Origin of the sequence: Dyadobacter sp. CY326 (assembly GCF_021390515.1) — a bacterium.
In the GTDB taxonomy this organism is placed as follows: domain Bacteria; phylum Bacteroidota; class Bacteroidia; order Cytophagales; family Spirosomataceae; genus Dyadobacter.
Genome location: NZ_JAJUXI010000009.1, coordinates 115,344 through 173,014, shown reverse-complemented (window position 1 = coordinate 173,014; position 57,671 = coordinate 115,344). Strand labels below are relative to the sequence as shown.

The window sequence follows — 57,671 nt, the reverse complement described above, 5'->3', positions numbered from 1 at the left end:
TGCAATGCACACCAGCCAGCGTTCCCTTCCTGCTGTAATCATTGTTGTTGCTGAATGTAGACAAAAAAGGATTACTCAATTGCGTGATATTGACGGGATTAAGCCCGTCAAATTTATTCCCAAGCACTGAGATCGTCAGCGGCGTCCCACCCTGCAACACAGAGTTTGACATGGCATACTGCCCTATAATGCCCTCGCTGTAAATGGGCCGACCTTGCAAAGCCGTCCCCACGATCGTGCCGTAAGGTGCTGTTCCGCCAGCGCCGATCGTCAGGCTATCCCCGAAGAACGCCAATGTTTTGTCCCGCGGAGGCAATTCAATTTCAGGCTCGTTTTTACTGGGAATGAGGTCCTCAACAAGTCCGCTGCAGGACGATAAAAGTGTGGTGGTTAAAAGGGCCGCCCCAGATTGGCGAAGAAAACGCCTGCGGCTCGAAAAATTGTCTGGGATTGGTGTGTTTGACTTACGCTGACTGTCGTCGATCATTGTATTAAAGGAAGTATGAGTTATTCTCCCATTGTCGCAACAATAATCATTCCAACCACAAAATCAGTATTTTACCGTTGAATCATTAATGCTTGATGTGCCCTGTGCTTTGCTGTTTTTTTGCACAAAAAGAACAAGCCATGGAACAGATATTCTTTCAGTTAGCAGGTTTTATTGAGTTAGCATTGGTTTTATTCATGCTTTTCATCGGATACAAAATCATCCAGACACTCGAAGTAACGCCATCAAAAAAAGGCAACATTTCTTAGCAACTGCCTTTTCTGAATTGTCGCATTTCGCGGAATTTTTCATCAATCAATGGCCATCAAATAATAGTCGCCGTCTGCTGATGCTTCCGCGTGATCTATTTCCCAGCCCTGCGCCAGATAAAAGGCCAGGGCATTTTTATTGGCTTGCAAACATTTAAGTGTCGCTGGCCTTCCCATTGTTGCGAGACAAGCGTCCAGCAACAACTTTCCCGCTCCTTTTCCAATATGAGGAGGATCTACAAATAAGGAATGTATGAAATTTGCGGGCGGCCACCAGGCAATAAATCCAACAGGCTTTTCATCTTCAATTGCCACTAATATTGTTTCACCTTCCGTCGCAGCATCAAAATCCAATAACTTGAAGTTTTTAGTATTCGCCCATGTAAATGCATGTCGCCTTGCGTCCCTGAATATACGTCTGAGTTCGGGAGTGTGTTCGGAAGAGTGATTTACGATGTTCATGCGAATTAAAGTTAGCAGCGTTTATTTCGTTTGAAATTAAATCACATTAAAAAAGCCTGAAACATTTGTTACTGTTTCAGGCTCTTACATTAATAACAAAATCTCAATGCTTAATCAGCTTGATCAACAACTTTCGGTTTGCGGCCGCGAGGCTTCCCTGTGTAAGCCGGCTTCGGTTCTGAACTAGTCAATGCTAATTCATAACCCACCACTCCCTCTTCGTAATTGAATTGTGTAACCTCGAATGTATATTTCGTTGTATCAAATGCAACTCCACCTTGTTTGAGGATGATTGCCAAAGGAATTACATAACCTCTGCCGCTTTTCACAAGTGAAAAAGTGCCTGTTTCGTCATCAGATGGAATGAGATAAACTGTATTGATTTTTCTTTTTCCCTGATCCGTTCCAATTTTAAACTTCGTAGTGTCTGCTTCTATTCCCAACTCCGTTAGCGCGTTACTTGGCAAAACAATTTTACCTGTTGCTGAAATGTATCCGCTTGGCTTTGGTGTAGATTTGGTCACCTCACTTTTTGGAAGATTTTCCTGAGGTGTAAAAAACTTTATTGATTTGGCTTTCATATTATGAATTATAATTAGCAGTTATGTGCAGCGAAATTAAGAATTATAATTTCTTATAAAAACATAATGCAAATAAACTAAGGCAACTGATTATGTAACCATTAGCCAAATTGATTGATAATAATGGAAGAAAATCAATAATTCAGAAGCAAAAATCGGCTTAAATCCCTTTAACAAAAAAGCAACTTTCACTTCCTCTTTTTGAACTTAGGAGGCTGAACGTAGAGTTCAATGTTAGCGGCAAATCCAGAGGTGCGAACAGGCACAGCACCCTCTATAAGTCTATTGGATATGTTTTGACGATATCCACCGAAGATTTCCACACCGGCATAAGCGCCTATTCTACGGTTGTACGAAACGCCCATATCAATGTCCACCCGGCGACAAACCCCGAGTGCGGGATTGTTCAATTGATTGATATAATAAGTGCGCGTTACTGCTTCCGACTTGAAGTAAATAATATCCGAGGGAGATATGTTTTTTCGCAAAGAAATTTTCTTTGGAAGCATCATTTCTAATCCTGTATTTTCGGAAAAATTGTAATTGAGGATAAAAACAGGAAGCACAGTCACCTTGAAGCTTTTGTTCATCATAACACCAAAGCCTATCTCCTTATTAGCACTTTTTCTGTGCAAAAACGAAGCAGACAATGTATAGTTCGCAGGAATTTGATCCCATTTTAGCTGACCAAAATCACCGCTTTTATTAACGTGAGATGTAAAAATAAACCAGGAAGAGCTGTCGAGCTTTACAAATGAATTAAGATCCAATGCAAAAGTGCGCAGGTTCCAGCCTTCCATATGACTTACCGGATTTTCGCCGGTGGATTTGAATTCAAGCTGCTCGGTCCGGTAATTTGGTCCTAAAATAACGGTTACTTTTTTGCTGTGCACAAGCGGCACCCACGCCCTCACGAAATATTCTTCCTGCGTAAAACGCTTGGTGTCGGTTCCATTGAAGCGAAAAGTTTTGCCCGGAGCGTGTGTATTGCGGAATGTCAACCACTTTGAAGGCGCCATGCCTTCGAGGCCGGGCTTCAATGATTGGCACATTGCGTGCCCGCTTAACATGGAAATGATGATGAGGAATGCCCCGGGGCTGCGAAACTGCATAAAATTACTCCTGAAAAGGTTTACTATTCTCGTACGCGCACACTTAGGAAAACGAAATTAAATATAAACAATTTCGTCCATTAAAGGCATCAAATCATTCGCTGTGAGTCGGTAACGAATTCCGATTTCAATTAAGTTCCCGTTAAATAAAGCCTTGCGGATTGCGTAAAACAGAAGAAGCGCCCTTGAAAATTTCAAGAGCGCTTCTTTCAATTTCGGATATATAACGATCTAACGTATATCCTCGTATTTTCCCTGGCTTAAATCGCCCGTTTCAAATCCTTTTTTAAACCAATACATTCTCTGCTGCGAGCTTCCGTGCGTAAATGCATCGGGAACTACGTAACCCTGAGACTCCTTTTGAAGCTTATCATCGCCAATCGCATTAGCCGCAGTCAATGCAGCTTCCAAGTCGCCAGGTTCGAGTATATTGCTCATTTGCTGCGCGTGATTGGCCCAGACACCAGCCAGAAAATCGGCTTGAAGTTCGAGTTTCACAGACAGTTTGTTATATTCTTCCTTGCTAATTCGACCGCGTTGTTCCTGCAATTGCTCCGAAATGCCCATCAGATTTTGAACGTGGTGACCCACTTCATGCGCAACCACATAGGCGACTGCAAAATCTCCGGGCGCCTTGAATCGGTCCCTCAACTCATCACAAAAGGCCAGATCAATGTAAACTTTATGGTCTGCCGGGCAATAAAATGGTCCCATTGCGGCTGATGCGCCGCCGCAACCACTTTGCGTTGCATCTTCAAAAATTTGAAGTTTCGGCTTTTCGTATTGTGCATCATTAGCCGTGTAAATCTCCCCCCAAACATCTTCCGTGCTGCCCAAAACAGCAGACACAAAATCAGCAGTTTTATCGTCAGGACGTGGGCCTGCGGGGCGGCTTTCAGCCTGCTGCGTCTCGGTTCCTTGCAAGTTTCCGAGAATTTCACTCGGATCCTGGCCGGTCAACAGGCCTATTGCGAGCACAATGATCATCCCAATCCCACCGATTGCGACTTTTCCCCCACCGGACATTCCCCGGCGGTCTTCTACATTTCCACTTCTTCGTAAATCCTGCCAACGCATACTTTATAGTTGTTTAGATATTCACAAAATAATAAAAACCATGCCAATATACGCAGACAGGAAATTGGGCAGGCTGAGGCTTGGATCATAACGCACTAACCTGCTGAATTTCAGTTGGCTTTCAAAATGTGATTTCTTGCGTCAAATGCGTTGCCTGCTCATCCCCATTGATTTGCACGGTTGCCGTCAATGGCTTTGCATTCCAATTGATTGTGATGAAACCGTAGTTCAATTTGGCCACCATTTCACCAACGCGATATTTGTTTGGCTCTTCGTGAGGCTTCGAAACATGCGTCAGACCGCTGCTTGTAATGTCAAACAAGTCATAACCGAGTCCTGGAACCGTTACTTTGGAAACCTCCGCAATGTGCCTGTCACCACTGATCAGCATTGCGCCTTTCGGTTTAGTTTTGGCGATTAAGTCAAGAAAACGCTGTCTGGAAACCGGGAAATTTGCCCATTTTTCATAAGGATGATCCACCGGCAAAAACTGAATGCCGCATCCAATGATATGCACATCTGCATCAGAACCAGTCAGTTGCTTTTCCAGCCATTGCCATTGCTCCTCGCCCAGCAAGTCTCCATCGGGATTCGGGACATTATCCTTCCCCTCTTTTTTAAGCGCATCTCTGAAATAGCGGCCATCCAGCAAAATCACCTTTACGCGCTGGCCTTTGGGACCATAAGTTGTGGATGAATAGGCGCCTTTTTGTTTTCTTAACGGGCTGTCAGGCGCCACATCCATGAAGTCGAGCATCAGCTGCTGACTTTCCACTCTTCGCGGATATTCCTTTCCTCCATCATTGACCCCGTAATCGTGATCGTCCCAAACGCCTATTACTGAGGTTTGTTTGATCAATTGCTGGTAAACCGGATTGGATTTCTGCTTGTCGTATTTTGCTTTCAGGGTGTCCATATTTTCAGAATCACCATAAATGTTGTCGCCCAGCCATACCCAAACTTGCGGTTTTTTGGCAACAATGTCATCCCAAAGCGGCTGAGGACGTTTCTGATCGCTGCATGAGCCGAATGCGATGGTTGTAATGGGTTGTTGTGTTTGCGAAATTGTCTTGCCCGGCTTTGAAGTTGAGCAACCTGCCAAAGCAATACAGCTGATGATGGCTGGTAAAAAAATTTTGTACATAGTTCGTTTATTTGAAAATTGGGTCAAAAGTAGAAATGCCAAAGAACTTCCGCCATCTGCCCCGGCATTCATAACATTTAGTTTACATTGAGCCAGGAGCATTGCGGCGAAGTTTCTGGTCATCTGATCCGGAAGGCGTTTGCCCTTGATTTTTGTAAATTCTGTTATTGTCTGATTTAATATCTATGTTTATCGCTTTCAAATCATATGCTTCAAAATGAACCAGGAAATCAATCAACCTCTGCCAAAAGCTTACATCGAAATTGACAACGCCACAAAAGCCTCGGGTTTTACGATGGCCTCAGATGTTTACACCTGTTCGCTACTGAAAACGCTCGCCGCTTCCAAACCGGCAGGCAAATTTCTCGAACTCGGAACAGGCACAGGCTTGTCTACGGCGTGGATACTGGATGGAATGGATGCAGATTCGACGTTGGTTTCTATTGATAATGATGCGCAGTTTTTAGCAATTGCCCAGGATCACCTGGGGCAGGACCCACGCCTTACATTGACATTAACAGATGGCGGCGAATGGGTGGAAAAGAACCAATCCGAAAAATACGATTACATTTTTGCGGACACTTGGCACGGCAAATATTTAATGCTTGAAGAAGTGCTTGAAATGTTGAATAAAGGTGGTTACTACATCATGGACGACATGCTTCCACAACCCAATTGGCCAGAAGGTCATGATGTAAAAGCAATTAACCTTATCAAAGAACTCGAAAACAGAAAAGACCTGGTTCTTACGAAACAAGTCTGGGCAACGGGAATTGTGATTGCTGTCAAAATATAATGCAAAGTCCCGATTCTGACAAATGCAAAATCGGGACTTTAACGTTCAATTGGTTTGCTTATTTTTTGATTATGTGAAACGATTTGTTTTTCAATTTCACTAAATATTTACCTGGAATTAATTTGCTCACATCAATTGCCTTAATTCCTTTTTCATCCTTCTGAGATATCAATTCGTTTCCAGAAACATCGTAAATAACAACCTCAGTATCCAAAACATTGGAATCAATGTTCAATGTGTTTAAAACGGGATTAGGAAAAACACGGGTTTCTTTTCCTTCAACATTAACCGATTTAATCGAGCTATATGCAAAAGTTTTATCCCGATCCACCATTTTCAGGCGGTAATAATTTAAACCAATTTCGGGTTTAAAATCAATGAAGCTGTAAGAATTTGCATGTTTGCTATCTCCCGAAGAATACACCAGCCCTAGTTGCTCCCAGTCTTTTCCGTCGAGGCTGCGTTGCAGCTCGAAATAATCGCTATTTACCTCAGTGGCAGTTTCCCAGGTCAGGTCCACTTGTCTTTCAATTGCTTTTGCATTAAAACTGATTAGTTCAACTGGCAGCACACTCGGGTCAGCAAGAACGGAACTATTTGCATAGCGCCACGGGCCGTAAACCTGGCCAGTAATTGCTAGCACGGGACTAAACTTTACGCGGGCTCTTACTTTATTCAAGAAAGCCGACTTGGTCACCAAACTTTTCAGCTCAGTTTCCGTAATAGGCAAATCGGTCGAATTCCCCTGACCTGAAAACTGCGTGCTATTTGTAATCGGGCTTGCATGTGAAAAGCTTTCTCCCTGCCCGATTATTTCCCAAACCACTTTTCCTTTATTTCTCCCTAAAAAGGATTTCGCGTATAATCCAATGCCAAACTCATCCTTTCCAAGATTGTCTTTGTTGATATTCGTCGTAAGATCGCTGTTGTATAAGCGGATATTTCCACGAACGGCTTTGTCGTTGTTCACACTTATGCCGTCACCGTTACCATGATAAACAAATGCGCGACCTGTGCCTGAGAATTTGTATGCTCCTGCGATTACATCCTCAAAACCGTCGCCATTGACATCACCGGCGGAAGAGACGGCAACGCCCATTTCGGAATTAATTTGATTACCACCAATCACCGCTGCCGCACTCGTGATAATTCCATTTTCAGATCCATGATAAACTAGCACAGCACCTTCTTTTACTTGGTCAGCTGTGTAAGCAGTTGCCCCAACCAGAACATCCGTATACCCATCGCCATTTACATCACCAGCTCCAACGGACGATCCCATCAACGCATCCGCTTGATTGCTTTCTAGAATTGTTGGGGTTAAACCCTTAATTCCCGATTGAGAACCGTAAAAAATCGCTACAGCTCCCTCATTGTTTTCACCGTTACTGTAATTTTTAGCTCCGACGACCACATCAGCAAAGCCATCTCCATTTACATCCCCGACTCCGGAAACCGCCCATCCAGCTAATGCCTTAGACTTATTCAAATCCAGGATATCACCGGAAGTTCCTAAACCATACAAACCGCCGTAGTATACGAAAGCCGCTCCCTCGTTTTGGGTATTAGGATTGTTATTAAATTGGTAAGCTCCAACAATGACATCATCATAACCATCGCCATTGATATCTCCCCCAGAAGCAACCGAATTCCCAAATCGGCTGCTCGACTGATTTCCCTTGATAGTTGTTCCTAGGCCATTCTTGATACCTGTTTTGGAACCATATGAAATTATAAAGGCTCCTCTTTTTGCTACTATTGCATCATCATATAATGGAACACCAACAATCACATCATCAAAACCATCTGCGTTTAAATCCCCAGCAGCGCTTACGGATGTTCCAACTTGCGCACCGGATTTTGGTAAAGTCACTTCTCCGGCATTGCCAAAGAAAATCCCAGTAGCTGAGCCATAGTAAATAAGTGCAACACCAGAATCAATTATACCATACGCATCGTATTTAGGCGCACCTACTATTACATCGTCATATCCGTCTCCATTTACATCGCCCGCACCGCTTACCGACACTCCCATCTGCGCTGTTAGTTGATCGCTATGCACAGTTTGAACAGTATTTAAATTGATACCATTATCATCTGAGAAATATATGAATGCAGCACCCCCTTGGTCATAATTAAAGGCCCCTACAATAACATCATCATATCCGTCTCCATTTACATCCCCAGCGTCAGAGACAGAGTAACCCATTTCAGCATCTGCCTGATCTGAAATGACTTGCGCGCTGAAATTGGTTTCCACACTTGCACTAGAGCCATAAAATATCAAAGCAGCTCCATTATCAGTTTCAGATACAGATTTATCATATAGTGGCGCGCCGATGATGATATCACTGAAACCGTCTCCATTAACATCACCGGCGCTGGCGACAGAGGAACCGAGATAAGCAGCACCTTGATCGCTCGTTATGAGAGATTTAGCACTTAAATTGCCAGTTACAGAGCCAAAATATATTTGAGCCCAGCCAACCCCAAATTTGCCAGCATCGTCTCTACTTGGTTCTCCTATAATTATGTCGCTAAACCCATCCCCATTGATATCGCCAGCACAAGCGACCGACCTCCCAAAATCACCTCCTATTTGCCCACCTTCGATTATGTGATTGGCTTGACTTTGTATCCCTTGACCTTGTGATGCTGCGAGGTAAACATACACAGCCCCTTCTTCACTTTGACCATTAGAAAAATCTGGTGAACCAACTAATATATCGCTGTAACCATCCGCATTCAGATCGCCAGCTGAACTTACTGACATTCCAAAAGCTGAGGACATTTGTTGGCCATTAAGTTGAACATGTGGCACCTTTTGCAAGCCATTTTGGGAACCTAAATAGACGAAAGCCGCTCCACCATTGGCCACTACCGCATCGTATGCTGGTGCGCCAACTATTACGTCGCTAAAACCATCACCGTTTACGTCACCCGCAGACCCAACAGACTTGCCATACAGAGAATTGGCCTGATTAGATTCTAATGTGTCAGCTGCTATTTGCGATATTCCGGTAGGGGATCCCATAAAAACGAATGCAGCCCCTTCAAATTCTTGTCCATTACTAAATAAAGAAGCACCAACAATAATATCACTATACCCATCCCCATTTAAGTCCCCAGCCGTTGAAATCGACGATTTACCAAACAAGGCACCTGGATATATTGATTCTATTCTTGTCGCATTTAGATTAAGTCCTTGCTCCATTCCATAATAGAGATAAATTGCGCCTAACCCGCCCACAACAGATCCGGACCCAACGATTACGTCACCGTAACCATCACCATTAACATCACCCGCACCAGAAACTAATCCACCAAAATCAATATTTCCCATATAATTATCACCTTGCACTAAAATACCTCCATTGGGATTAAGGCCAGCAGATGAACCAAAGTAGATAAAAAATGCTCCTTTTTCTGCCTTCGCTAAATCGTAGTTGGGAGCTCCAACAACAACATCACTGAATCCATCTCCATTCACATCCCCTGCACTCGCCACTGCCTTACCCGCTTCAGCGAACTCCTGCTTACCAAACAGCAACGCATTAGCATTACCCGGATTTCCACTTGTAACGATGGGATCGATGGTTACTGGAAATGCCGCCGACGATGTATTTACGGCTATTTCAACCAATCCATTCTTGTAAGAAAGCGTGGCCGGGAGATCTTTTCCATTTGCATCCCAGCACTTTAAGCCGTCGTATGTGAGTTTGGACGGGCCTTTATCATTGCTTGAAAATTGCAACTTGTTATTTTGCAGATCCTTCACGTTCAAACCTTCGGCAGCCAATTTAACTTGAAGTTCTTTTGTGCCCTCCGGTGCCTTACGGATGATGAAATTTTGTCTTACTCCTGCTTCGCTATTGACATATTCTTCTGTAAGAATGCCTTGCCGCAGCTGAATCTTGTTTCCGGAAATCGTTGTTGCTGTGTCTTTTGGTGAAATGAACAGCCTTTTGTTGTTAGCATACACACCTTCGGTCGTGAGCGACAATTTGAAATCGTGACCGGCTGAGTCGACGCGATTTTTGATTGTAAACTTGCCCGGCTTGTAGTATGCACGCAAATTTTGTTTCCTATTTGGGCTTTGTGGAATGCCTGAAATAGGGTCTTTTGTCACATTGTATTCCCTTGCGGCAATGCTGCTGTAAATTGTTGCCAGCGCACTATCCGGCAGGCTGCCTTTATCGGCTGGCTGTGAATGCTTTAAACCAACATTACTGAAGTGATTCTCCGGTAATGTCGGTTTTTTCAATGAAGCTTTTTGTGTAATGCTGCGAAACAGAACGCTGCAGGCAATTAAAATCACCAGAAGCGTGCAGCATAAGTAATGTTTTTTCATTCTCCCAATATTAAATGGTTTACAAATCCTTGTCCGACAGCTCTAAATGCTGCCGTTGGACAATTTTAGGATTTGTAATTCCCGTTTAACATTCCGTTGAACGAATGGCGCAAACTGTTTTTCTAACGGTAAGCCGGCCTACCGCACGACCATAACTTTCTGCTGCATTACTTTATTTCTGCCAGTTAATCTCACAATGTAAATGCCTGAATTAGTCATCGACATAGGAATGCTGATCGCGCCATTTTTACCTGAAATTTCTTGGTTAATGAAGACTTTTCCGTTGGTGCCGATGAGCTCCATGGTGTTGAAAGCGTCGTCCACAACAAGATTCATGGTGCCGGTGGTGATTAACGATGGCCTTACAAAATTGGCCGTAAAGACTTCATCAGCTTTGACGGCAATGATTTTTGAATATGCGAAGGTTTCGTCGTTGTCGATCATTTTCAGCCTGTAATACAAGTTTTCGGCGACGTCAATGGCGTGTGAAAACGCATATTCAGAGCCCACAACAGCATCCTGCCCGCTTACCGTTCCAACATTCTCAAATTGAACTGCATTGAAACTTTGCTCAATTTCAAAAGCCTTAAAGTTTTCCTCATGCGATGTTGACCAGGAAAGCTTAACACCTTCATTGGACCGTTTTCCTGAAAAGTCGACCAATGTCACAGGCAATGCCGAATCGGAAAAAATATTATAAACCGCGCTGCCGGTTACTGCGTAAATTTCACCAGCTTGATCTTCTCCAATGTCCGTTATGCCTGTTACATCCGAAACATCATAACTTTTAATGGATTCGTCTGATTTGATCTTGTGAATATCGCCTGAAAAATAATCTGTGCCGATATACCAGCCATACATCAATGGCGATCTTGTTCCGCGATAAACAACGCCACCCACAACGGATTTGCCGCGTGTTCCATTCACATATGCGAATGCCGGTGCAATGTAAGGGCCGCCTGCGTCGCATCCCGTCCGGTCCACGTTCGGCGTTGCAATATCGCCTTCGAAGCAGCGCCATCCGAAATTGGCGTTATTAAGCTGGGCAAATGTCCTGTGGTTGATCTCTTCCCGCGCTCCCTGCCCCACATCTCCGAGCCAAATGTCATTTGTAAGTCTGTCAAAACTCCATCGAAACGGATTTCTCAATCCCAATGCATACACCGGATTTCCATAAGGATTCCCCGCCGGAATATTGTATTTGATCGGGTTTGTATCAGGCACATTAACATCGATTCTGAGTATTTTCCCGGTTAAGCTTGCCGGATTTTTTGCACTTTGATCTGTATCATTTGCACCGCCGCCGTCACCGGTCGACAAATACAGAAAGCCGTCGCTGCCAAAATGCATTTCACCTCCGTTGTGATTGGTTGCGTCGGGATGTTCCACTGTTAAGACTTCGAAGCGGGTTGCCGGATTGACCGAGTTGCTCCTCGGAACAGCTGCGGTGTAACGCGCAACCACCAGATTTCCAGCCAGATTGGTATGATAAGTGTAGATATAACCGTTCTGTTCGTAATTCGGGTGGAAAGTAATGCTCAGCAGCCCGTCTTCCCCTCCTGTTAGCACTGTTGCTCCGTTTTGGTTCATATTTAGGAACGTAATGGGCGTGCCCAATGCTCCTTGCTCAAAAACCTTAATTACACCGGCTCGCTCTGCAATAAAAATGCGATTGGAACCATCATCTGCGTGCACCAGTTGCATTGCATCTGTGAGTGCAGTGATGACAGGTGTTTTGTTGATTTTAACAATAGGAGTTTGCGAGAAGGCATTGTCTCCACATAGAAGCAAAAATGAAGTGGCAAGACAAACTTTTAGAAAGAGAATGAAGTTGAAGTTTTTCATAAGCACGCGCGATTTAGTAGTTTTTCTACAACACTTTGTATTTATACTACAATATTCGTGCCGTTATGATTGGGTAAATTTTTTAAATAAAAAAGGCCTTTCAAACTCGCTTGAAAGGCCTTGCTGCTTATTAAAAACTCGTTTTATTCATAGTAAAATTCGCCAAACTCGCTGCTGATGGTAAGTTTTTTACTCGCTGACGCTTCAACCCTCCCCACAATCTGCGCATCAATTCCAAACGATTTTGACACCTCAATAACCCTGTCGGCATGTTCACTGGGAAGGTAAATTTCCAGCCTATGCCCCATATTAAACACTTTGTACATTTCCTGCCAATCCGTGCTGCTTTCTTCCTGGATCATTTTAAATAATGGTGGCACAGGAAGCAGATTGTCCTTTATAATGTGCAGATTATCAACAAAATGGAGAATTTTGGTCTGAGCGCCGCCGCTGCAATGCACCATTCCGTGAATTTCTGAGCGCATTTCGTCGAGCAATGCTTTTGCGACTGGCGCGTAAGTGCGTGTAGGTGAAAGCACAAGCTGTCCCACGTTCAATGGCGTGCCTTCGACCGGATCAGTCAATTTTTTTGTTCCACTGTAAATCAAATCTGCATTCACTTCCGGGTCAAAGCTTTCCGGATATTTTTCCGCCAAATATTTTCCTAAAACATCATGACGCGCCGAAGTAAGGCCATTGCTTCCCATTCCGCCATTATAAACATCTTCATAAGTTGCTTGTCCGCAGGAAGCGAGTCCGACGATCACATCGCCAGCCACAATGTTCGCATTATCAATCACTTCTGACCTCTTCATGCGTGCAATCACCGTGCTGTTTACCGTCACTGTCCTCACCAGATCACCCACATCTGCCGTTTCGCCACCCGTGCTGTAAATCTCGACACCATAGCTGCGCAGCATTTCCAAAACTTCCTCCGCACCATTGATCACCTCCGCAATCACTTCGCCGGGAATGCGATTTTTGTTTCTGTCAATCGTTGAAGAATATAGCATCGGGCCGGTTGCCCCTACGCACAAAAGATCATCTGTATTCATCACAATAGCATCCTGTGCAATGCCCTTCCAAACCGAAATATCGCCCGTTTCTTTCCAATAAAGGTAAGCCAAAGAGGTTTTTGTCCCCGCGCCATCGGCGTGCATAATGGTGCAATATTCCGGGTCACCCGCCAATGTGTCGGGAACGATTTTGCAGAAAGCCTTTGGAAAAAGCCCCTTATCTATCTTCTCAATTGCCTTATGCACATCTTCTTTGGAAGCCGATACACCGCGTTGCAAATAACGGTCGGTTGTTTTCATTTAATATTATTTAAAAAATTTAGCACAAACCTACGAAAAATTCCCCCTCAATTAATTCCCGATCATTTTCGGATTTCAATCATTTTCATTTCCGTTCATTTTCATTTCCGTTCACTTAAGTGAACGGCTATTTGGGATTGAACGGCTATTGGGGGATCGGGGATTGGCTGGCTCCCATCCGTATTTTTTCATGAATTTTTCGTTTTCTTGCTTGAATGATTTTCTGCGGTGATGCTCCTCTTGATTTTTGATATAATTTCTCACCCTTTCAACATGCCTTTCGCTTACACTGACAGCCCAATAATCATCCTGCCACACAAATTTTCGGGTTGTTAATTTATTTTTATTAATCCAGAAAGAAGATTCACCCTTAATCAGCTGCGCAACTTTACTAATCGTTTGCTCTCTCGACAGCGCAACAAGACAATGTGCATGATCGGTGAATCCATTCACTGAATCCAGGAAAATGTCTTTTTCCCTCGCATTATCATACATGTGCTGAAAGACCCGCATCCTAATGGTATCATTTAAAAACGGCTGCCTATACTTCGTCGCAAAAACCAAATGAACCCAAACTCTCGTCCAACTCATAATGAATATTGTTATGTAAATACCCATTAGACGGAACCCCAACATTTATGTCACACCAAATAAAACATCCCCGTCATTTGCAAATGACGGTTTATACCCAATCACTCGTAAATTTGCTTTATCAATCCATTCTTCTACATCAAATTACAACGTGCACTTTGAAACTCTGGCAAAAGGAAAATACGGTTACTTCTGAAAAAATCGAAAAATTTACGGTTGGGCGGGATCGGGAAATGGATCTTAACCTGGCAGAATATGACGTGTTGGGTAATCTGGCACATGCTAAAATGCTGGAAACCATTGGACTGCTGACTGCCGATGACCTTGCAGCATTGGAGCAGGAGCTCAAACTGATCCATTCGCAAATCCAGCAAGGCGAATTTGTGATTGAAGAAGGCGTGGAAGATGTGCATTCGCAAGTGGAATTGCAATTGACCCGCAAACTGGGCGACACTGGGAAGAAGATCCATAGCGGACGTTCGCGCAATGACCAGGTTCTGGTGGATATGAAATTGTATACGCGCGCGCGACTGTTTGAAGTTGTCCAGGCCACAGAAAAGCTGTTCGATGTGCTCGTAAGGCGCTCAGAAGAGCATAAAAATGATCTTTTGCCCGGTTATACACATTTGCAAATTGCCATGCCGTCGTCATATGGTCTTTGGTTTGGCGCTTATGCGGAAGGTTTGATCGATGATGTAATTCAATTAAATGCTGCCTATCGCCTGGCTAACCGCAACCCTTTGGGCTCGGGCGCAGGTTATGGCTCCTCTTTTCCTTTAAACAGAACATTAACGACGGAATTGCTGGGCTTCGAAGGCATGCACCACAATGTGGTTTACGCGCAAATGAGCCGCGGACGCACGGAACAGGCTGCATTAACCGCCATTTCCTCATTAGCAGCGACAGTTTCGCGCTTGGCAATGGACGTTTGTCTTTATAACAGTCAGAATTTCAGCTTCATCATTTTGCCCGACGACCTTACGACGGGCAGCAGCATTATGCCGCACAAGAAGAACCCGGATGTGGCGGAATTACTTCGTGCCAAAACCAACCGGATGAAGGCGTTGCCGATGGAAGTGACGATGGTTTTGAGCAATTTGCCGTCTGGTTATCACCGGGATATGCAGCTTTTAAAAGAGATCTTAATGCCTGCTTTTGATGAGATTATGGACTGCCTGGACATTGCCGCATTCATGCTCGAAAATTTGAAAGTGAAACAAAACTTGCTGGATGATGCCAAATATGACCTCCTTTTCAGCGTTGAGCGGGTGAATGAGCTGGTGATCAATGGTGTTCCATTCCGGGATGCTTATCGGCAAGTTGGTGCTGAGATTGGAGACGGAAGTTACATTGCACCCCGTGATTTGAAACACACGCATGAAGGAAGCATTGGCAATTTGCAAACAGCTGAAATTCAGGACCGGATGCAGCGGGAAATTGCTGCATTTGGATATGATAAGGTGACAAATGCATTGGAAAAATTGTTACAGGACTAACCAGATAACAAGAAATGTGGCGAAAGATCATTGTCCTAATCCTGCTTGCTAACCTGTTTTCTTTTACGCAAGCAGAAAGTGAGCCCGTTCCAAAACATTCATCTGCCGGGCCAGCAAAAGTGATCCTTTTCCTTGATCCGGAATGTCCGGTAACGAATGCTTATATGAAGGAAATCAAGAGCATTTACACCGATTACAGTGCCAAAGGTGTAAGTTTCGAGGCTTATTTCCCGATGGAAACGGTCGGCAATGAAGACATTAAAGACTTTTTGAAAAAATACAATGCAACATTCCCTGGCTTCGCCGATCCTGAACAACGTAAGGCAACGCACTATAAGGCGACCGTGATGCCAGAAGTTGTGCTTTTAGATGCAAGTGGCCTCGTCGTTTACCAAGGAGCGATTGACAATTGGTTTTATGCATTAGGAAAAAGCCGTCCGAAAGCAACCGAGCGTTATCTGAGAAATGCATTGGAAGCAACATTGAATGGCAATCCTCTAATGCAAAGCAAGACGCAGGCCATTGGTTGTTTGATCAATATGAAGCTCGATTAATAGCAGATTGAATGTTATTGCATCCCTCCGAGATTTAACGCCCAGTCATAATGATCATTTTGCTGCCAATGTTTCGTCGCGGTGCGACTTTTTATAAATGACACATGCAAAATTTCCATAAAAAAAGGAAGGCCAGGCGGCCTTCCTTTTTGTCATTTTAACTAAATCTAAAATAAAAGATCAAGGCTTATCCCACCACACACGGCCTGCTGCGCTGGTCAAGTCTCCGAAGCCTGGCAATGCTGCCATGGCGTCGTAAGCTGCCTTTTTGTTTGCGTAGTTAGGATCTGATTGCGTAGGCAATGTGATCGGAGCGCGACGTGGAATTGTCAACGGCACGTTCAGATATGTTAATCTTGGCAATGGAACAACAGAAGTTGGATTTGGGTAACCTGTACGTTTGTACAATGCCCAACCTTCTTGTGGCTGTTTCATAAAGTTAAGATAGCTTTGGCTTCCGATCTGATCCATTGCTTTTGTAGCATCAAATGCAATGTCTGGTTGCGCCATGTAAGCTGTGATTTCAGCCGGTGTCATTGGCGTGTAATTGGTCAACTGTGATTTTTGACCCACTTCGTTATAGAAATCAAGAGAGCTTTTCACACCCGCTTCATACCATGTTTTTGCAGTTGCAGCCCCAGTTGTTTTCGCAGCAATTTCTGCACGCATGAAGCAGTATTCAGCGTAAGTGATCACAGGAATGTAAGATTGGCCTGTTCCCGCATTTCCTGCTGCATCCGCTCTCCCTGTGTTAAATAAGCGAGGCTGAATGAATGACAATGTATCAACAGTCTGGCTGTTAGATTTAATCGTTTTTGCAGTATAATAACGTTGAACATTAGCAGTTTGTCTCGACTCGTCAGGGCTTGTAAAGCTCCCTACATAACGCCTTCCTTCTGTCGTTCCAGCTGGAAGTTGTTTCTCAGCAATCAGCAAGTTGATATTAGCCTGTGTATATTGGTTTGGCGTGAAGAAAGCATCGATGCGCGGATCTTTTTTGGTCCACATAAAATCTACCATTGGTTTTGGCGCTCTCAATTCGTCTGTGTTCCAGTTTCCACCGCCGGCATCGCCTGTAAATGTGGCATTACCGATAAAAATCCATGCATCTGCATTGCTGCTCATCAAATCTGTCGCTGGCTGTGCCAAAACATCAGTAATGATTGCATTTCCAGCTGCTGCATCTGCTTTCTGAACGCGTAAAGCCATTCTCAAACGCAATGCATTGGCCGCTTTGATCCATTTCAAAGGATCACCTTTGTAATATTGGTCATAAGCGCCAAGTGAATACTGAGGTGCTGATGGAGCTGTTTTCAATGCTGCCACAGCAGTTTTGATCTCACTGTCCAATTTGGCAAAAAGCTCTTGCTGCGTATCATACTTAGGTTGCAATGTGCCACCATAACGTCCCTGGAACGCCTCAGTGTAAGGAATAGCGCCGTAGATATCAGAAACGTAGAATGCATAATATGCTCTAAGGATTCTTGAAATCTGGATCATCTGATCATAACGTGGCTGTTCCGCTGCATCCAATTTGGAAACAAGTTGCTCTAAATCGTAAAGCCTGTCGCCTACACCATTGTACAGACGCCCGTAACGGTTTGCGAAGTTATCGGAGTTCAATGTAAATGAACCCTGATTTCCGTTAAGCAATGTATTGTATTGCATCCAGGGCATAATACGACGATAAAGGTCATAGAATGCTTCAAAGTCCTGGCTGTGGATCTGCTGTGTCGCTTGCAAAAACTGGTTTTGCGGCGGGATCTCCGTCAACGCGTCCGGGTTTTTGTTTATGTCTACAAACGCTTCCTTTTCGCAAGAATATAAGAACCCTACTGCGGCAAGTAAGAGTATTTTTGTTTTTATAAATTTCATATCAATTTTATTTTGAATGGGCTGTAACAATTCAGGATCACAATCCTACACTAACTGAAACTCCTAGGTTACGTGAGAAAGGCAGACCACCATATTCCATAAACTCACCCGCCTTGTTGCTGTACAAACCTTCTGGGTTGATACCATCTTTCGCAGTACGATACAGGTAACCGAGGTTACGGCCTACCAAGCTTACGCGTAGAGACTGTATTTTGGCTTTTCCAAGCAGTGATGCAGGCACATTGTAGCCGATCGAAACTTCACGAAGTGAAACCCATGAGTTTTCGAATGTTGAATATTCGCGGATACCGGATGACCATTGTGTCAGGTTCAAATAATAAGCATAAGCAGGAATTGGTTTTACATAACCAGCCGCAACTGCGTCTGCGTATGACATTCCACCCAGATCTTTCGGAGCACCGTCTACAACAACCTGGAATCCATCAGCCAAAACGCCTTCCGGAATGATACCGTCTGTTTTTGGATTTCCCTCAGCATCTGTGTAAGAAACACCGCCATGCTCAGGATCTCTTCCCGGAAGCGTGAATTTGAATGCGCCTGTTGACGAACCATACTGGTGCGTTGCAGAAGACATTAACCCACCGATCTTCGCATCAGCCTGAACAGTTGCAGTGAAATTTTTGTAGCGGAAGCTGTTCACATTGCTGGCCAGGAATTTCTCCATCACTGATCCCAATTCTTTGTCCGCTTTTGATCCGTAAGCACCATTACGCACATAACCAATTCCACCTTCACCAGAAATTGATCCAATCACTTTTTGTCCATTTGCCGGATTATTAGCGTCACTTGATTCATAGGTTGCAAAACCGTAACCTGTAATGATTGTTCCATAATCTCTTCCAACTCTCGCAACTGATTTAATGTCAGCTCCGAAACCAAGATTTAGCTCATAGGTGTTTGTTCCTTCAACCAGTTCCAGAACTTTGTTACGGTTACGAGAGAAGTTGATGCTTGTATTCCATTCGAAATCAGCCTTTTTGATAGGCGTAGCAGTTAATAAGATCTCAACCCCTTTATTCTGGATTCTACCAGCATTAACAACTCTGCTGCTCACACCTGACTCTGATGTAGTGCTCAGGTTAAGAATTTCGTTTTTGGTGATCTTATTATAAACTGTCGCATCGATTCCCAATCGATTGTTGAAGAAACGAATGTCAGCACCAAATTCAACTTCTCTTGCCAAACGGTTTTTCAAGCCGTAGTTAGGAAGAATGTTATCGCGGAAACCAGACCAGTTTACAACACTTCCGTCCGGCTGCGTGTAAGTGCCTTTTGGCTCATAAACACCTGTCTGGTTTGTAGACCATGCATCTGTATCACCACCCGTGTAACCAAGGCTGGCTCTCAGTTTACCAAAAGATAGCCATGACGGCAGGTCTTTAAGCGATTCAGTGGCGATCCATGACAAACCAACCGAAGGATATGAATAAATATAATCACCGCTTCCGTTTGCATAAGTCAATGTTGACGACCAGTCCGTACGATAGCTCGCGCTCAATGTTAACGCGTCTTTGTAAGTAAGGTCACCATATGCGTAAAGGGCATCAATTCTTTTCGAAGGTGTCAGCGAGTTACCTTCCGTGACCAAAATATTGATGCTGTTTGACAAAGAATAAACATCAGGGACACGAAGACCACCATTTGTTCTCATATCAAACTTGCGACCACCGATCAAACGGTTGGTTTCTCCACCCGCAGACAAGCTGAAATTAAAGTTTTCTCCGATTTGCTTTGTAGCAGTGACCAAACCCTGGAAACGAGTCTGCGTCTTGTTTTCCGAATATGTGCGGAACTCTCCACCAGAGTAGTTCACATTATCTCCTCTTTGTTCGTTACTGCCTGTATACAATTCGTTCTGTACGTTTCCACGAACCAGGAAGCTCAACCAATCTGTGATATTTCCGGTTAAGTCAAGGTTTCCTCTAAACACTTTTTCATTACGGAATTGTTTGTATTCAAACGTCTGGAACATGAACTCAGTAATGTTGTAAGGGTCCGCTGTTCCTCTGCGGCGACCACCAGCAACGGGATCAATGTAGTTTTTAGACCAATAATCGATATCCATGCTGCGTGGACGGTTGTACACAAAACGGAAAACCGGGTTGTAATTCCCACCTTGACGAATGGGGTTAACCATGTCGTTGTCCGTGTAATCCGCACTTACGTCCAAATTCAGGATTTTACCAATTTTCTGCGTTCCGCGGATGTTGAAGTTGTTTCTTTTCAACTCCGTTCCAGCAACCATGATCGACGTATTTTTCAAAGTAGAGAACGAGGCACGGAATGAGCTGCGTTCGTTACCGCCTTCAATAGCAATGTTGTGGTTAATGTATTTTCCTGTTTGGAAAAAGCTCAAAGGATCATTGGCTTTCCACTCAACCATACGACCGTCGAGGTCACGCACTTGCTGGCCTTCAAATTTGGGACCATAGGAGAAAGGAAAGTTTGCACGATCCACCTCCGGAACACCGTCAGCACCGGTTGCAAATGTGGAATTCAAACCTGCACCATATTCATTTTGCAGATCAAGGAATTTGTAAGCTGTTTCAAAAGTTGAAGTGTGGTTGTAAGTAACACCCAAACCTTTATCCTGACGTCCTTTTTTGGTTTGAACGACCACAACACCATTCAAAGCCTCAGAACCATAAAGCGAACTTGCAGCCGAACCTTTCAACACCGTCATAGACTCAATGTTGTCCGGGTTGATATTTTTCATAATGTTACCAAAATCCTGCGCAGCTCCCCATGAGTCAGCACCTGACGTTCCTGGGCGGATCAAAACACCATCCACAACAAAAAGTGGCTGTGTATTAGGGCTTAAAGATGCATTACCGCGGATACGGATACGTGAAGAGGACATTGGACCACCCGTTCCCTGATTGATCATAACCCCCGCCACTTTACCCTGAAGTGCGTTCACCATGTTGGCGTTCGCAGTCCGAGTAATGTCATTTCCCTGAACGGATTGTACAGAGTAAGCAAGTTTTCTAGCTTCGGTTGTCATACCAAAACCGGTAATGACAACTTCGTTTAACGTTTTGTTGTCTTCTTCAATGTTCACTGTTAGTTGGCTAGCATTGCCAACAACCACTTCTTTGCTGATGTAACCAATTGATGAAAAAACAAGCACGGAAGTGGCAGAAGGCACACTTACGCTGAATTGTCCATTTGCATCGGTTGCACCGCCCGTGTTAGATCCTTTTACCAAATAAGAAACTCCTGGTAGAGGATTTTGATCTTTGTCTAGAACCGTTCCGCTAACGGTTTTTCTGTCCTGGGCCATGCTCCATGTGCTCCCGACAAGTAGGAGAAGCAGGGTTACCAGACTGATTAAGTTTGTAAACTTTTGTCTCATGATAACTTTTAGTGGTTAATAAAGGTGGATTAAATCCGATACTCAGGCATTTCAAAAAAGACGTTTTAAGAATTACTGATCTGTTTTAAAACAACATAAGTATTGATGTTTCAAAATAAATATAAATATTAACAAAAACATAACATTTATTAAAAAATATTAATAATAAACATACAAACTAAGTAGACTGTTTGGCGATCTTAACGTTTGACCTTTATTTTGGAAAGTAAATGCTGCCCAATCCGCTCGCCCTGCACCTGTCCGTTCACGATGGCAGACCTGTAATGTATTCCTCCGTATAAGCGACTGATAGCCGCTTCGTCGCAAGCATCCCTGAAAGATTTGAAATTCCTGACCGGCAGGCCGTAATCTGTTTCGGTATGGTCTTCAAACGCAAAGTTCTCTCCCAATATTGCGGTGAGCACAACGGCAGCAGCTGTGGAAATGACGCTGTGCCCGCTTGTATATTCCGGAAAGGGGGGCGTTTGCAGCATAGGGCGCCAATTTTCGTCGATATACGCATTGATAACCGTTTCGGGGCGGATGAACTGACTTCTATATTTTTCGTCCCAGCAACTTATAAATCCGTCAAAAAGGGCCATTGACGTAAGCATGTAAGTGGCTGTTGTCTCGGTCCAGTTCGTGTTTTTGCTTTCCGTTGCTTGCCCTGCGATGGATATCCAATGTCCGCCGGGCGAGAGCTTTTTTGTTGCAAAATTAAGGTGACCTTGCGTGTTAAGATAAAACGGATTGCAATCCCAAAAGCTCGCGACCAGGATTTCTTCTTTGCTTAATCGTTTGGTAACATTGTAAACTTCTCGCACCTCTTTCATAAATAAACTTGCTGTATCTGTGCTGAAAACCGGCGGAGGAATGGGCTTAAACTGGGCCGCAGAATCCAGGCTAACCGGGCGGATCTGACTCCAATATGGCTCCACGGCATCGATAAATCCGGGTGGCGTGGGCGTCCATTTTCCTTTTTGCTTGCTGTAAGTGTAACGCCGCTTTGCTCTGGTTAATGCATAATTATCCTTTGCAGACCAGGTCAAAATGCTGTCGCTGACGGCTTGCCCAAGCCTTAAAGAGTTGCTGTAAACCAACGTGTCTTTTTCCTGAAAGTCATCTAAAATGACCTTAATGCTGTCTAAGAGCAAATGTTCGGAAAAAACCAGCCTTCCACCTGTTCTGAAAAATGCGTAAACGGCCGCGAGTTCATAGTTAACTTTCGTATCTTTTTTCACGCTAGTAACATTCGGAAAACCGTTAATTTGTCCGTGCAGCGTTCGATAGTTGTTGTCGCGCATAATGAGGGTTTCGTAGGCGGCGACATTGGCGTAAAGATAAATGCGGCTTGCAACGGGTGGCGAAAAAATATCATGCACAATGGCACGGGTGAGGTTTTTTTCCGCTCGGTGCAACAGCCTTGGAGAAGGACCTGACACGGTTGCAAAACTTGATAAATGATGTCCGAAAAGCAATGTTACCAACACACCCCATGTCAATCTTACGCTCATCTCTTTCCGGTTTGCTCAAATACAACTGGCTCTGCATCGTTAACGGATAGTACTATACGCATATCGTTTAACTGCACTGCATTTCTGATTTCGCCCGATGCCCAAAATCCGGATTGCATCGGATCAACAACTTCAAACTTGAATGGTGCAACCTGCCGCAAGGCTACACCAACAGATGCGTCGCAAGGTCCAAGCTGTACACGATAGCACGAAAAGTTACCGGCTAGCAGCAAGTCGGTTTTGTTGTCCGCATCCATTTTAAGCGGAATAATGGCGCTTACTCTCGAAATCTGTGCTTCTTCGGGAAGTTCGTGCAGTTGAAATTTGAAGTTTCCTTTATTTTCCAGGATTATGCTCGCCAATTGTTTGCAATAAACCTTCTTGCTGTTCTCAACGGCTTCTTTTCCAAAAATATCGTCAATCGTTGCATCCGCATAAAGTGCGTAATTCGTGTATTTTCGTTTCAATGCAGGCATTTGATCCAGCATTTCATCTCGCGAAAACATGGGGTAACTTTTGTCTCCTATATAATATGTACAAACTGGATCGACGACGCCATTTTTGTCAAAATCATCAAAATAGATGGTAACAGGCTTTTCAGGCGATGCTTTGTACTGACTATTCAACCCGCCATTTCCTAAAACGAAGTCCATATCCCCATCATTATCTAGATCAACTGGCACAATCGCTGCCCACATCCCGTCTGTATTTTCCAGTTCCTTTGGAGACTGCTTTTCAAATGCGTTTCCTTTGTTTTCATAAACATTAACGGCCATCCAATCGCCTACCAGCATTAAATCAGGCTTTTTGTCCCCATTTAAATCTTCAAAAAGTGCTCCTGTTACCATGCCTGGATTCAGCAGATCTTTTGACCAATCATTCGTAACATCCGTAAATTTTACATTGTTGCCCTGACTGTCATTTCTTAAAATATAACTTCTTGCCGCCATGGGAAATGATCCCGGAACTGCCCTTCCGCCTACAAAAAGGTCCAAATCGCCGTCGCCGTCGATGTCTGCGCTTACTGCACATTGCTTAGGGTTTTTCATGGAAGGCAATGCCAAAACCTCCTCATGGAAATTACCTTTTCCGTCATTGAGATACAAATGATCTCGATATTCCGGCGCTTGATCTTCAAACTCGTTGCCGCCGCTGACAATGTACAAATCCGGATCGCCGTCTTTGTCCGCATCGAAAAATAATGCATTCACTTCCTCACAAGCCACATTTTGCCGCCAAGGTTGCGCGGCCGAGCCTTCAAATTTCCCATCCGCTTTCTGCAAATAAAGCACGCTGAACTGGTTTGATGCGCCGCCAAAAAACAGATCTTCCAAATCATCACCATTGACATCGGCCTTTGCCACCGCAGGACCCAGCTTGGACAATTGATAAGGCAAAAGCACCTCGACCTTGAAATCGACAAACTCGTTCTCGTGATGGATGAAATCAATGCCAATGCTTTCTGCACTGATTTTCTGCATTAGCGTTTTCGTGACGGCCTCCCCTGTAATCCCCTCCTCTTGCGCATCGACCTCCTTTAAAGCAATGATTTTTTCAGTTGGGTTAATTAGCATTGTCGCTTTTCCAGAAGGCCAAACGACTTTTACAGAATCAATTTTTGCATTTTTTCCTAAACCAAAATGTAGATCCGTCGTTACAGTTGCCTGGTAACCGCGCACCGGATAAAGCTCGGCGTATTGCATGGTGCCATTAGTATAAACCCAGACCTTACTTCCAAAAGCCTGCGTGTTTTTCCCTGAGCCTGAGAGCTTGATTGTCAAACCTTTCTGCTCGCTATTGTTTTGATAAATAGAAACGGGTTCATTAATGTTTGAAATCACAATGTCCAGATCGCCATCGCCGTCAAAATCGGCATAAGCGGCCGCATTCGAAACGGCATCTTCATTGAAACCCCACTTTTTGGAAACATCTTCAAATGCAAATTGCTTGGATGCATCAGCCGTATTTCTGAATAGATAGTTTTTCAGCTTATTGGAAGGCATTTTTTGAACCAGGCTGTAAGTCTTGAAATTCAGGTTTCCTTTACCCACTTCTTTCATTTGCTCGTCTGCGACAGTGTATTTGAGGAAATCCATGTTGGTAAAATCACGTAAATAACCGTTCGTAATGAGCAGATCTTTCCAACCATCATTATCCAGATCGGCCATTAAGCCCGCCCAGCTCCAATCCGTGTTGGAAACGCCTGCCATTTGGCCTATTTCACTGAATCGGACATTGCCTTCTGCATCCGTTCCACGGTTCAGATGCAGCATGTTGCGCATATTTTGGTGATAGTAACCGCTGTCGAGGAGCAGATGATATTGGTCGTAAACGTCGGGGCCTTTGAGCAGTTTTTGACGGTGATTGTCTTCCGGAAGCATGTCCAGCGTGAGCACGTCGGGTTTTCCGTCATTGTTAAAATCACTTACATCGGCGCCCATGGAGAATTTGGAAACGTGCGTAAATGACTTTTTCAGAGATTCTGTGAATGTGCCGTTCTTGTTGTTGACGTAATAACAATCCACTTCTGTGTAATCACTCGTGGTGTACAAATCCGGCCAGCCGTCCTGATTGATGTCGGCCACAATCACGCTCAGACCGAAGTTCAAAGCATTATTAATGATGCCTGCCTTTTGCGTAATGTCTTTGAATTTCAGCTTTCCATTGTCGCTAATGTTCTCAAAAAGCCTGTTGCCATAATAAGGATTGGGCGTCGCGCGCATTTGACGCGTGTTCAGGAATGGGTTAACCGTGTGATTGGAATGGTTTAAAAGGAACATATCCAGGTCACCATCTTTGTCATAATCAAAAAAAGCAGCTTGCGTCGATTGCGAACCAATTGCATTTAAGCCAACTTCAACGGCCATTTCTTTAAAAACCGGAACACCATTTTTGATTCCCTGATTGACAAAAAGCTCATTATTACGGTCGGAAAGCTTTCGAAAAAAACCCGAGTGACAAACATAAATGTCCAGCAGCCCATCGCCATTTACATCCGCCACGCTTACACCTGTTGCCCAAGTTCCGTTGCCTTCGACTTTTGCTTTCTTACTAATGTCTTCAAAACTGATTTTCCCATTTGCCAACTTATTGATATACAACTTATTAGGAACCGTATTTCCGGAAATGAAGAGGTCCGGCGCGCCGTCATTGTTGAAATCACCGATTCCAATGCCATTTCCATTATAGAGATATTCATAGCGGAAAATGTGCAGGGAATCGTTCTCTTCAATTTTATTAATAAAATTGACTTTTGTGTCTTTTGGTGACAACAAAGTGAAGAGGGCCTGAGAGCGGCTCGGCCTGGAAGCACCGAGGAGGGAAATTACAAGAATGAGAAAAACGTAAAGTTTACCCATGTATCAATGTTTACCCTGTCAAATAATTAATTCCATTTGAAAACCAAATTTTCATCCCCGGCCTCGCGCTCCACATACATTAAAATCAAAGTCATCATTTCCTGGTCGCTCCGCATATTTCCCGTTGACATGACCAGTTCCGGCGGGCTGTGCGGGTTAGCCGGATTGGCTGCTGTGTTGTCATAAGTGCCTTCTACATGCACAATGGCTCCTTTTGGCAACAATAAAGGCTGTTTGTATTTGTAAATTTCCTGCCAACGAAAGTCCCACGCAGGCACATGCACAAGTTTTATCGTGTCGCCTGCGGCAGTCGTCGCATAAGCTTTGAACTCCTTGCCCAAATAATGCATATGCGGCCAGGCATACAACAGCGAAACGTCCGGCTGGTTATTGGCAATGCGTAACCGGAAGCTTTTGACCTCATTCGCAAAAATCATAAACGGCGGACTAATGTCCTTCTCCCCGATCCCGCCCGAGCCCAGGCTAATGACCTTTACTTTCCGCTTAATAGGCGTTTTTTTGAAGAAAACATTTACCCCATCAATGCTTTCCGCATCCACAGATGACGGCCCAAAATGCACGGTTACGAGCACGACGCCGCGTTTTGGCATCACCCAGCCCATGTCTTCGGGATAGGTTTCGACGGTGGTTCCGGGAATCCAGCCGCCATAGTAAGTCATTTGCTTTTTATACTTGATCCAATCATAATATTTGTCGCCGGAAGGACCGCTTAAATCCACAAGATCGACCGTGTTGTTCAAATCGATCGTTGCATCCGGCACTGGGTGAATAGCGAAATTGGCGTGGTGAATAAGTTTTTTATTATTTGAAGTAAATTCAACAGCCTCCACATTGCCCTCAGCCGCCAGCTCGAACGGGATTTTGAACATCACAAATCTCTCCGACGCATCACCTTTCACAATAAACGGCTCCTTAATGCGAAGCGACACATCCGGCTTGCGTTTATACGCCGTTCCCGCATTTACCCTTGCCTGCAAATCTTGCTCAGCTTTCAGATTTTGCTTGCCCTTCGGTGTCCCGCCATCAATCCAACCGACGATGGTTTTAATGTCTTTGTCGCTCAGCGAGCGATCATTCGCAAAAGAATTGAAATGATTATCCGCTTTCCACGGCGGCATATAGCGCGAACTTACCACCTGTTTGATAAACTTGGACCGCTTACTAACGTCCTCAAAAGTAATCAATGGAAATGGAGCCGCTTCGCCCGTCCGGTGGCAAGGCACGCAGTTGGCATGAATAATGGGCTGGACGTCCTTATAAAACTCCGGAACCTGGCCTGCACAAAAATCGCACAACAACAAAAGCACAAAAAAAAGGCCTTCTCGGAACGGCATGGTTATGAGTGGGTTTAACTCATGCAATTTAGTAATGAAAAGTTAATTTTAAAATAATTTAAGAAAGGCTATAAGCTGACTTTCTGTAAATCTAGGAATTGGATTCCTGGATTTACATTACAATGCAATCACCGTCCCAGCCGCCGACCTCGCCGCTTCCAGCAAATCATCCGCATGGCAAATCGTAACTTGCTTTACACCATCATTCAATGCTTCAAATGCGCTTTCTAATTTTGGGATCATGCCTTTGTTAATCACTCCCGATGACTTATAGTCGGCATAGGAAGCTGGATTAAGCGATGAGATGACAGCACTATCATCGTCAGGATCGGATAGGACGCCTTTTTTTTCGAAACAATAAATGAGATTTACTTCAAACATTTCAGCCATGGCGACGGCTGTTGCAGAGGCCATGGTGTCGGCGTTTGTGTTTAATAATAAGCCTTCCGCGCTGTACGTGAGTGGAGCGATGACAGGGATGAGGTCGCTGCTTAGCAATGCATTTATTTGCCTTGCATTTACTGCTTCAATGTCTCCTACAAAGCCATAATCAATGGTTTTGACCGGCCTTTTCACCGAACGTATGATGCCGCCGTCAGCGCCGGTAAGGCCGATGGCGTTGCAGTTTGAAGCCTGCAATTGTGCAACTAGGTTTTTGTTCACCAACCCGCCATAAACCATTGTCACAACGTCCAACATGGCCTTATCCGTAATCCTGCGGCCTTCAACCATTTGCGTTTCGATCTGCAATTTGGCGGCGATCTGCGTTGCCACTTTTCCTCCGCCGTGAACGAGAATCTTGGGAGCATCCAGTTGGGCAAAATCGCTTAGGAAACGCGCACAGGCTTTGGGGTTGTCAATGACGTTGCCGCCGATTTTTACGACATAAAGAGTCTGAGACATTGTATTGGGGTTTTTAGGCTGAATTTGAGCCGGCAAAGTTAGCAGAAACAAGCCGCGTTGGGAGTGGAATTTTCTTAGATGAATTTTTTTGGCAAAATTACGTTGACTTAGCAAAGCAGAATTTAACATATATGAAACGCCGCCTTCTTTTTTCCCTTGTTCTTTGCCTCTTTTTCACGCAATCTGTTTTTTCCCAACTGCAAAAAGCAAAAGCACATTGGACTTACACATTTTCCAAGCCGGAAGTAAAAAAGGGTGAAACCGTCGATTTGATTTTCACGGCCATTGTTGACAAAGATTGGTATATCTATTCCAGTGATTTTGATCCGGATCTGGGTCCCATGTTAACGACCTTCAATTTTGAAAAAAACAACACATTTGAAGTTGTAGGAAAGCTGAAACCACAGAATCCGAAAGAGAAATTTGAGGAAGTCTGGAATGGTAAGGTTCGTTATTTTGAAGGAAAAGGCGTTTTTAAACAAACTATCAAAGTTCTTGCAGATAATCCGATCATTAAAGGAGCATCTGAATATCAAACTTGCAGCCACGTAACCGGCCTATGCATTCCGGGCGATGACGACTTTGAATTCAAAGGTTTGAAAGTCGTTGCCGGCGCAGCAACTGATGATGCACAACCGAAAGTAGGAGCCGTAACCACAGCAACTGACTCATCATCAGTAGCCACAGCAACGCCAACCGATAAGCTTGCCGACACATCTTTCACCATCAATGCAGGCGATTCCGACACCGCTGCAAAAGCCGAAGCTGCCGCAACATTGTCCCAAACATTAAGTTCAGAAGATCCTGCTGCTGACAAATCGCTGTGGGGCTTTGCACTTGCTGCATTCCTATCCGGCCTGGTTGCATTGCTCACTCCCTGCGTTTTCCCGATCATTCCCATGACGGTGAGTTACTTCACGAATCAGGAGAAAGGAAAATTCAAAGCATTGTTATATGGCGTTTCCATTGTTTTGATTTACACATTAATAGGCACAGTAGTTTCCAGGTTAAACGGCCCTGCATTCGCTAATTTCCTGAGCACGCACTGGATTCCTAACCTGCTTTTCTTCGCCATTTTCTTTGTTTTCGGATTGTCTTTTTTGGGATTGTTTGAAATCGTTTTGCCGAGTGGTTTTGTAAATAAAATGGATCAAAAGGCTGATCAAGGCGGTTATGCGGGCGTTTTCTTCATGGCATTTACATTGGTTCTCGTGTCATTTTCCTGCACCGGGCCGATTGTTGGAAGCTTATTAGTTGCCTCAGCGGGTGGTGAAGTCGTGAAACCGATTATTGGCATGGCGTCATTTTCGGCTGCATTTGCGATCCCGTTTACATTGTTTGCATTGTTTCCGCAATGGTTGAAATCTTTACCCAAATCCGGCGGCTGGCTGAATACGGTGAAAGTCGTTTTAGGCTTTTTAGAGCTTGCATTAGCATTGAAATTTTTCAGCATCGCCGATCAGGTTTACCACTGGCGTTTGCTGGACCGGGAAATTTACCTTGCATTCTGGATCGTGATTTTTGGATTGTTAGGGTTTTATTTATTGGGCAAAATCAGGACACCGCACGATTCACCGCTGGAAAAAGTGAGTGTTCCAAGATTACTTTTATCGATTGTCACCTTCACATTCGTCGTTTACATGATCCCTGGCATGTGGGGCGCGCCATTGAAAGCATTGGCTGGCTATCTTCCTCCGCAATCCACACTGGATTTTGATCTTAACAAAAGAACTGCGGGCGTCGCGTCCAACATTGCACCCGGTGAAACCCGCAAATATGCCGACCTTTTCCACTTACCGCACGAACTGGAAGGTTTTTTCGATTACAAAGATGCGTTAGCTTATGCTAAAAAGGTTAACAAACCAGTTTTCATCGACTTCACCGGCCACGGCTGCGTAAATTGCCGCGAAATGGAAGCCAGAGTTTGGGTGGATCCGGCTGTACAGCAACGACTTAGAAATGATTATGTGATCGTTGCGCTTTATGTAGATGACAAAACAGAATTGCCCGAATCAGCTTGGTATACTTCCAAATACGACAACAAAGTCAAAAAAACCATCGGCGCACAAAATGCTGATTTACAAATCGTGAAATATAATAACAATGCACAGCCGCATTACTGCCTGGTTGATCACGATGGGAATTTGCTTGTGAAGCCTAAGAACTATGACCTGAATCCTGCCAATTTTGTGGCGTTTCTGGATAGCGGGAAGGCGGCTTTTGTTGGGAAGTAACCGCGTACGGCTATCGATAGTACTCGCCCGCCCTCGCTATTAACCGTCAGCTAAAGCAAACGGTCATAAACCGATCAGGATCAATTCCCGTCAAAAACGATCAAAAACAACGAAGTTCATACCCGTCATCTTCAGATGACGGAAACGCTCCCCAAACACTCGTTTCATCATTTCGTGCTACCAACTTTAATTAATCCTTTCCTAAAATCTTAATGTTTCATGACTAAGCTTTGGTCTTTTTTGCTGTTATTCTGTTTTTCGCTCACAACTTTTGCCCAAACCTTCCGCCCACCCGCGGCTCCTTTAATAACCATTGATCCTTACACAAGCGTGTGGTCTTTCGGCAATGACTTAAATGGCTCTATAACTAAGCATTGGACCGGCAAGCCGCAACCAATGGACGGCTTAATCCGCGTGGATGGCAAAACCTATCGCTTTATGGGCGCACCGACGCCGACGATGAAAACGATTCTACCAACAGCCAAGCAAGCTGCGTATACTGCCAAATTTACAACCGTAAAACCCGACCCAAACTGGTGGTTTAAGGAAGGTTACAATATCAGCACATGGAAACAGGCCCCTGCCCCATTTGGCACGCATGACCGCAACGACGCCATGCTAAAAGGTGGAACTGAGTTTGCAAATGAAGTTTGGTATCGCCGTGAATTCACATTGACAGCCGCTGATTTTGAGAAAGCAACATTGAATATTTTTCATGATGACGACGTAGCAGTTTATATCAACGGCGTCCCCGCATACGACTGCGCGCCTTGTTTTACAGGTGATTACGAATTCAAACCCATCAGTGCCTCTGCTCGGAAGGCGTTGAAAAAAGGAAAAAATATCCTTGCTGCTTATTGCAAAAATGGCGCTGGTCCGGGTTACATTGACATTGGCCTGGCAGATGAAATCGCTCCGAAAGGTGATGATGTCATTCAAGTTGCCAAGCAAACCAGCTTGAAAATGACGGCTACGCAAACCATTTACAGCTTCGAAGCGGGGCCGGTTCGGCTTAAAGCCAGCTTTGTAGCGCCATTGATTTTGAAAGATCTTGACATGGTGTCCCGTCCGGTTAATTATGTTGTTTATGAGTTGGTTTCAACAGATGGGAAAACGCATCAGGTTGAAATATTAAATTCGGTTTCGGGACTTTGGGCGGTGAATGATGCAGGTCAGCAAGTGGCTGGCAAGAGTGAAATACAGAACGGCTTACTCATGCTTTCGCTCGAAAATAGGGAGCAAAAATTGCTGGGTAGAAAAGGCGATGATGTCCGCATCGATTGGGGAAATGCTTATTTGGCCGCCGCTGCGACGAAAGTCAAAGGTTCTGGAATGGGCACGCCCGAGGAAATTATAAAGTCGTTTTCAAAAAGCGGCTCCATCAATGCGAATCAGACAACTGCTGCCCATGCGGATGCCAAATCCATTGCGATCGTGCTTGCGGATAAAGTAGGCGCTCAAAGCCTTTCCATGCACGTAATGCTCGGTTATGATGATGGATATTCGGTTCAGTATTTTGGCGAAAATCTGCGGCCGTGGTGGAATAAGGATGGGAAAAATACGATTCAAAATGAGCTTAAAAATGCGGAAAATGATTTTTCCAAAATCCTGACAGACTGCGAGGCGACGGATGAAATGATTTATCAGGATGCATTGAAAGCTGGTGGAAAACAATATGCGGAACTCTGCGTTTTGGCTTACCGTCAGGCCATTTCTGCGCACAAACTCGTTGCCCAGCCTTCGGGCACGCCTTTGTTTTTATCCAAAGAAAATTTCAGTAATGGCTCCATCGGAACTGTGGACATTACTTATCCTTCTGCGCCGCTCTTCCTGCTGTATAATCCAACATTGTTGAAAGGAATGATGGAACCGATTTTCTATTATTCAGAAAGTGGCAAATGGACCAAACCTTTCGCGGCACATGACGTGGGCACTTATCCGCTGGCTAATGGTCAGACTTACGGTGAGGATATGCCAGTCGAAGAATCCGGAAACATGCTGACGCTGACATACGCGATTTGCAAAGCCGAAAACAACATTGACTTCGCCAAAAAGCATTGGACAACGCTCACAACCTGGGCTAATTATCTCAAAAAGGAAGGTTTCGACCCCGCCAATCAGCTTTGCACCGACGACTTTGCTGGCCACCTTGCCCGCAATGCAAACTTGTCAATCAAGGCAATTATGGGTTTAGCTTCTTACGCAAAAATGGCCGAGCAGCTTGGTGACACTAAGGAAGCCGCAGAAGTAAACGCATTAGTCAAAGATTTTGCCAAGAAGTGGATGGAACTAGCCGACAGCGGCGATCATTACGCACTCACATTTGACAACAAAGATTCGTGGAGCCAGAAATACAACATTGTTTGGGATGAACTTCTTAAACTTAACGTCTTCCCAAAAACCGTCGCTGAAAAAGAAATCAAATATTACCTCACCAAACAAAAACCCTTCGGCCTTCCTCTCGACAGCCGTAAAACCTACACCAAATCTGACTGGATCATCTGGACCGCTACATTAGCCACCAACCAACCGGATTTCGAAGCATTAATTAAACCCGTCTACAAATACGCCATGGAAACCCCAGACCGCATTCCGCTTTCGGACTGGCACGAGACTGTGAATGGGAAGTCGGTTGGGTTTCGGGCGAGGTCGGTTGTTGGGGGTTATTGGATGAAGGTTTTGGGGGAGAAGTGGAAGTGAGGTGAGTTCTTAGAATGGTGGCCTAGAGAGCAGGCCACCATTCATTTTTAAGGATTTGGATATGAAGGACTCTCAACTTCTTTAATGGAATTATGGTCAACAAATAAATGAGCATATGCGAACTCGCCCTCGTTTTTCGTAAACGCTGTAAATGTTAAAACTTGTTCTGAATGTTTTGCTTCGAAGGTGATCGAGTAAGTTTTCCACAGAGCAGCATTGTTTGAATTCAAGCTAAGAACTAATGCGTTTTCTTTACCATCAGGGTAGATCCAATCTAAGGAAAGAGCATGTGCATACGCTTGTATTTTATTATTTTGCTTAACCTTGCTGACAGTAGTTGTGGCCCAAAAAGTTACCTTATACAGTTTACCTGGTTTAAGGTTTTTGATTTTCGTTTCGACGGCTGACCGTTTCCCCGCCGTAGCTTCAAAATCAATGACATTTATTTTAGTGCTTGTGCTAACCGTGAGAATTGAATTGTTAGCATCAAGTGCGCCAGGAATTGACGGAAGGGCTTTTTCCCAAGGCCATGCGGGGTTTCCAAATAAATAGGCTAAACTGGAATTTCCTGTGGGATATCCGACTGCATTACTAGAAGCGTTTCCACTTCTCGACCAGCCATTTGGATGAATATTACATCCCAGCTGGCCAAAAGTTGAATTAAAAATGGGGAATACTTTTATAAAACCACCCTCGTCGCGCATATTCGCATCCGACCTTTCACTTTTCGCAGGCGCCGGAGTCTGGACATCCTCCTTCGAGCAACTGCTCATCATCATTAAGCAGGCCAGGCCTAAGCCAATCGGCAATTTTTGTACTAAATTCATTTTTCTTGTTTTTTAGTTAAACATTTGTTTTGTTACTGGCTACAAAACAAGATTTTATAAAGTCCATAATCCCTAACCATTGAGCGCAAGGACGGTGTCAATTATTCCCCGGTTAAATAGCTTTTTTCGTAAGAAATAGTAATTCACGAATTGTAATTAGTACTAGCTTCGGCTTCGATTTATATTGATGCTTAGCCGTTCGGTTTTAGTTATTACATGTTTAATGGATCATAGTCAATTGATGAGACTACGCTTACTGCCTAGGAATTTTTTACACTATTCCGCTTTTAGGCTGGCATCAAACCGTGGACAGAAAGTCGGTTGGGTTTATGGCTCGGCCCGTTATAGGGATTATTGGATGAAGTTTTTTTTGGCGGGGTGGAAGTGATCTGAGTAGAAAAACCAAAGGCGGCTCGGATATCTCGGTGCTCGCAACGTACAAATCAATTGTATAATATTTACCTGGCTTCAGACCTTTAATTTTGGCTTCCACACCAGATCGTTTTTTTTCTGGTAATTGATCTACCGACCAACCGCCCTTCGCATAAGTGCTCAACGTAAGGACAAACTTTGCATTAGGCACATTTTGAATTGGTGGTAGCGGCTACTCCAAAGGCAGCCCTGGATTTCCAAACAAATGTGTCAAGCTTGAAGTACCAGTGGGCAATAAAGCCAAATCACTTGAACAAATAGGGCCTCTTTGCCAGCCAGCCGGATAAACATTTGAACCTGTTAGACCATAAGTTGCTGGAATGCTTGCTGCAACGGGAGTAAGGATAGGTGGAATTCCCTGCATGCTCGCATCCGTCCTTTCACCTATCACCGGCTCCGGAGTTTGCGCATCTTCCTTCGAGAGGCTGCTCATCATCATTAGCCAGGTTAGACCCAAGCCGATTGGTAATTTTTGTATTTAATTCATTTTGTTCTATTTTTTTGATTAAACATTTGCTTTGTATTGACTTCAAAACAAGCTTTTTAGCAACAGATGACTGGTTCAAAAATGAATAAGTGGAGGGGTAAGGTTATTTGTCGGTAATTCGGAGAAATCCGGGAGAAATTGCAAAGTCCGTACAGTAATGATTGCGTAGTTCCTGGTTTCCTTTTCAATGCTTTTTTTGCCTTGTTTGAAATGTTGAAATGTTTTCGATTAAATGAAGGTCCTATGAATTTTGTACGAGTAAAATTGAAAAAGGACAGCTTCGATGTTTCGGCTGCCCTTTTAATTCTTGAATCCAAACCTATTTATAGGTTAAATTTCAGCTCCTTAATTGAATTGTGGTCAACAAACAAGTGAGCGTAAGTTTCAGTAAATTGACTGCTCGATGTTGGATTGAATTTAAAAGTTATTTCGTCACCTGACGCAACGAAATTTATGGTTTTTGCAACCCATTCGGCCTTTCCCGTAAAATTGATTTCTGTTTGTAAGATTTTATTAGCACCGGCGAACAACCTAACCTGAATCCCTGAAGCATAATCTTGAACGGATTGGGACGGGCCTTTTAATTTAGTGGTTGAAGCGTAAAATGTAATTGCATACTTTTTACCTGCCACCAGGTTTTTGATTGTGGTTCCCGCTACTGAGTGATTTTGGAAATCATGTAACACTGATTCGGTAATGTTGTAAGTTGTAACCACTGAATTTGCGTTAGGAGCAGAGGGAATGGCAGGCAATGGTTTCTCCCAAGGCAATGCACTTTCTCCCCACAAATTAGTTAGGCTAGACGTTCCAGCAGGAAACCCAAGTTTATCATCCTCAGAAAGATTTCCCCACCCAGCCGGATATGAGCCTTTTCCAGTCGCACCAATTGTTGGCGAAAAGAAAGGAAATACATATGTCACTCCTTTGTGGCTTGAGTACATTTGCTCACTTGCCTGTGGTGAGCTAGGACTCACCGCTGCATCTTCCTTCGAGCAGCTGCTCATCATCATTAAACAGGCCAAGCCCAGGCCGATTGGTAATTTTTTTACTAAATTCATTTTTACTGTTTTTGTAGTGAAACATTTATTGCTGTTACTGACTACAAAAGAAATGTTAAAGTCATGAATGAGGTCATTGCAATGAGTGCGAGGCGGGCATTGATTATTCCCCGGTAAAAGGAAGAATTATCGTTGGCCATAGTAATTTTTTATCAGCAACTATTACTAGTGTCAGATTCAATTTAGCTTGGTATAATCGGAGATTTAGCAAAAAAATTATATCCCTTTTTCTAACAAATTCTTCGAAACAGTAAATTTAATGCCCTGTAAATCATTTTAACAAAAGAATCCGCCTCAATTGAAGTGGACTCTTTTGTTGAAATGAAAATATTATAAATTGTCTAATTTAGTTGTTGAACCGCGTTTTCGCCAACATGAATGTTTGTATAAGTTAATTTACTTTCTCCTTGTGGATTTTCGCTGTGGAAATCGAATTCTTGCTTATGGAATGTTGCTATAAATTCAATAGTTTCAGTAACCCATTCATTCTTTTTTCCATTGAAATCAATTACTTTTTCTGTTATTATATTATTACTATTCACATCTCTTACATGCAAATCAGCTGTGGCAGCATATGGGCCTGTACCATTAGCTTCATTTAGGGCAGTTCTGGATATACTAAAGGTAAGTTTGTATTTCTTGCCCGGTATCAAGTTTTCTGCATTCGCTGAAACGTAACCATAATAAGACTTTTCACCAACCATAGTAACAATAGACCCAGAGCCTGTTGACGGCGTTGGCAATGGTTGAACCCACTTTTTAGATGGATTACCGGCATACGCTGTCAAACTGGAAGTGGCATCAAGCTTCGTTTTACCTAAATGCCATTTCCCAGGCATACAACCTACACAAGTTGGGCCATTAGTAGACGGAAAGTGATATATAGGGACGAAAACTGGCCCACCCTGCCTTAAATTCGAACTTTCATTCGTAACAGCCGACCCCGGTGTCACCGCCTCCTCCTTCGAGCAGCTGCTCATGAACATGAAACAGGCCAAGCCGAGACCAAGTGGTAATTGTTTTATTAAATTCATTTTTTACTTTGTTTGTAGTTAAACATTTGTTTTGTTACAGGTTACAAAACACCACTTTCTGTTTTGAAAGAAGCTTAAAGAATAGGCAAACGGACGGCCTCAATTATTCGCCGGTAAGAAGAGCCATTTTAAGATGTCATTGTAATTTTTGAATTGTAATTATTACCAATCTCTGCTTCAACTTATCTTTATTTAGCCACCATTGTTTTCTTTCAAAACGTTCTACAATGTTGCTAGCTAATTAATATGGATACGATTTATTTCTATGGATTTGCAGAGCATCCAACGTTTGGAATGGAGTAAAAAGTCGTGGAAAATTGGTTGGATCGAAGTCGTTAAAGGTTTAGTGTGACCTCCAAGCAAAGTCAGCGTCTAAGATGGAAAAATCTAAACACGCTGCAAACATGAAAATTTACTATGTCTATATTCTCCAATGCTCAGATGAGAGTTACTATACAGGCGTTACAAATTGCTTGGAACGGCGATTTGAGGAGCACACTTCGGGGGTTAATTTAACGTGTTACACTTACAGTCGAAGGCCTGTGGAGTTGGTGTTTTCTTGTAAGTTTAGATATATCAATGATGCAATTGCTTTTGAGAAGCAGGTGAAAGGTTGGAGTAGGAAGAAGAAGGACGCGATTATTCATAGGAAATGGAATGAACTGAAGCCTTTGGCAGAATGTCAGAATCAGACGCATTCAAGGAATAAAAACGCCGATGAGAACTACTAGGCTCTGGATTGAAGAAAGTTCAGCCTGAGCGGAGTCTAAGGCACGCTACTCCTTGGCAACGTGCCTTCGACTCCGCTCAGGCTGACAGGGATGGGAACGCTCTGGTGCCTTGCTGGCAAGAAGCGCTACATCATCACCCTTCCAAAACCAACTCTTCCCTCTTCTGCTGCTTCCTGGCTTTACGGCCCGCGAAGCGCTCTTTTACTTTATCCACAAGATAATAAACACTTGGAACCAGGAAGATTGTCAGCAGCAATGAACTTGTCAGACCACCGATGATTACCCAGGCCATGCCATTTTTCACTTCGGCTCCGTCGCCGGAGGCTAATGCGATGGGTAACATACCGGCGATCATGGCGATGGTGGTCATTAGGATTGGGCGGAGACGTTCTTTTCCGGCTTCGATTAGTGCGTCTTTCAATGCGTGACCTTCCTCTTTTAATTGGTTGGTGAAATCGACGATCAGGATCGCGTTTTTCGCTACTAGTCCGAGCAGCATGATCATACCCACGATGGAGAAGATCGTTAAGCTTTCCATTGTCAAAGCCAATGCGGTTAATGCGCCGACCAATGCGACCGGGATTGAGAACAATACCACGAATGGATAAATGGTACTTTCGTAAAGCGCGACCATGATCAGGTAAATGAGCACGATACCGAGTACGAGCGCCCAGCCCAGACTTCCGAATGCGTCGGCCTGGTTTTTCAGGTCACCGCGGTATTCGATGAATACACCTTCTGGTAGTTTTACACTAGCCATTTTGGTCTGGATGTCGGCTCCGATAGAACCGGATGGACGGCCAATTACTTGGGAGTTAATGGTGATGGACGACAGACGGTCGATACGCTGCAGAACGCTTTCACCCATTCCTTCTTTGATCGTCGCGAACTGGGATAATTCGAATGCTTGACCTGCGCTGTTTACAAAACTCAGGTGGCGGATATCGTCGGCACTGGAACGGTTGAATTGGTCCAATGTGACCATAATGTCGTATTCCTTGCCATTTTCCTTAAATTTCGAACGGTCGTCGCCGCGGAATGCAGTTTGTAATGCTGCTCCCACTTCTGCTGCATTGATGCCCAATTGTGACATTTTCTCACGATCGAGCTGCACACCAACTTCCGGTTTCGGATCATCCACCGAATAATCGACGTTAGCTGTTCCCGGGATCGACGCTACAACTTCTTTCACTTGCGCAGCCGTTTTACGGATTGTCGCCATGTCGGTTCCTTTTACAGCCACCTGGATCGGCGCCTGATTGGCATTACCGGTGATAGAAGTTGGTGCTACCGTCACTTTTACGCCAGGAATTTGCAAAATCTCTTTTTGAATTTGCGTTCCAAAATCTTCTGCCGACATCGGGCGTTCTGCTTTGTCGACCAATTGAACAGTTAAGTCGGCAATGTTACCGCTTGATGTAGTTCCTAAACCGGTGCTGCTATAACCCACATTGGTAAATACTTTGGTCACTTCTTTTCTTGCCAAAAGCATTTTCTCAACGCGTTGCGCAACCTGATTGGTTTGGTAAACGGATGCTGTTGGTGCTAGTTCGAGTGACACATTCAGCTCGCCGCGGTCACTTTGCTGCATAAATGCTGCTCCGATAAAACCTCCCGGAACCAATGCGATTGAACCAACGATCAATGCGATTGCAAGTATGAAAACATATCTTTTATGACCCAGTGTCCAGGTCAGCATTCTGCCGTACTCGTTTTTGATATTGTCCAAAAACCTTTCAAAACCCAGGTTCAGCCTGCCCCACAGAGAATTTTTATCCAAAACCTCAATCTTACCAAAACGCGAAGCCAAAAGCGGCGTTAATGTAAAGGAGACGAACAAACTCATCAATGTAGAGAACACGACCACGAGGGAGAACTCTCTCAGAATGTTACCGATCAAACCGGAAGTCATTGCGAGCGGCACGAAAACCACGACGTCTACCAATGTAATCGCGAGGGCTGTAAACCCGATTTCTGCACGTCCGTCCAATGCGGCTTGCCACCTGCTTTTGCCCATTTCCATGTGGCGGTTGATGTTTTCCAAAACCACAATCGAGTCATCGACCAGGATACCAACCACCAGCGAAAGCGCCATTAACGTCATCAGGTTCAGCGAGAAACCGAGTACACTCATCAAAATAAATGTCGGGATCATCGAAGAAGGCAATGCGACCAAAATGAACATCGAGCTCCGGAAGCTGTGGAGGAACATTAACATGACAATGGATACGATCAAAACCGCAAGTCCAAGGTCAAAAACCACCGCATCGGCCGAGGCTAATGTGTAAATGGATTGATCCGATGCAATGTTGAATTTCAGTCCTGACGAAGCATATTGTTTTTCCAAAGTCGTCAGACGCTCACGTGTCAACTTACTCACGTCCACTGCATTGGCGTCGGATTGTTTTTGAATTTGCAAAGCCACCGACGGGCGACCATTAATGTGGTTAACCGCAGTTGCATCTGCTGTGCCGTCAAATACTTCGGCAATGTCTTTCAGGAAAACCTGTCCGCCAGAAGTGTTACGACCAACAATTACATTTCTTAAATTTTCAACAGTTGTCAGCTTTGCATCAAAACGAATGGAAAGCTGATCTTCCTGGGTTTTCACCTGACCGGCTGGGTATGAAGTATTTGCATTGTTAATCGCAGCAGAAACCTGCGCGATCGACAAGCGATATGCCTTCAATTTATCCTGACTGATATTCACCTGAATCTGGCGCTCCGTGCCACCAATGATCGTTACCTGACCTACTCCGGTTACGTTCGAAAGTTGTGGTTTCAGCTTATCATCAATCAAATCGTAAAGTGATGACGGAGACATATTTGCAGTCACTCCCATTCTCAAAACCGGGATTTCATCGGTTGAAAATTTATTAATAACTGGACGGTCAGCATCGTCGGGCAGCAATGAAATTACCTGCTCTACTTTACGCTGCGCTTCCTGCTGCGCCAAATCGACGCTGATACCTTGTTTTAACTGAATGATTACAGAAGAAACACCTTCCTGAGAAGTTGAATTGATCTGGTCCAAACCTTCGATCGCCGAAACGGCGTCCTCAATATGTTTGGTAACGTTGGTTTCGACCTCATCCGCAGCGGCGCCGCGGTAAGTCGTCATTACACTCACTACATTGGCCTCAAACTTGGGTAACAAGTTGTAGGACAATTGTTTATAGCTGATCACACCAAATAGTATCAACACCGTGAATACTACTATGATGAAGAGCGGTCTTTTTACTGCTACTTCGGTGATTGACATTTCTTGTCTTGTTTACTGATGAAAACTATTTTGTAACATGAACCGCAGCCCCGTCGCTCAGGTTGATCTGCCCGGTTGTAATCACCGTTTCGCCTGATTTCAAACCTCCCAAAACTTCCACATTGTCGCCCAACTCGCGACCAACCTGAATGTTACGTCTTTTTGCAACACCATTTTCCACGGCATATACATAAGGGTTGCGGACGCTTTCTACCAATGCACTCCTCGGAATAAGCAATGCACTCTGGCTGCTTTTTTGACTAAACTCAACACTTACAAATGTTCCGGCTCTCAATTGGTTTGAATTTTTAATCACGATTTCTACCGGATAATTATGCGATTCGTCGCCTTGTGGTGCAATGTAGGAGATCGTCCCATCGATTTTTTTATCGGGGAAAATGCTTGAACCTACTTTCACGTGCTGACCTTCCTTCAATTTATAAACATCATTTTCAGAGATCATTACCTGCACTTTCAGGCGCGAAACGTCTAGGATCGTTCCTAAGGAAGTCCCAACATTTACAAACTCACCCGGCTCAATGTTCTTCTTGATCACGCGGCCGCTGATTGGCGCAGCTACTACGGCATCATTGATTTGCTGTTTAATCTGCTCAGCCTGGTTCAATGCATTTTCGTAGTTGTATTTCGTATCGTTCACCTGCACTTCTGTTGCTGCATTTCCTGCCAAAAGCTTGTTGTAACGATCTGTGTCTTTTTTCAATTTGTTGATATTCAATTCGGTGGCTTGGAGTGAAAGCTCTTTTAGCTTGCTATCCACTTTCACGAGCGTCGCGCCTTGCGAAACGTAGCTTCCGAGGTCGTATTTAACCGACAAAACCTTGCCCGCCGAAGTCGCCATAATCTCGGCTTCTTTGAATGGAATCAGGCTACCGGTGCGAACCAGCTGCTGATCGGTGCTGCCTTCTTTTACTGCCACCGCAGTTACCGGAATGGTTACATTTTTGTTATCCGGCATTACTTTCTTTGCGTCCATCTTGGACTTGTTCGCTACCAGGCGGAAGCCGATGAGCAGACCTATAACTAGTATTGAGCTTATAATGATGATCTTCCTTTTCATTTTTAATGTTGAATGAGTGAATGAGTGAATGACTGAATATTTTGCCCTATGCTTTTATGAAGTGTTAAGGGAGATTTGTGTAAAAGTTGTTTAGGCTGCCTTGGGACTGTTCGATTCCTAGTTTGGCTTGGTAGTAGCTTAGCATGGAATTGATGTAGTTGCTTTGCGCTTCTTTATAAGACGTTTCTGCATTTAGCAGGTCCGATAATGTTACGGTGCCTTCTCTGTATTGCAGGGTCGTCACATCGTAAACCTCTTTGGCCAAAGTCACATTGCTTTCGTCGTTTCCAAGGTTCAGTTTTGCTTTTTGTAGCTGCGTGGTTGCATTGTGGTTTTGCAGCTCGTAATTCTGAACATTCAGTTTGAGCTGTTCATTTTGGGTCAAAAGATTCAGATCAGCCTGTTTGTATTGAGCGTCTCTTCTGAAACTATCGAAAATCGGAATGGTCAATTTCACACCGATTGAGCCGAAGCTGAACCAGTTGCCCCACGATTCTCCCAAATTCTGCCCCAGCGACTGCATTCCATAACGGCCATAAACCGACAATTTTGGAAGATAACCTGCTTTAATTCGCTCTTTTTCCAGTGATTGCAGCTGCATATTGACATTCTGAATTTTGAAGTCGGTCAGATTGGCAACGTCGAATTGATCTGGTTCTACAAGTTTCAATGGCTGGTTCAACGGGTTGTCCGTCAGTTCGAGCTGTTCGTTAAGCGGCATGCCCATTTGAAATTTCAATTGGTTTTGAGCCAAAATCAAATTGCTTTCTGCAAGTGTCAGCTGTGATTTAATGTTGTTCAAACTCACTTGCGTGCGGTCGAAATCCACTTTTTTAATCACACCATTATCAAGCTGCAACTGCAATGTTCCCAATATTTGCTGCGTTTTGTCAAGGTTATCCCTTAAAAGGTCGATCTGCGCGCTCGTAACAAAAACCTGATAATAAGCGTCGGTCACATTAAAAATGATCGTTTCCTTGGTTTTGTGTGCATTCAATGCTGCGTTTTCAAGGTTTGGTTTATTGGCCTTGATGCCAACAAGCAGCGCCTGGTCATAAACCACCTGATCTGCCTGAGCCGAAACGTTTGTCGAATATTTCGTTCCCAATGCAACACGCCTGTCTTCCCCGCCAAAAAGTGCACCCGGCAAAACAGTCGATTGCAGCTTAATGTTGTCATCGAGCGCTCCGTTGCCTGCCACTTGCGGCAAATAACCAGCCAGCGCTTCCCTGCCCTGCTGCGTTGCAATGCTTTCCTTATACTGCGCAATCTTTACATTCCCGTTGTTCTTAATCCCGTAAGCAATGCAGTCTTTCAGGCTGAGCTTCGTCTGCGCCCATGAACTCATGGAAGTTGCTGCCGTTATCAGGATTGCGATAATCCATTTCCTTTTCATCTGATTTGTATTAAACATTTGGCTAATCTCAAATTTAGTTGACACGTCTACTGGTGACATATCAACTATTTATATAAATTTTTTTATTTCTCAATCACGGAAACTACACGATCCAAAAAACCGATAAAGGTTTTGCGTTCTTCCTCTGTAAAATGCTCCATAACCTGGTTGTCAAAAGCAATCACCAATGCCTGGATTCTTTCGCAGACAAACTTGCCGCTGGGCGTAAGCGTTACCAGATTCTTTCTTTTATCCTCAATGTCACTTTCAATTTTCAGAAACCCGTCTTTATGCAATGTTTGCACAGAACGCTGAATTCCAGCTTTATCCTTTTGCAAAACATTGGCAATGTCCTGCTGGGTCATAACGTGTTCCTGAAAATATACAACCATGAGGATTGGCAACTGCTCTGCAAGCACCGGAATGCCTTCCTGAACCAATTGCGCATTCATTTTTTTAAACACAATTTTAGTCACAACCCCCAGCTTGAATTGCAGGGAGTTCTTCATGTCCTCTTTAATGTTGAAAAATTTAGGCTGTGTCATATTCATGGTGCAAATGTAAACTACGTTGATATATCAACCAAATATTTATTGAAATAGTTTCTTAGCTGAAAAACAAAAAAAGCCCTGGGCTGCAGCCCAGGGCAATGTGTTATCAACTAATGATTTTTACTTGCTTAAGGTCTTGATCAACATTCCTTTTGTAACCTTGTCCGACAGCGACATGCCGTTCATGATAGCCAGGTCATCCATTTGTTTGTCAGACTGGTTATTATCTCTAAGCGCATCTTTAAGCGAGCCGTCGCGCTGAACGGTTTTAATTCGAATGCGGTCGGGTTGGCGGTTAAGGATATTTCCGTCGGTTACGGACTTAAAGCCTTGTGCAACAGACTTGAACTGGTTTACATTTCCACCAAAATTCGCTGCCGCAGCAACGCCGTGAAATGCATAAATGTTGCCGCCAAACTGGATTAACCAAGATGCAACCTGAATTGAGTTTTGTGTTGGAGCAGCTTGCTGGCCAGTTTGCGTCTGTTCAGCCTGGGTTGATATCATCACGATTGCCGGATTGCCGTTAATCGTTGTTTTCTCATTCTCAGACACTTGCAAACCGTAATTTTTTACTGTTGCCTGCGCCGCTTCTTCCAATGTCTTGCCTGGTGCAATGGTAAAAAGCATCATTGACTTTCCGTCCTTTGCCGCCATTTGAAATTGTGCGGGAGAGTTTTCATACTGCCATCCGCTTGGCACCGGGAACTGCAATTTCAGTTCGGGATGGTAAAAAGTGTTATTTTCAACAAAACCCTGTTTCGGGTCTGTCCCGTAAATGATGCCTTCAATTTTGCGCAGATAAGCATCGCGGTTTACATTATATTTTGCTGGATGTTCTTTCTGATATTCCGTTGCCAGCTTTTCCACTTTCGTTTGTCTTCCTCCCGGATCAGGGTGGGTTGATTGAAAAGTCGGGATCGTTTGTCCGGCTTTCTCACTGATCTTTTTCAATGTGCCAAAGAAATCAGCCATTTGATGCGCATCATAGCCGATCTTGCTCGAATATTCCACACCGATTTTATCCGATTCCGTCTCATGTTCGCGGCTGTAACTCAAAAGCAACAATCCCAAAGCCTGCTGCGTCTGATCAGCGAGCCCGCGGACCGTTTCCGAAAGCACCATCCCGGCCATTAACCCCACCTGACCGAAAATTTGTGATGTTTGCTGGCGCGCCGAATGTCTTGCCGTAATGTGACCGATTTCGTGACCCAAAACGCCGGCAAATTCTGCTTCATTATTAAAGTGCGCCATAATGCCCCTTGTAAAGTATACGTAACCGCCAGGCACAGCAAAAGCGTTGACAACGGGCGAGTCTACAATGAAGAATTGATAGGGCAAATCAGGCCGGTGAGAGATATTTGCCATCGCCTTTCCTTTCTCATTAATGAACGCATTCAGGTTTTTATCGTCGTAAATGCCCATTGTAGCCACAATCGAGGGGTGGGATTCAGCGCCGAGCGCTATTTCCTTTTCCTTCGACATAAAAATTATTTCCTTTTTACCGGTTACGGGATTCTTAGAACAGCCCGATAGCAACCCTGCACTGACAAGGCAGAGGAGAATGTGAAATTTAATTTTCATAGAATAATAAAAAGAAGACAGTTACCAGAGAGTTGGTCATATTAAAACTTTGTAATGAATTTCACGAAATAATCATGCCAAGTCGCGGGCGCAATGTGACGGGTGCAAACCAAATATTTTTACATTAGCTAAGCTAATTATCTAAATTACGCCAAATTGGTATGAAAGTTGTCCATCCGATTCATTCCTAAAATATTGACATTCGAAAATACATTTACACTATGAATTCCAAAAAAAGCACTTTTAGTCTGCTGCCTTCCTGGTTGGTGCGATTCGACTTTTTTGGGCTTTTTGAGCAAGATCCATTTGGTAACTATCTGATTTTTAAACGAATCATTATTTTCATCATCGGCTGGTTCACTTATTATCGTTACACGGCTGTTAATAAAATTGAAATTATCGGAAGCGATCAGCTGATAGAACTTCCGGATAACGGCGTGCTTTTCCTCTCCAATCACCAGACTTACTTCGCAGACGTCATTGCTTTTTACCATATTTTTTGCGCGACCAAATGGGGTTATAAAGACACCATATCTCCGCCATTTTACCTGTTTTCACCGCGTGCAAGATGTTATTATGTTGCTGCATCAGAGACAATGAAAGAAGGCATTCTTCCTAAATTATTCAGCATTGGCGGCGCCATCACCATTGAACGCTCGTGGCGCGCAAACGGTGAGAATGTGACGCGGCAACTGGATAATGCGGCTCAGGACAAAATCGGAATGGGCTTGAAACATGGCTGGGTTGTGAGCTTTCCGCAGGGAACTACAAAGCCGTTTGCGCCGGTTCGCAAGGGCACGGCACATTTGATAAAAGACCATCAACCCATTGTAATTCCGGTGGTTATCAATGGTTTCAGAAGAGCATTTGATAAAAAAGGCTTGCGATTCAAGAAACGAAACACAAAGCTAACCGTCCATTTCAAAGCTCCTATGCACTTTTTGCCAGATGAATCTTTGGAAAGCATGATCGAGCGCGTCACGAAAGCCATTGAACAGGAAGTTCCGAAAGAAGGATCGGCATTGGCGGCGGTTTCTGAAATCGAATAACCCTCTTTTACCGTAAATAAGCTAAACACTTCCCGAGCATTCATGAATGGCAAAAAAGTATTAATCACCGGCGGAACAGGACTTATCGGAAAACGACTGACAGCATTACTGCTCGAAAAAGGTTATCAGATCGCCTATTTAAGCCGAAAAAAAAGCAACATTCCTTCGGTTCAGGTTTATGAATGGGATGTGGCAAAAGGTTATATCGAAGCCGGCGCAGTTGAAAATACGGATTATCTGATCCATCTGGCGGGTGCGGCAGTTGCGGACGGTCGCTGGACGGAGGAACGCAAAAAGGAAATTATATCAAGCCGGACCGAGACTATTGCATTGATTGGCAAAGCTTTAAGAGAAAAAAACATCCGGCCAACGGCATTCATTTCTGCTTCCGGGAGCAGTTATTATGGTGAAGACTCGGGCGATGTTCGTAACACGGAACAGTCGCCGGCAGGAAAAGATTTCTTGTCTCACGTAACCGTTGTTTGGGAGCAAGCAGCAGACCGCATTGCGGAAATGGGCGTCAGGACGGTTAAGCTCCGGACCGGCATTGTTTTGAGCAAGGATGGCGGCGCACTGCCGCAAATGGCAGCTCCTGCCAAGTTCGGTTTCGGGGCTCCGCTGGGCTCAGGCAAGCAATGGGTTTCGTGGATTCATCTCGACGACCTTTGCCGAATGTACATTGAAGCCATGGAAAACGAATCCTGGGAAGGCGCTTACAATGCTGTTGCAAGTCAGCCCGTGACCAATGCAGAGCTTACCAAGCAGATTTGCATTGCACTGGACAAACCGCAATGGTTGCCGAATGTGCCGTCATTTGCATTGAAATTGGCTTTCGGAGACATGGCCAATGTTGTCCTCGGCAGCAATTATCTGATCAATGAAAGGATTGCTAAGGAGACGACTTTCGAATATCAGTTTCTTGAACTGGATAAGGCGCTGAGGGATATTTATGCAAAATAGGCTCGTTCTTATTCCTCCTCCTCTTTCTCTTCCTTTTGATCTTCAACGCTTTGCAATGTCGTCAGCCATTTGTCGCGCTGTAATTTTGCTTTAAAATCATCCAGGACATTGAGCTGAATATTGCCATTGCTAAAAGTTGACATTTGTAAGCCTACGAAAGATAACGCTTCGTTTAAGCGGAATTCCAATGGTTCGGCAGTGAAAATGCAGTCATTCCAATACCATTCCAGTGATTCGCCAGCGACTTCTTCTACAATGTCAATGTAATCCTGCAATGTATATCCGATAAAAGGTTTCCCAAAACGCGTCCACAGCAACTGCATAACCGTATCGAGCGATTGTGCGTGATTGGTTTTTTTTCTCAAATACAAATCAAGAATCAGCGAAACCAATGCTCCTTTGTGGTAAACGGACACTTTGCGATTGGGAATTCCTTTTTCATAACCATCCAGCCAAAGGTCAAATGAAGAGTCGGCAAGTGACTGCGTTGCTTGTGAGCTGCTTTCAAAATGCCGTTTCATGTAAACCTGCAACTCCTTAATGTAATTTTCGTCGGTAAAAACGCCCGCCCGTCTCAGAAAAAGATCGCCGTAATAAGTTGTGCAGCCTTCTGCGACGAAGCAAGTGCGGAAGTAATTTTCTTTGGTAAAATCATAGGGCAAGAGCTCCGTTGGGCGAATGCGAATGATGTTCCATGTATGAAATAATTCATGCGAACTCACACCCAAAAGATCCGAATAAAGTCCTTCGCCCTCATCGTCCGGCCCCAGCACGATCATTGTGGAGTTGTGATGTTCGACGCCATGGTAAAAGGCGTTTGGCAAAATCAGGTTAAGGAAATGATATTCAGTTTCCGGAAACTCGCCTATTGTCGCAATCTGCTCACGGGAAAAACGGCGAAAATCGCGCTTAATGCGGTGCCAATTTGGTTTTAAGTTGCCATGCATCCATATCTTAAAATTTACGTCGTAAACTTTATAATGGTGTTCCTGTAAAGTTTGAGAAGCAAGCAACGGGCTGTCAACCAATTGGTAAAAGTCGATTGCGGATAAAAGGTTGCCATTTTTTGGCAATCCGCAGGCAATCTCATAACCCGCTGGTAATTCGAGTTGCACATTGTAAGGCTCGCCAATGCGCCCTTCGGTGTACATGCAGAAATTGATAAAATTGAGATACCATAATTCCTCGTCCACGTAACTGCTGCCCGCATTTTGAATGGCTGCATAATAGGTGTAACGGATTCTGACTTCTTTTTCGCCAGCCGTTGCAACCTGCCAGCGGTCTTTCGTTACTTTATGAAGAGCGAGTTTCTGATCTGTGGCGGAGATCGCTTCGATAAATTGAATATTTTTGGCAAAATTCTGTATTTCATATCGCCCGGGTCTCCACGCTGGCAGTTGAATCTCTATAAAATCGGAGTCAATTCCAGGAATCTTGTAAGTAATGTGTAATAAATGAGACTGCGGGTCAGATACGGAAATAGAATAATGCATAGATAATGAAGATAATTTGAGGAGTGTGTAGCACTAGTTAATGCACAAACCAAAATGCGGGATCGGTTCGTTACCAGTTACAATGTTATAAAATAAACGATTTTAATATGAAAAGTAAAATCCTCCTGTTATGCACGGTTCTGTTTAGCATTATAATCAGTCCGGCCGTAATGGCTCAAGACGATGAATATTACCGGCCAGACTCATTGAAAAAAGAAAAGCCGGAAGAAGTTGACCGTCCGCCCGTTGAAAAAAGTGATGTTGCAGAAAAGAGAAACGACGTAGAATTCAAAGACAAACCGGCAATTGACCGACTGCGGCTTGGCGGAAGCTTTGGATTGAGCCTTGGAACAGTCACAAACATCAACTTATCGCCCATGGCAGGTTATGAACTGACGGAAAAACTGGTTGGCGGAGTTGGGGTCACTGGGATGTATTTTAGATATAAATATTACGATATCAATACCATATATTACGGAGGACGCGCATTTTTAATGTATTCCGTTGTGCCGGTCGTTAATATCATTGCGGAAGTCGAAGCGCTCAATGTGGAAGGATCTTATCAGAAGCGGCAATGGCTGACTTCTCCGCTGGTTGGCGCTTCTTATTCACAGCCCACTGGCGGCCGATTTATCAAAGCGGTCCATTTCACGGCTTTGTTTAATTTGAATTACAATAATCAAATTGATCAATATAGCGGGCAAAACCTTTCACCTTACGGCAGCCCATTTGTTTTCAGAGTAACATTCCTGTAAGATTTGTTTTATACAATATATTAATGAACCACTGTGTAACGGCAGTGGTTTGATTTTTTACCACCAATAAAAAGCACGCTACATGCTGCTTTCATTTACTAACTGATATTATGGAAAATCCCGTTTTGATTTTTGGTGCCGGCGACTTAGGCGTTCAGGCATTGGATATATTTAAAAGAAACAATGTGCTCGTTTATGGTCTTTTGGATGATCATAAGGAGCTTCATGGCAAAGAGTTTGGCGATGTAAGTGTTCTAGGAAACACGGATGACGCTGGCTTTTTGAGCATCTTGGGCAGTAAATGCGAAGCTTTTGTGGCTATTGGGGAGCGTTCGGTTCGCGAGAGATTGGTGGAAACACTGACAGAAGAATACAAATCAATGCCGATTAATGCGGTCCACGACAGTGCATTGATTTCCGAAATGGCCACGATCGGACATGGCAACCTGATCGGCGCCAGAGTAACCGTTGGAGCAAAGTCAAAAATCGGGCATCATTGCCTGGTGCAAACTGCCGCCGTTGTGGATACATGGGCGCAAGTCGGCGATTATGTGACGATTGGAGCAGGTGCCATTGTTAATGACAGGGCTAAAATCGGCGATGGCGTATTCATCGGTTCAGGTGCAATTATCGTGGCTGGGATCGAGATAGGCAAGAATGCGCGGATTGGCGCGGGATCTGTTGTGGTTGAAAATGTGCCTGCAAAAGCCACTTATTTTGGCAATCCGGCACGTAAGATCTGACGCCAATAAAAATCCCCCATAGTTTTTTTATTAAATCGAAAGACATTACCTTTGCAGTCCTTTTGACAGAAAAAGTGAAAGAGCTAAGTAAATACAACATAGACATTTACGGTTTGGAAGACAAACAATATGCCTATGAAATGGAGTCGGGAGATGTATTTTTCCAAGAATTGGAACAGGATCTGATCGAGTACGGCCATTTTAAAACGCGTGTTGTGCTGAACAAATCGGCGACCATGATCCAGCTAAATTTCCACACAGTAGGAAGCGTAACGCTAACCTGTGACCGGAGCCTGGAACCATTTGAGGAGCCCATTGATTCCAACGAACGCATTATATTAAAGTTCGGGGACCACAATGAAGAGCTTACCGAGGAGATAGAAATTATCGATCGGAATACGACAAGAATTAACGTAGCGCGTTACCTATTTGATTTCATAGCGCTTTCGCTTCCATTCAAAAAGATCCATCCGGATTTGAGAGATGAGGAAGAAGAAATAGATCCATTGGATGAAGCAGACGGCATTTTGGTTTACTCATCAGAAACCGCCGAAGGTGAAGAAATTGAACAAGAAGAAAAAATAGACCCACGCTGGGAAGCCCTGAAAAAGCTAAAAGGCGAAGAGTAACGAGGCCAATGACCGTTGGTTTAAACCATCGGAAAGGACTAAAGGAAACGATAAGGAAGGAAAAAATAACCGTCGGTTGAAACCGCCGGAAAGAATAAAAACCAATGACCGTTGGTTTCAACCGACGGATAAAAACAACAAATAAACAATAGAAATAAAGCAGCATGGCACATCCTAAGCGGAGACACTCCACAAGCCGTCGCGATTCGCGCAGAGCACATGATTTCCTTACTGGAAAACAATTAGGCACTGATTCCTCAACAGGAGAAATTCACCAATTCCACCGTGCGCACGTTCACGAAGGAAACTTGGTTTACAGAGGCAAAGTTGTAGTTGAAAACTATAGCAAAACAGTTTAGTTTCAGTCGATGAGTATACCGATTTCGCAGCAGCCGTATAAAAGTTGTTGCGAAATTCTTTTTTACTACGGCACAACTGCTAAATTTACACCTTCGATTTCTTACTTATTAGTCTAAAATAACAGCGTGTAAATGAAAATTGCGGTAGATGCTATGGGGGGAGATTTGGCTCCACAGGCAATTGTTGAAGGGGTAATTCAAGCCTCTTCTGAGCTACCATCCGAGGCGAGAATCGTTTTAATTGGCCGTGAAAGTGCAATTTGGGACATTTTTAACCAACACAATTTCACTCCTACTAATATTGACGTCGTTCACGCAGAAGATGTTATTGAGATGGGGGAACATCCAACCAAAGCCCTTTCTCAAAAACCCAATTCCAGCATTGGAATAGGGTTCAAGCTTCTGAAAGAAAAAGAAGTAGACATATTCTGCAGTGCGGGTAACACAGGAGCAATGCACGTCGGAGCGCTGTTTAGCATTAAGGCGATCGAAGGAATATTAAGACCAGCCATTGCAGGATTTGTGCCACAGGTTGACGGCGGCTATTCTATTATGCTGGACATTGGCGCCAACGCCGATTGCAAGCCAGAAGTGCTTGCACAATTTGGAGAGATAGGCTCTCTTTTTGCTCAATATACTTTTCAAATTGACAAGCCTCGCGTGGCCCTGATGAACATCGGGGAAGAGGAACAGAAAGGTTCTCTTACGTCACAGGCAACCTATCCCCTGCTCAAACAAAATAAGCGAATTAACTTTATAGGAAATATTGAAGGTAAAGATCTCTTTACTAACAAAGCGGATGTAATTGTTACAGACGGCTTTACAGGCAATGTTTTATTCAAATTGGGCGAGTCGCTATATGAAATTTCAAAAACAAGGGGTTTCAGCGATGAATTTATAGATAAGACCAACTACGAATCCATTGGCGGAAGCTCTATAATTGGTGTTAATGGAAACGTCATGATCGCGCATGGAATTTCGTCTCCGTTGGCAATAAAAAATATGATCGGCTGGGCTTATAAACAGGTTAAGTCAAAAGCATATTTGCATATAGCGCAAGCATTAAGCTGATTTCTAAATGCTGACAACGACGAGATGAATAAACTGATATTGTCTTTTTTTACAAAACCTATTCGGATTTTGAATAGTTATATTTTATCATGACCCACATAAGAGCCTCTATAACAGGAATACAAGGGTATGTGCCTGATTATATTTTGACAAATGCCGAGCTGGAAACAATGGTTGCGACAAATGACGAGTGGATCGTTAGCCGCACCGGCATCAAAGAAAGGCATATCCTCAAAGGCGAAGGTTTAGGGAGTTCTCATATGGGTGCCGAAGCTGTTAAGGGATTGTTGGCCAAAACAAACACGCTTCCCAGCGAAATTGACCTGCTGATCTGCGCCACCACAACGCCCGACTTTGTTTTCCCATGCACCGCCAATTTAATTTGTGATATGGTGGGCATTAAAAACGTTGGAAGCTTTGATATTCAGGCTGCTTGTTCAGGATTTGTTTACGCGCTTACGCTTGGCTCTCAGTTTATTGAGACTGGAAAATATAAAAAAATCGTCATTGTCGGCGCTGATAAAATGTCCGCAATTGTCGATTATACGGATCGGAAAACTTGCATTCTATTTGGTGACGGAGCCGGCGCTGTGTTGCTTGAACCGGACACGGAAGGAAACGGGATCATTGATTCCATTATAAAATCAGACGGATCGGGTTATCCTTATTTGCATCAAAAAGGAGGTGGCAGTCGCTATCCGCCTACACATGAGACGGTTGACCAGAGATTACACCATGTTTATCAGGATGGTTCTCAGGTTTTTAAATTTGCCGTGACCAATATGGCTGATATTTCTGCCGAAATAATGGTGAAAAATGGCCTTTCGGGTGACGATGTTGCCTGGCTGGTTCCCCATCAGGCGAATAGAAGAATTATAGAAGCAACTGCAAACCGAATGGGCGTGGGAATGAATAAAGTGATGGTTAATATCCAGAAATATGGAAATACGACCTCCGCAACCATTCCATTGTGTCTTTGGGATTATGAATCGCAATTAAAAAAGGGCGACAATCTCGTTTTAGCTGCTTTTGGCGGCGGATTTACGTGGGGCTCCATTTATTTGAAATGGGCTTACGGAGAATAAAATATCAATACTAATTTTGGATTAAAATGGCAACTACCGCAGATTTGCGTAACGGATTAGTGATTCACTACAATCATGATCTATTTCAGGTGATTGAATTTCAGCATGTTAAGCCCGGAAAAGGCAATGCGTTCGTGCGTACTAAACTGAAAAGCCTTACATCAGGTAAAGTTTTAGACAACACATTCTCTTCTGGTGCGGGCATCACGCCTGTTCGTGTGGAAAGACATAAATTTCAGTTCTTATATAAGGACGAGGTTGGCTACAATTTCATGAATGCCGAAACATTTGACCAGGTTTTGATTGATGAGAAACTGGTTACGAATGCGGACTTGATGAAAGAAGGACAGGAAGTTGAAATTTTGATTAATACAGAAACGGACGCAGCGTTGCTTTGCGAATTGCCTCCTTTCGTAGAGCTTGTGGTAACTTACTCCGAGCCTGGCTTGAAAGGTGACACTGCCAACTCACCTAAGAAAGCAATCGAAGTTGAAACCGGCGCAAGGATCATGGTTCCTTTGTTCATTGAAGAAGGCCAGAAGATCAAAGTAGACACGCGCACTTACGACTACGTAGAAAGAGTAAAATCATAGCTCGACGATCACCCCACAGTTTAATCTTGACTAAATGGAAACCAAAGAAATTCAAAAATTGATTGACTTCATTGCCCAATCGGGACTGGATGAAGTGAATATTGAAACAACAGATTTGAAAATTAAAGTGAAGCGTTATGGTTCCGCCCCAACGGCATCATTGTCTTCATCACCCGCTGCTCCCGCACCGAGTTATGCGCCTGCAACGCCAACTACGGCTGTAACGCATTCCGCGCCAACTGAGCCAACGGTTTCCTCACCAACTTCTCCTTCAAACTTAATAACCATCAAGTCGCCAATGATTGGCACTTTCTACCGCGCTTCCAGCCCGGAAACTCCTGCTTTTGCGAATATAGGGGATGAAATTAATCCGGGAAAAGTGGTTTGTGTAATTGAAGCAATGAAACTTTTCAATGAAATCGAATCAGAGATTTCAGGAAAAATTGTGAAAGTTCTGGTTGAAAACGCAACTCCGGTTGAATTTGACCAACCTTTATTCCTAGTTGAGCCTGTATAAGGCAATGACCGATCTGTAAAACTTATTAGATTTCATGTTTAAAAAGATACTCATTGCTAACCGTGGCGAAATAGCCTTGCGTGTTATCAGGACTTGTCGTGAAATGGGCATTAAAACGGTTGCTGTGTATTCCACAGCGGACCGGGACAGCTTGCACGTTCGGTTTGCGGACGAGGCCGTTTGCATTGGCCCGCCGCCGAGCCGTCTATCTTACCTAAGTATTCAAAATATCATTTCAGCCGCCGAAGTTACCGGTGCTGACGCCATTCACCCTGGATATGGGTTTTTGTCTGAAAACGCTGAATTTTCTCAAATATGTGCCGATTATGGCATTAAATTTATTGGTGCAACTGCCGCTCAGATCAACGGAATGGGCGACAAGGCAACTGCCAAAGCAACGATGATCACTGCCGGCGTGCCGGTTGTGCCGGGCTCCGAAGGCTTGCTTGAATCGGTTGAACACGGTAAAATGCTTGCAGAAGGCATTGGTTATCCTGTTATTGTTAAGGCAACTGCTGGTGGCGGTGGCCGCGGAATGCGGATCATCAACAAGCCCGAAGAATTCGAAAAAGCGTGGAATGATGCGCGCACAGAATCTGCTGCTGCATTTGGAAATGACGGTTTATATCTTGAAAAATTTGTAGAAGAGCCACGTCACATTGAAATCCAAATCATTGGAGATCAGTTTGGTAAAGTTTGCCACTTATCAGAGCGCGATTGCTCCATCCAGCGTCGTCACCAAAAACTGGTTGAAGAAACTCCTTCCCCAATTATTACTGACGAATTGCGCGAAAGAATGGGAGCTGCCGCTATCAAAGGCGCACAGGCCATTGGTTACGAAGGCGCGGGAACAATTGAGTTTCTTGTCGACAAACACGGCGAGTTTTTCTTCATGGAAATGAACACCCGTATCCAGGTTGAGCATCCGATCACAGAAGAAGTGACTGATTTTGATCTGATTAAGGAGCAAATTAAGGTGGCAGCTGGCGAGCCTATTTCTGGTGTTAATTACACCCCAAAGCTGTTTGCAATGGAGTGCCGCATCAATGCAGAAGATCCAGCGAATAATTTCAGACCAGCTCCTGGCAAGATTACGAACCTGCATTTCCCTGGTGGCCACGGCGTTCGCATTGATAGCCATGTTTACAGCGGATACACCATTCCACCAAATTACGATTCCATGATTGCCAAGCTCATCGTGAGCGGACAGTCACGTGAAGAAGTAATTACTCGAATGAAGCGTGCATTGCAGGAATTCGTGATCGAAGGAATCAAGACAACCATTCCTTTCCACATCAAGTTAATGGACGATCCAGGCTTCAAATCCGGAAATTTCACAACAAAATATCTGGAAACTTTTGACTTCTCGACGCTTTAAGCGGAGACAATATTGAAAGGAAATGGCTGCCAGTTTCGCACTGGCAGCCATTTTTTTGTTTAGACTTACAACAACTAGTGAATCATCGCCAGCATTTTCTTCGTAGCGTCAAGTCCCTCCTTGATGGTCCTGACAGACGGCGTGCCGTGGTAATAACCTGCCAAGTGCAAAGTATCATAGGCTTCATTCAAGTAAGAAAGCAGCGTTTTGTTATGCTTCCGCAACCTGTTACGATAGTCCTCAATACTTTTTGGCTTAACAAACTTTTCTCCTTCCTTTTTGCTGAGATATTGATCAACAATCATTAACGCTGCATTGTAGGCGGTGCCGGAAGCCATTTGAACATATTTAATGTCCTTGTATTCACTCCCTTCCTTTTGTGCCTTTGTACTCAAAATCTCCCTAGCATTTGCGAGATATCTGTCAATTTCAGGATAATCCATGTGCGTGTATTTGTTCTTTTACTTTGTTTCTAGCATCTTCCCTAAGATGCTAGAAAGATAACACGTTTTGAAAAAACAAAAAAATAGCCCGACACTGGCCGGCTATTTGTATTTTCGATCAATATTTCAAACAGTCGCCGGCAGCGAATATGGTGCTCGATATTTTCTTGTCAAATATTTATTTGCATCATCATCATTTACAAATTTTTCTGTTTTTGGATCGAAGGTTAATGCTCTTCCGGTTCTGTATGCAATGTTTCCGAGGTGAGCGAGGCCGGATGACAAGTGGGCGGTTTCAACCGGGCCGTTCGCGATTTTTGGATCTTTGGCAATGACCGCGTCAATGAAATTTTTGTAATGATCGCCACCCGCTTTACGCGTCGGACCCGGCTTCTTATCCTTACCCAGAAACGTTTCATAAAAATCGTATCCTTTCACGACCATGTAACCCTCAGACCCGTAAAAGATATTTCCAATTCCAGTGCCACCTTCGTCATTGGTCATCCACGGACGCACTTCAAATTCAATGATCTTTTTTTCCTTTGGATAAACGAATGAAGAGCTTAGCACTTCGGGCGTTTCTTTCGCATCATTCCATAAAAACTTACCTCCCGAAGACGTGATTTTTTCAGGGAAACTATCGACCCCTAGTCCCCACATACACATGTCCGTTTCGTGAATCCCTTGATTGCCAATGTCTCCATTTCCGTAGTTCCAATGCCAGTGCCAGTCATAATGCACATAGTTTTTAGAAAATGG

At 44.0% G+C, this 57,671-nt stretch carries 46 protein-coding genes (2 of these 46 cut by a window edge); 18 read left to right on the top strand and 28 right to left on the bottom strand.

What is annotated here, in order from left to right; all coding sequences use genetic code 11:
• Positions 1-487, bottom strand: the 5' portion of a protein-coding gene (locus LZG73_RS18850; RefSeq protein ID WP_233853445.1) for an SGNH/GDSL hydrolase family protein. The gene continues 551 nt to the left of window position 1, outside the view; the window shows 487 of its 1,038 coding nt (coding positions 1-487); it begins with the start codon at positions 485-487; the stop codon falls past the left edge of the window.
• A 140-nt stretch (positions 488-627) separates the two neighbouring features.
• Here LZG73_RS18850 and LZG73_RS25530 point away from each other — a divergent pair, with 140 nt between their 5' ends.
• A complete protein-coding gene (locus LZG73_RS25530; RefSeq protein ID WP_255697240.1) occupies positions 628-756 on the top strand; it encodes a hypothetical protein in 129 nt (42 codons plus the stop codon).
• A gap of 42 nt (positions 757-798) precedes the next feature.
• On the opposite strand, the gene LZG73_RS18845 is transcribed toward LZG73_RS25530, so the two are convergent.
• The 5 genes from LZG73_RS18845 to LZG73_RS18825 all read right to left on the bottom strand — a co-directional run bounded on the left by LZG73_RS18845 (position 799) and on the right by LZG73_RS18825 (position 5,132).
• Positions 799-1,218, bottom strand: a complete 420-nt coding sequence (locus LZG73_RS18845) for a GNAT family N-acetyltransferase (RefSeq protein ID WP_233853443.1) — start codon at positions 1,216-1,218, stop codon at positions 799-801.
• Between the two features lie 110 nt (positions 1,219-1,328).
• Complete coding sequence (locus LZG73_RS18840; protein ID WP_233853442.1) at positions 1,329-1,799, bottom strand: hypothetical protein; 471 nt, start codon at positions 1,797-1,799, stop codon at positions 1,329-1,331.
• Between the two features lie 188 nt (positions 1,800-1,987).
• Entirely contained in the window at positions 1,988-2,911 is a 924-nt protein-coding gene (locus LZG73_RS18835) for a DUF6268 family outer membrane beta-barrel protein (protein WP_233853441.1), read from the bottom strand.
• Positions 2,912-3,142: 231 nt separating this feature from the next.
• On the bottom strand, positions 3,143-3,988 hold the full coding sequence (locus LZG73_RS18830) for a neutral zinc metallopeptidase (RefSeq protein WP_233853439.1): 846 nt from the start codon (positions 3,986-3,988) through the stop codon (positions 3,143-3,145).
• Between the two features lie 121 nt (positions 3,989-4,109).
• Positions 4,110-5,132 carry an alkaline phosphatase D family protein gene (locus LZG73_RS18825; RefSeq protein WP_233853437.1) on the bottom strand — a complete coding sequence of 341 codons (1,023 nt, stop codon included), beginning with the start codon at positions 5,130-5,132 and terminating at the stop codon, positions 4,110-4,112.
• Positions 5,133-5,349: 217 nt separating this feature from the next.
• On the opposite strand from LZG73_RS18825, the gene LZG73_RS18820 reads away from it, so the two are divergent.
• Entirely contained in the window at positions 5,350-5,928 is a 579-nt protein-coding gene (locus LZG73_RS18820; RefSeq protein WP_233853435.1) for an O-methyltransferase, read from the top strand.
• A gap of 58 nt (positions 5,929-5,986) precedes the next feature.
• On the opposite strand, the gene LZG73_RS18815 is transcribed toward LZG73_RS18820, so the two are convergent.
• The 4 genes from LZG73_RS18815 to tnpA all read right to left on the bottom strand — a co-directional run bounded on the left by LZG73_RS18815 (position 5,987) and on the right by tnpA (position 14,031).
• On the bottom strand, positions 5,987-10,279 hold the full coding sequence (locus LZG73_RS18815) for an FG-GAP-like repeat-containing protein (RefSeq protein ID WP_233853433.1): 4,293 nt from the start codon (positions 10,277-10,279) through the stop codon (positions 5,987-5,989).
• A 138-nt stretch (positions 10,280-10,417) separates the two neighbouring features.
• A complete protein-coding gene (locus LZG73_RS18810) occupies positions 10,418-12,124 on the bottom strand; it encodes a PQQ-dependent sugar dehydrogenase (protein WP_233853431.1) in 1,707 nt (568 codons plus the stop codon).
• Between the two features lie 143 nt (positions 12,125-12,267).
• A complete protein-coding gene (locus tag LZG73_RS18805) occupies positions 12,268-13,440 on the bottom strand; it encodes an AIR synthase related protein (protein WP_233853430.1) in 1,173 nt (390 codons plus the stop codon).
• A 111-nt stretch (positions 13,441-13,551) separates the two neighbouring features.
• Positions 13,552-14,031, bottom strand: coding sequence for an IS200/IS605 family transposase (gene tnpA, locus LZG73_RS18800; RefSeq protein ID WP_233853429.1), 480 nt, complete (start codon positions 14,029-14,031; stop codon positions 13,552-13,554).
• Between the two features lie 158 nt (positions 14,032-14,189).
• On the opposite strand from tnpA, the gene argH reads away from it, so the two are divergent.
• The gene (gene argH, locus LZG73_RS18795) at positions 14,190-15,527 is read left to right on the top strand and encodes an argininosuccinate lyase (protein ID WP_233853728.1); all 1,338 of its coding nucleotides are present in this window, start codon (positions 14,190-14,192) and stop codon (positions 15,525-15,527) included.
• Between the two features lie 14 nt (positions 15,528-15,541).
• Positions 15,542-16,081 (top strand): redoxin domain-containing protein, encoded by a 540-nt coding sequence (locus LZG73_RS18790; protein ID WP_233853425.1) that lies wholly within the window; start codon positions 15,542-15,544, stop codon positions 16,079-16,081.
• A 180-nt stretch (positions 16,082-16,261) separates the two neighbouring features.
• Here LZG73_RS18790 and LZG73_RS18785 read toward each other — a convergent pair whose 3' ends face one another.
• The 6 genes from LZG73_RS18785 to argB form a co-directional block, all read right to left on the bottom strand.
• Positions 16,262-17,956, bottom strand: coding sequence for a SusD/RagB family nutrient-binding outer membrane lipoprotein (locus tag LZG73_RS18785; RefSeq protein WP_233853424.1), 1,695 nt, complete (start codon positions 17,954-17,956; stop codon positions 16,262-16,264).
• A 37-nt stretch (positions 17,957-17,993) separates the two neighbouring features.
• Positions 17,994-21,332, bottom strand: a complete 3,339-nt coding sequence (locus LZG73_RS18780) for a SusC/RagA family TonB-linked outer membrane protein (protein ID WP_233853423.1) — start codon at positions 21,330-21,332, stop codon at positions 17,994-17,996.
• A gap of 200 nt (positions 21,333-21,532) precedes the next feature.
• Positions 21,533-22,846: a vanadium-dependent haloperoxidase gene (locus tag LZG73_RS18775; protein ID WP_233853420.1), complete on the bottom strand. Its 1,314-nt coding sequence runs from the start codon at positions 22,844-22,846 to the stop codon at positions 21,533-21,535.
• A complete protein-coding gene (locus tag LZG73_RS18770) occupies positions 22,843-26,205 on the bottom strand; it encodes a VCBS repeat-containing protein (protein WP_233853419.1) in 3,363 nt (1,120 codons plus the stop codon). Before LZG73_RS18770 ends, LZG73_RS18775 begins: the two co-directional genes overlap by 4 nt.
• A gap of 26 nt (positions 26,206-26,231) precedes the next feature.
• Entirely contained in the window at positions 26,232-27,560 is a 1,329-nt protein-coding gene (locus tag LZG73_RS18765; protein ID WP_233853418.1) for a cytochrome c, read from the bottom strand.
• 117 nt (positions 27,561-27,677) lie between these two features.
• Entirely contained in the window at positions 27,678-28,463 is a 786-nt protein-coding gene (argB, locus tag LZG73_RS18760) for an acetylglutamate kinase (protein WP_233853416.1), read from the bottom strand.
• A gap of 131 nt (positions 28,464-28,594) precedes the next feature.
• On the opposite strand from argB, the gene LZG73_RS18755 reads away from it, so the two are divergent.
• Positions 28,595-30,697 (top strand): cytochrome c biogenesis protein CcdA, encoded by a 2,103-nt coding sequence (locus LZG73_RS18755; protein ID WP_233853415.1) that lies wholly within the window; start codon positions 28,595-28,597, stop codon positions 30,695-30,697.
• Between the two features lie 219 nt (positions 30,698-30,916).
• On the top strand, positions 30,917-33,397 hold the full coding sequence (locus tag LZG73_RS18750; RefSeq protein WP_233853413.1) for a glutaminase family protein: 2,481 nt from the start codon (positions 30,917-30,919) through the stop codon (positions 33,395-33,397).
• A gap of 47 nt (positions 33,398-33,444) precedes the next feature.
• Here LZG73_RS18750 and LZG73_RS18745 read toward each other — a convergent pair whose 3' ends face one another.
• From LZG73_RS18745 to LZG73_RS18730, 4 genes are all read right to left on the bottom strand, one after another.
• Complete coding sequence (locus LZG73_RS18745) at positions 33,445-34,224, bottom strand: hypothetical protein (protein WP_233853412.1); 780 nt, start codon at positions 34,222-34,224, stop codon at positions 33,445-33,447.
• 604 nt (positions 34,225-34,828) lie between these two features.
• A complete protein-coding gene (locus LZG73_RS18740; protein ID WP_233853411.1) occupies positions 34,829-35,095 on the bottom strand; it encodes a hypothetical protein in 267 nt (88 codons plus the stop codon).
• Positions 35,096-35,466: 371 nt separating this feature from the next.
• A complete protein-coding gene (locus LZG73_RS18735) occupies positions 35,467-36,201 on the bottom strand; it encodes a hypothetical protein (protein ID WP_233853410.1) in 735 nt (244 codons plus the stop codon).
• Between the two features lie 341 nt (positions 36,202-36,542).
• On the bottom strand, positions 36,543-37,235 hold the full coding sequence (locus LZG73_RS18730) for a hypothetical protein (RefSeq protein WP_233853409.1): 693 nt from the start codon (positions 37,233-37,235) through the stop codon (positions 36,543-36,545).
• A gap of 377 nt (positions 37,236-37,612) precedes the next feature.
• Between LZG73_RS18730 and LZG73_RS18725 the strand changes: the two genes are divergently transcribed.
• Positions 37,613-37,966, top strand: coding sequence for a GIY-YIG nuclease family protein (locus tag LZG73_RS18725; RefSeq protein ID WP_310588452.1), 354 nt, complete (start codon positions 37,613-37,615; stop codon positions 37,964-37,966).
• A gap of 133 nt (positions 37,967-38,099) precedes the next feature.
• Here the strand turns inward: LZG73_RS18725 and LZG73_RS18720 are convergent, their stop codons facing one another.
• The 5 genes from LZG73_RS18720 to LZG73_RS18700 all read right to left on the bottom strand — a co-directional run bounded on the left by LZG73_RS18720 (position 38,100) and on the right by LZG73_RS18700 (position 45,837).
• On the bottom strand, positions 38,100-41,228 hold the full coding sequence (locus LZG73_RS18720) for an efflux RND transporter permease subunit (RefSeq protein WP_233853407.1): 3,129 nt from the start codon (positions 41,226-41,228) through the stop codon (positions 38,100-38,102).
• Between the two features lie 25 nt (positions 41,229-41,253).
• Positions 41,254-42,306: an efflux RND transporter periplasmic adaptor subunit gene (locus tag LZG73_RS18715; RefSeq protein ID WP_233853405.1), complete on the bottom strand. Its 1,053-nt coding sequence runs from the start codon at positions 42,304-42,306 to the stop codon at positions 41,254-41,256.
• A 64-nt stretch (positions 42,307-42,370) separates the two neighbouring features.
• Positions 42,371-43,702, bottom strand: coding sequence for a TolC family protein (locus LZG73_RS18710; RefSeq protein WP_233853404.1), 1,332 nt, complete (start codon positions 43,700-43,702; stop codon positions 42,371-42,373).
• A gap of 83 nt (positions 43,703-43,785) precedes the next feature.
• A complete protein-coding gene (locus LZG73_RS18705) occupies positions 43,786-44,247 on the bottom strand; it encodes a MarR family winged helix-turn-helix transcriptional regulator (RefSeq protein ID WP_233853403.1) in 462 nt (153 codons plus the stop codon).
• A 126-nt stretch (positions 44,248-44,373) separates the two neighbouring features.
• The gene (locus LZG73_RS18700; protein ID WP_233853400.1) at positions 44,374-45,837 is read right to left on the bottom strand and encodes a M48 family metalloprotease; all 1,464 of its coding nucleotides are present in this window, start codon (positions 45,835-45,837) and stop codon (positions 44,374-44,376) included.
• Between the two features lie 221 nt (positions 45,838-46,058).
• Between LZG73_RS18700 and LZG73_RS18695 the strand changes: the two genes are divergently transcribed.
• Positions 46,059-46,886, top strand: coding sequence for a 1-acyl-sn-glycerol-3-phosphate acyltransferase (locus LZG73_RS18695; RefSeq protein ID WP_233853399.1), 828 nt, complete (start codon positions 46,059-46,061; stop codon positions 46,884-46,886).
• 42 nt (positions 46,887-46,928) lie between these two features.
• Positions 46,929-47,846, top strand: a complete 918-nt coding sequence (locus tag LZG73_RS18690) for a TIGR01777 family oxidoreductase (protein ID WP_233853398.1) — start codon at positions 46,929-46,931, stop codon at positions 47,844-47,846.
• Positions 47,847-47,854: 8 nt separating this feature from the next.
• Here the strand turns inward: LZG73_RS18690 and LZG73_RS18685 are convergent, their stop codons facing one another.
• Entirely contained in the window at positions 47,855-49,339 is a 1,485-nt protein-coding gene (locus LZG73_RS18685) for a M61 family metallopeptidase (protein WP_233853397.1), read from the bottom strand.
• Positions 49,340-49,446: 107 nt separating this feature from the next.
• Here LZG73_RS18685 and LZG73_RS18680 point away from each other — a divergent pair, with 107 nt between their 5' ends.
• The 9 genes from LZG73_RS18680 (at position 49,447) to accC (ending at position 56,469) form a co-directional block, all read left to right on the top strand.
• Positions 49,447-50,094 (top strand): hypothetical protein, encoded by a 648-nt coding sequence (locus LZG73_RS18680; RefSeq protein WP_233853396.1) that lies wholly within the window; start codon positions 49,447-49,449, stop codon positions 50,092-50,094.
• 110 nt (positions 50,095-50,204) lie between these two features.
• The gene (locus tag LZG73_RS18675; protein ID WP_233853395.1) at positions 50,205-50,837 is read left to right on the top strand and encodes an acetyltransferase; all 633 of its coding nucleotides are present in this window, start codon (positions 50,205-50,207) and stop codon (positions 50,835-50,837) included.
• 74 nt (positions 50,838-50,911) lie between these two features.
• Positions 50,912-51,466: a DUF177 domain-containing protein gene (locus tag LZG73_RS18670; protein ID WP_233853394.1), complete on the top strand. Its 555-nt coding sequence runs from the start codon at positions 50,912-50,914 to the stop codon at positions 51,464-51,466.
• Between the two features lie 164 nt (positions 51,467-51,630).
• Complete coding sequence (rpmF, locus tag LZG73_RS18665; RefSeq protein ID WP_084439466.1) at positions 51,631-51,825, top strand: 50S ribosomal protein L32; 195 nt, start codon at positions 51,631-51,633, stop codon at positions 51,823-51,825.
• A gap of 132 nt (positions 51,826-51,957) precedes the next feature.
• A complete protein-coding gene (gene plsX / locus LZG73_RS18660) occupies positions 51,958-52,896 on the top strand; it encodes a phosphate acyltransferase PlsX (protein ID WP_233853393.1) in 939 nt (312 codons plus the stop codon).
• Positions 52,897-52,985: 89 nt separating this feature from the next.
• Complete coding sequence (locus LZG73_RS18655; protein ID WP_233853391.1) at positions 52,986-53,981, top strand: beta-ketoacyl-ACP synthase III; 996 nt, start codon at positions 52,986-52,988, stop codon at positions 53,979-53,981.
• Between the two features lie 26 nt (positions 53,982-54,007).
• A complete protein-coding gene (gene efp, locus LZG73_RS18650) occupies positions 54,008-54,574 on the top strand; it encodes an elongation factor P (RefSeq protein WP_233853389.1) in 567 nt (188 codons plus the stop codon).
• A gap of 34 nt (positions 54,575-54,608) precedes the next feature.
• Positions 54,609-55,091 carry an acetyl-CoA carboxylase biotin carboxyl carrier protein gene (gene accB / locus LZG73_RS18645; RefSeq protein ID WP_233853388.1) on the top strand — a complete coding sequence of 161 codons (483 nt, stop codon included), beginning with the start codon at positions 54,609-54,611 and terminating at the stop codon, positions 55,089-55,091.
• A 34-nt stretch (positions 55,092-55,125) separates the two neighbouring features.
• Entirely contained in the window at positions 55,126-56,469 is a 1,344-nt protein-coding gene (gene accC, locus LZG73_RS18640) for an acetyl-CoA carboxylase biotin carboxylase subunit (RefSeq protein WP_233853387.1), read from the top strand.
• A 74-nt stretch (positions 56,470-56,543) separates the two neighbouring features.
• On the opposite strand, the gene LZG73_RS18635 is transcribed toward accC, so the two are convergent.
• Together LZG73_RS18635 and LZG73_RS18630 are read right to left on the bottom strand one after the other, a co-directional pair.
• Positions 56,544-56,912: a DUF5618 family protein gene (locus LZG73_RS18635; RefSeq protein WP_233853386.1), complete on the bottom strand. Its 369-nt coding sequence runs from the start codon at positions 56,910-56,912 to the stop codon at positions 56,544-56,546.
• 126 nt (positions 56,913-57,038) lie between these two features.
• Positions 57,039-57,671 carry the 3' end of a Gfo/Idh/MocA family protein gene (locus tag LZG73_RS18630; protein WP_233853385.1) on the bottom strand. Its footprint extends 675 nt past the window's final position, so only the last 633 of its 1,308 coding nucleotides appear in the window; its start codon lies off the right edge, out of view — the gene reads right to left on this strand; it ends in the stop codon at positions 57,039-57,041.

Excerpts from the sequence above, each read along its gene's own strand:
- LZG73_RS25530 (WP_255697240.1), top strand. The coding sequence starts at position 628 with ATGGAACAGATATTCTTTCAGTTAGCAGGTTTTATTGAGTTAGCATTG.
- LZG73_RS18845 (WP_233853443.1), bottom strand. The coding sequence starts at position 1,218 with ATGAACATCGTAAATCACTCTTCCGAACACACTCCCGAACTCAGACGT.
- LZG73_RS18840 (WP_233853442.1), bottom strand. The coding sequence starts at position 1,799 with ATGAAAGCCAAATCAATAAAGTTTTTTACACCTCAGGAAAATCTTCCA.
- LZG73_RS18835 (WP_233853441.1), bottom strand. The coding sequence starts at position 2,911 with ATGCAGTTTCGCAGCCCCGGGGCATTCCTCATCATCATTTCCATGTTA.
- LZG73_RS18830 (WP_233853439.1), bottom strand. The coding sequence starts at position 3,988 with ATGCGTTGGCAGGATTTACGAAGAAGTGGAAATGTAGAAGACCGCCGG.
- LZG73_RS18825 (WP_233853437.1), bottom strand. The coding sequence starts at position 5,132 with ATGTACAAAATTTTTTTACCAGCCATCATCAGCTGTATTGCTTTGGCA.
- LZG73_RS18820 (WP_233853435.1), top strand. The coding sequence starts at position 5,350 with ATGAACCAGGAAATCAATCAACCTCTGCCAAAAGCTTACATCGAAATT.
- LZG73_RS18815 (WP_233853433.1), bottom strand. The coding sequence starts at position 10,279 with ATGAAAAAACATTACTTATGCTGCACGCTTCTGGTGATTTTAATTGCC.
- LZG73_RS18810 (WP_233853431.1), bottom strand. The coding sequence starts at position 12,124 with ATGAAAAACTTCAACTTCATTCTCTTTCTAAAAGTTTGTCTTGCCACT.
- LZG73_RS18805 (WP_233853430.1), bottom strand. The coding sequence starts at position 13,440 with ATGAAAACAACCGACCGTTATTTGCAACGCGGTGTATCGGCTTCCAAA.
- tnpA (WP_233853429.1), bottom strand. The coding sequence starts at position 14,031 with ATGAGTTGGACGAGAGTTTGGGTTCATTTGGTTTTTGCGACGAAGTAT.
- LZG73_RS18790 (WP_233853425.1), top strand. The coding sequence starts at position 15,542 with ATGTGGCGAAAGATCATTGTCCTAATCCTGCTTGCTAACCTGTTTTCT.
- LZG73_RS18785 (WP_233853424.1), bottom strand. The coding sequence starts at position 17,956 with ATGAAATTTATAAAAACAAAAATACTCTTACTTGCCGCAGTAGGGTTC.
- LZG73_RS18780 (WP_233853423.1), bottom strand. The coding sequence starts at position 21,332 with ATGAGACAAAAGTTTACAAACTTAATCAGTCTGGTAACCCTGCTTCTC.
- LZG73_RS18775 (WP_233853420.1), bottom strand. The coding sequence starts at position 22,846 with ATGAGCGTAAGATTGACATGGGGTGTGTTGGTAACATTGCTTTTCGGA.
- LZG73_RS18770 (WP_233853419.1), bottom strand. The coding sequence starts at position 26,205 with ATGGGTAAACTTTACGTTTTTCTCATTCTTGTAATTTCCCTCCTCGGT.
- LZG73_RS18765 (WP_233853418.1), bottom strand. The coding sequence starts at position 27,560 with ATGCCGTTCCGAGAAGGCCTTTTTTTTGTGCTTTTGTTGTTGTGCGAT.
- argB (WP_233853416.1), bottom strand. The coding sequence starts at position 28,463 with ATGTCTCAGACTCTTTATGTCGTAAAAATCGGCGGCAACGTCATTGAC.
- LZG73_RS18755 (WP_233853415.1), top strand. The coding sequence starts at position 28,595 with ATGAAACGCCGCCTTCTTTTTTCCCTTGTTCTTTGCCTCTTTTTCACG.
- LZG73_RS18750 (WP_233853413.1), top strand. The coding sequence starts at position 30,917 with ATGACTAAGCTTTGGTCTTTTTTGCTGTTATTCTGTTTTTCGCTCACA.
- LZG73_RS18745 (WP_233853412.1), bottom strand. The coding sequence starts at position 34,224 with ATGAATTTAGTACAAAAATTGCCGATTGGCTTAGGCCTGGCCTGCTTA.
- LZG73_RS18740 (WP_233853411.1), bottom strand. The coding sequence starts at position 35,095 with ATGATGATGAGCAGCCTCTCGAAGGAAGATGCGCAAACTCCGGAGCCG.
- LZG73_RS18735 (WP_233853410.1), bottom strand. The coding sequence starts at position 36,201 with ATGAATTTAGTAAAAAAATTACCAATCGGCCTGGGCTTGGCCTGTTTA.
- LZG73_RS18730 (WP_233853409.1), bottom strand. The coding sequence starts at position 37,235 with ATGAATTTAATAAAACAATTACCACTTGGTCTCGGCTTGGCCTGTTTC.
- LZG73_RS18725 (WP_310588452.1), top strand. The coding sequence starts at position 37,613 with ATGGAAAAATCTAAACACGCTGCAAACATGAAAATTTACTATGTCTAT.
- LZG73_RS18720 (WP_233853407.1), bottom strand. The coding sequence starts at position 41,228 with ATGTCAATCACCGAAGTAGCAGTAAAAAGACCGCTCTTCATCATAGTA.
- LZG73_RS18715 (WP_233853405.1), bottom strand. The coding sequence starts at position 42,306 with ATGAAAAGGAAGATCATCATTATAAGCTCAATACTAGTTATAGGTCTG.
- LZG73_RS18710 (WP_233853404.1), bottom strand. The coding sequence starts at position 43,702 with ATGAAAAGGAAATGGATTATCGCAATCCTGATAACGGCAGCAACTTCC.
- LZG73_RS18705 (WP_233853403.1), bottom strand. The coding sequence starts at position 44,247 with ATGACACAGCCTAAATTTTTCAACATTAAAGAGGACATGAAGAACTCC.
- LZG73_RS18700 (WP_233853400.1), bottom strand. The coding sequence starts at position 45,837 with ATGAAAATTAAATTTCACATTCTCCTCTGCCTTGTCAGTGCAGGGTTG.
- LZG73_RS18695 (WP_233853399.1), top strand. The coding sequence starts at position 46,059 with ATGAATTCCAAAAAAAGCACTTTTAGTCTGCTGCCTTCCTGGTTGGTG.
- LZG73_RS18690 (WP_233853398.1), top strand. The coding sequence starts at position 46,929 with ATGAATGGCAAAAAAGTATTAATCACCGGCGGAACAGGACTTATCGGA.
- LZG73_RS18685 (WP_233853397.1), bottom strand. The coding sequence starts at position 49,339 with ATGCATTATTCTATTTCCGTATCTGACCCGCAGTCTCATTTATTACAC.
- LZG73_RS18680 (WP_233853396.1), top strand. The coding sequence starts at position 49,447 with ATGAAAAGTAAAATCCTCCTGTTATGCACGGTTCTGTTTAGCATTATA.
- LZG73_RS18675 (WP_233853395.1), top strand. The coding sequence starts at position 50,205 with ATGGAAAATCCCGTTTTGATTTTTGGTGCCGGCGACTTAGGCGTTCAG.
- rpmF (WP_084439466.1), top strand. The coding sequence starts at position 51,631 with ATGGCACATCCTAAGCGGAGACACTCCACAAGCCGTCGCGATTCGCGC.
- plsX (WP_233853393.1), top strand. The coding sequence starts at position 51,958 with ATGAAAATTGCGGTAGATGCTATGGGGGGAGATTTGGCTCCACAGGCA.
- LZG73_RS18655 (WP_233853391.1), top strand. The coding sequence starts at position 52,986 with ATGACCCACATAAGAGCCTCTATAACAGGAATACAAGGGTATGTGCCT.
- efp (WP_233853389.1), top strand. The coding sequence starts at position 54,008 with ATGGCAACTACCGCAGATTTGCGTAACGGATTAGTGATTCACTACAAT.
- accB (WP_233853388.1), top strand. The coding sequence starts at position 54,609 with ATGGAAACCAAAGAAATTCAAAAATTGATTGACTTCATTGCCCAATCG.
- accC (WP_233853387.1), top strand. The coding sequence starts at position 55,126 with ATGTTTAAAAAGATACTCATTGCTAACCGTGGCGAAATAGCCTTGCGT.
- LZG73_RS18635 (WP_233853386.1), bottom strand. The coding sequence starts at position 56,912 with ATGGATTATCCTGAAATTGACAGATATCTCGCAAATGCTAGGGAGATT.